The sequence below is a fragment of the Actinocorallia libanotica genome (assembly GCF_039525175.1).
Taxonomy (GTDB): domain Bacteria; phylum Actinomycetota; class Actinomycetes; order Streptosporangiales; family Streptosporangiaceae; genus Actinocorallia; species Actinocorallia libanotica.
On the sequence record NZ_BAAAHH010000019.1, the window covers coordinates 113,645 to 154,420 of the forward strand.

The window sequence follows — 40,776 nt, forward strand, 5'->3', positions numbered from 1 at the left end:
GAGGTGGCGGTCGAGGAGGTGCTGGAGTCCCCGGTCGTGGCCGACCCGCTGCGGCTGCTGGACATCTGCGCCACCAGCGACGGCGGCGCGGCGCTGGTGCTGACCTCCATGGAGTTCGCCCGCTCGCGCGGCCTGGACCCGGTGCGCATCTCCGGCCTGTCGACGGTCACCCCGACCTTCCCCAAGACGGTGCTGGACCTGCCGGACTTCGCCACGGACTCGGCGATGACCGTCCCGGTGCCCGAGCGCCCCTTCCGCGCCGCGCTGGCCCACAGCGCGTACGAGGAGGCCGGCGTCGGTCCCGAGGACGTCTCGGCGGCCGAGGTGTACGACCTGTCCACCGCGCTGGAGCTGGACTGGATGGAGGACCTCGGGCTGTGCGGCCCGGGCGAGGCCGAGGCCCTGCTGCGCGCGGGGGAGACCTCGATCGGCGGCCGGATCCCGGTCAACCCCTCCGGCGGTCTGGGCAGCTTCGGCGAGGCGATCCCCGCCCAGGCCATCGCCCAGCTGTGCGAGCTGACGTGGCAGCTGCGCGGGCAGGCCGAAGGCCGCCAGGTCGAGGGCGCCCGGGTCGGCATCGCGGTCAACCAGGGCCTGTTCGGGCACGGCAGCGCCACCGTCGTGACCCGCTGACCGGCTGACCGGCTTCTTCGAGGCCCCCGGTGCGCCGCACCGGGGGCCTCGCCGCGTCCGGGGGCGGTCAGCGCCGGAGGAAGTCGCGGGTGCGAAAGTCCAGGTCCAGCTCGGCGGCGTTGCGGTGGAGGGCCGTCAGGAGCAGGGAGTTCAGCTCCCGGTGGGCGGCCAGCCGGGTGACGTCGAGCTCCAGGTCGCGGCCCGCGCTGTCCTCCAGGAGCAGCACGGGGCGGGAGCCGGCGTGCAGCCGGACGTGCCTGAGCCTGCTGGTCTTCACCCAGGAGGAGCCCCAGCGGAACCAGTCGGCGCCCGCCGAGATGGACGGCGTCCGCGCCCACACGACCAGGGCGGCCAGCGCGGAGAGCCCGGCCGGGACGAGCCACAGCAGCGGCTGCGCGGCCCAGGAGAGCCCGCCGTCGGCCAGGCTGAACAGGGCGGCGGACAGCAGCACCAGGCCCAGGAAGACCGAGAGGAGGCGCCGCGGGTCGCGGCCCGTCCACGCCAGGGGCGTCGACTGGCCGGGCGGCGGCTGGGGCCTGCGTGCCATGGCGCACTCCGTTCCGACTGCTCGCGGCGCGCCGCCGCGGCCCGGCTATGCGCGCAGCGCCTGGACGGCGTAGCGCAGGCGCGCCTCCACGATGAGGTGCTCGTCCTCCGGGCAGGCCAGCACGTCCTTGGCGCGGGCGACGAGCTGCTCGTCGGTGAGCGTGGTGTCGGCGGCCAGCCTACGCACCAGCTCGACCAGCACGTCCCGCCGGTAGGCGACGATGGAGCGGCCGGGCACGAGTTCGAGCGGCTCCTCGCCGGAGCGGGGCACGGGGATCTCGGGACGCTCCGGAGGGGGAGGCGGCAGCCGGCGCGAGCCGTCCGCGCCCACCTCCAGCACCGGGAACCGGGCGGCCAGCGTGCCGAAGAACGTCGACTCGGCGGTGAGGGTGCGTTCGGCCGGGACGTGCCCGCCCGGACCCAGCACCATCACCCGCGGCGCGTGCCACAGCAGCAGGAGCCACTCCACGCCCTCGCCCGTCTGGTCGACCACCACGACGTCGAAGGAGCCGGGGTCGGCGGGCAGGACGGCGGCGGCCTCGGCGGGCGGCATGATCCACAGCGGCGGCTCGCCGCCCGGCCGGGACAGCGCCCAGCCCCACGCGTGGCGGTGGGCCAGGGCGTCGCCGGCCTCGCGGGCCCGTCCGCGCGCCTGCTCCAGCGCCTCGGCCAGCTCCAGGTCCTCGCGGGCGCGCGGGTGGGCCAGCAGCAGGGACGACAGGTGCGCCCAGCGCCACGCCTCCTCCCACTCCTCGGGCACCAGCGTCGGCCGCCGCGCCAGGTCGGGGTGGACCGCGCGCAGCCGCTCCAGCAGCTCGTCGCAGCGCAGCTGGGCCGCCTGCTCCCGGCGGGCGCGGGCCAGGTCCTTCAGGCTCTGCTCGTAGGCGGGCAGGTCGCGCGCCGTCAGGGCGGCGGCCGCGGCCTGCAGCTCCGGCGGCGCCTGCCCGGCGCCGATCTCCAGCTCGATGGTCTGGCGCAGGGACGCCAGCGCCGCCCAGGCCGTCGAGGCGCGCCGGCGCACCCGGACCAGCTCCAGCGCGCGCTGGTAGGCGCGCCACGCGGCGGGTGTCTGCAGCGGGATCAGCAGACCGGTGCGGCGCAGCAGCCGGTGGGTCTCGGTGACCGCCCGCAGCGCCGTCCTGACCTGGCCGAGCTTGGCGTACAGCACCGCCAGCTGGGCGACCAGCCCGTCGAGCGCCTGGCTGTCGGCGAGCTCCACCCCGACCGAGCGCCAGGCCTCGGCGAGCTCGCCCACCGCCTGCCTGCTCTCCAGCGCGGCGATGACCACGTCCAGCTTCTCCGGCGTGCGGGGCGGGCCGTCGTCCACGGTCGCCTCCTCCAGCAGCGGCTCGGCGCGCTTCTGCGGGGCGGGCCGCAGCGGGCCGCGTTTGAGCGCGCCGCCGGAGAGCAGGTACTGGCGCAGCTCCCGCGCCGCCTCGATGAGCTCGCCCTCGGGCCCGGGCGGCAGCACCACCCAGTGGCCGCCGACGGAGCGCAGCGCCCGGTCGGCGGTCGCGGCGCGCCCGGCCAGGTCGCTCAGGTACTCCCACAGCGGGGCGGGCCCGGCCAGGCCGTCGCGCAGGGCGCGGGCCGTCCAGTCGCCGCTGCCCCAGTCGACGCCCAGGGAGTCCATGACGCCCTGGACGGTGCCGGCGAACTCCTCCAGCCGGTCCAGCGTCTCGGGGCGGCTGTCGGCGAGCCGCTGGGCCAGGTCGTCCGGCTGCTCGGCGGCGGGCGCCTGCGCCATCGCCACCAGCAGCCGCACCCGGCCGGGCGCGGGCAGCACGGACGGGTCGGGCAGGCGCTGGCGGCTCCTGGCCTCGCGGGCGGGGGAGGAGGCCGCCAGCAGGTCGGTGAGCTCGGCCGCCTCCTCGGCGGTGAGCGGGGGTTCGGCGGGCAGCTCCGGCAGCACCGGCAGCCAGGGGAAGCCGGGGTTCAGCGCGGCCTCCAGCTCCTCGCGGGTGCCCGAGAGGCCGGGGGCGAGCTCCAGGCGCTCCTCCTGGCGGAAGGACGCCAGGCGGGCGCGGAGCGCGGCCGCCTCGCGTTCGAGCTCGGCGGCCTCGGCCCGGTGCTCGGCCAGCGCCCGCTCGTAGCGTTCGGGGTCGTGGGCGGCGAAGCGGGCGGCCAGCTCCCGCCGCCGCTCGGCCAGGTCGGATCCGGAGGCGGTGAACGTGGCGGCCAGCCCGGCGGTCTCGGCGGGCAGGGCGTCGCGGATCTCCTTCGGGCGCCCGGTGGTGACCAGGACGCGCCGGCCCCGGGAGAGCAGCGCGGACAGCAGCCCGGCCGCGGACGCGCGGTCGGGCAGGTGCGCCAGCCGGTCGTCCGGGCCCGGCTGGAGGAACCGGGCGATCCCCTCGGGCACCCGGCCCTGGCGCAGCCGGGCGAGCATGCCCTCCAGCGTCTCCACGAGGGCGGCGCCGGAGCGGGGGCGCAGGACCAGCGCGGGCGCGAGCCGGATCCGGTCGCCGGAGCCGCCCTCGTCCGACCAGTCCTCGCGGAAGGGCACGGGCTCGGCGAAGGCCGACGACCCCCACTTGCGCAGCACGTCGGAGACCGAGGCGTGCAGGGCCGCGCCCTGCCCGGCCCGGACCGCCTCGCGCAGCCAGTCCGTCCGGGCGGGCCGGAAGCCCGGCACCTCGCCCAGCACGTCGAGGTCCTGCAGGACGGCGGGGCCCGGGCCGACCAGCACGTCGACGCGTTCGGTGCGGGGGTCCAGGACGACCCGCAGCGGGGTGGCCAGGAGGTGGTTGCGCGCCTGGACCGGCGCGTCGCCGCCGCCGGACCAGGTGAGCAGGCCGGTGCCCAGGACGAGCTCGCGGCCGCCCGCGTCCTGCGGCGCCTCCAGCGCCTCGGCGAGCCCGCGCAGCGCCCGGTACCAGCGGCGCAGGGCGAGCCAGGCGGCGAAGCCCTCGGCGTCGGCGACCGAGTCGGGCGCCTCCAGCGGGATGGGGGGAAGGCCGAAGAGCACCTCGCCGTGGCCCGCGTCGGGGTGCAGCCGCACGTCGGCGGGGAGCTCGGCGAGCCAGTGCACCTGGTCGTAGGCGGCCAGGTCGGGCACCCGTGCCCGGCGGGACCGGGCGACGTCGCGCAGGAAGCGCAGCAGTTGCTCGGCCTCGGCCTCGATCTCGCCGCCCACCCGCGCCCCCTTCGGTGACCTCGGTGTCCTGGGTGACCCCCGATGCTTCCGGGCGGTCCTCACTGCGTCAAGCAGAGTAATGTCACCCGTCGCCGCGGTTCAGCGGGAAGCGTACGGTGACGCGGGGAATACCGTACGCAGTTTCCCGGCTTTCGGGGACCGGCCGTCAGATCCGGGCGCCCTGGTACTTCTCCTCGTTCGGCATCATCGCCCACAGGATGAGGTAGGCGATGAACTGGGGTCCCGGCAGCAGGCAGGACAGCACGGCCAGCACGCGGACGAGCCCCGCGCTCATGCCGAACCGCCTTCCCAGGCCGGCGCAGACCCCGGCGATCATCCTGCCCTGGCGGGGGCGGTAGAGGCTGCTCATGACGGCTCCTTCACTCGGTGGTGCGCTTCACTTTCCAAGCTACGGAGCCGCCGGGCTTGACAAATCGGTCTTACGTACTGTTCCGCCGTGCTACTTGCGGGGTAAGGGGCATCCCCTAGGGGGCGAGGAGCGGGGGGAGCTCGGCCAGGGAGTCCAGCCGGAAGCGGCAGCGGGCGAGCGCCTCGTCGTCCCGCTGGACGTTGCCCCAGGGGCCGCGCCGCAGGAAGGCCACCTGGACGCCCGCGGCGAGGCCGGGCCGGACGTCGTTGTCGATGCGGTCGCCCACGTAGAGGATGTTCCCCGGCGGCAGGCCCGCCTCGGCGCAGACCCGGGCGAAGAACTCCGGCGACGGCTTCTCCACGCCCCAGTCCTCGGACATGCCGACGATGTCGGCCTCCAGGCCGAGCGCGGCGAACTGGGCCGCGGCCTCCTTCGGCTGGTTGCCGGCCACGCCCACCAGCAGGCCCAGTGCCCGCAGGTCGGCCAGGCACGCCCGCGCGTCGGGGTAGAGGTCCGCCGGGCCGAAGCCGTTCGGCACCCCCGCGGCGCGCCGCGCCGCCTCCTCGGCGGCCAGGTCGAACCCCGGCCTGAAGTGCTCCAGCACCTCCAGGTGGTGGCCGCCCCGGGCGATCACCCCGCCCAGCACCGCGTTGAAGGTGTGCCGGGGCGCCCCCAGCCAGTCGGCCCACTCGCCGTAGATGCGCCCCTCGTTGATGAGGGTTTCGCCGACATCGAAGAACACCGCCTTGATCTCCACTTTTCCATCTTAGGGAGACCCTTTCCAAGGTCGGGCCGGGGGATTACGGTCGCAGGACCTACCTAGCGCTTGGTAAGAGAGGAGGCGGTGTTGCCGGTACCCGACCAGCGCGATCCCGCGCTCACCAGGGAGATTCTCGGCCGCTGGCTCGAAGGGCGGTCGCCGGGGGCCGTCGTGGAGCACCTGGAGACCCCGTCCGCCAGCGGTTTCTCCGCGGAGACCCTGATCTTCCGCGCGGGCGGCGCGGACTACGTCGCCAAGGTCGCGCCGACGGGCCACCAGATCTTCCCCGAACCGCGGTTCGAGGAGCAGTACCGCGTGCTGCGCGAGCTGCGCCGCCGCGGACTGCCCGTACCGGAGGTGTTCTGGTACGAGCCGGACCCCTCGCTGCTGGGGGCGCCGTTCTTCGTGATGGCCGCCTGCCCCGGGCGCGCCCCCTCCGACATGCCGACCTACCACCAGGAGGGCTGGGTCACCGAGGTCTCCCCGCGGGAGCGCGCCTCCCTGTGGGACAACGGGCTGCGCGCCATGGCCTCCGTCCACGCCCAGCCCGTCGCGGGCCTGGAGTACGTGGACCAGACCTCGTACGGGCCGACCGGCCTGGAGCAGCGGCTCAACTACTACGAGCACTACCTGCACTGGGCCTACGAGGGGAAGGTGCCGGTCGCCGAAGAGGCGCTGGCGTGGCTGCGCGCCAACCGCCCCGAGGAGAGCGGACCGCCGTCACTGCTGTGGGGGGACTCCCGCATCGGCAACCTCCTGTTCGTGGACGGCGAGGTCAGCGCGATCCTCGACTGGGAGATGGTCACCCTCGGGCAGCCCGAGGAGGACCTCGCCTGGTACCGCTACCTCGACCGCCACCACTACACGGCCGTCGGCCTCCCCCCGCTGGAGGGCTTCCCGGCCAGAGAGCAGACCATCGCCCGGTACGAGGAGCTCCTCGGCCGCCCCATGGAGAACCTGCGCTACTACGAGGTGCTCTCCGGCCTGAAGTTCGCCGTCGTGATGGCGCGGATCGGCCAGCTGTTCGTCGAGTACGAACTGGTGCCCCCGGACGACGCCTTCCCCCACACCAACACCGCCACCTCCCTGCTCGCCACCGTGCTGGAGGAGCTGTGAGCCTGTCCCCTCTGGACGACTACCCGATCCACCAGATCTCCGGCGTGATGCGCCACGTGGGGACCTCCGACCGCAACTTCTACGACCGCTACTACTTCAACTGCCACCCGTGCTCGGACGAGATGATGCTCATCATCGGCATGGGCCAGTACCCCAACCTCGGCGTCTGCGACGCCTTCGCGGTGCTGCGGCGCGGCACCGCCCACCACGTCGTCCGGGCGTCGCGGGAACTGGGCGAGGACCGGATGGACACCTCCGTCGGCCCGTTCCGCATCGAGGTCTTCGAAGGCCTGAAGCGGCTGCGCGTCGTCCTGGAGGACACCGGGGAGGGCCTGTCCTTCGACCTCCTGTGGGAGGGCGCGATCCCGGCGACCCTGGAGCCCCGCCACTACCTGCGCTGGCAGGAGCGCGTCATGTTCGACTCCACCCGCATGGCGCAGACGGGCCGCTGGAGCGGCACCATCACCCACGACGGAGAGACGATCGAGGTCGCCCCCGACCACTGGTGGGGCACCCGCGACCGCTCGTGGGGGATCCGCCCGGTGGGCGAGAGCGAACCCCCGGGCATCCACGTGAAGAACGCCGGGACGTTCTACTGGATGTACTGCCCCATGCAGTTCGAGGACCACGCCATCCTGGCGATCGTCCAGGAGGACGAGAAGGGCAGGCGGCTCCTGGAGGAGGGCATCCGGGTGTGGTCGGACCCGGAGCGCGAACAGGAGTACCTCGGCCGTCCCGAGTACAGGCCGGTGTACGCGCCGGGGACGCGGGACGCCGTCTCGGCGACCATCACGTTCTCACCGCCGGGCGGCGAGCCGTTCGACGTGAGCGTGACGCCGCTGCTGCCCGTCCACCTGATGGTCGGCACGGGCTACGGGCTGGAGCCGGAGTGGAAGCACGGCATGTACCAGGGCGAGGGGCCCGTCGTGCAGAGCACCGTCCACGACACGGAGAAGGAACCGGAACGCTTCTGGGGCCTCGTCGACGCGGTCGCGAAGTTCTCCTACTCCGGCGGTGAGGGCTACGGGCTGTACGAGTACTTCGCGCTGGGGCCGCACCCTTCGTTCGGGTGACGGCTCGTCCGACCGACGGCGAAGGCCGCCGCACCCGGACGGGTGCGGCGCCCTCCGGCGGACGGGTCAGGCGTTGGGCGCCAGCGCGCGCACCGCTTCGACGCCGTTGATCTGGCTGTTGGGGAGCAGCATCAGGATCGGGGTGGTGAGGCCGTTGGAGACGTACTCGCGGATGCGCTCGCGGCACTCGGCGGGGGAGCCGTGGACGATGAGGTCGTCGACGACCTCGTCGGGGATGGCCTTCAGCGCGCCCTGGCGGTCGCCGGACGCCCACGCCTCGTTCATCGGGCGCAGGGCCTCGCCGCGGCCCAGCCACTCGTGGAACTTCTGGTAGACGGGGACGTTCAGGTAGGACGTGATGAGCCAGCGGCCGAGCTTGCGCGCCTCGTCGGCGTCCTCGGTCGGGACGACGAAGAGCCGGGCGAGGAGCTCCTTGTCGGGGTGGAACGCGGCGCGGACCGTGCGGACGTCCTGCGGGGACAGCCAGTTGGTGATGGCGGCGTCGGCCTCGCGGGCGGCCAGCCGCAGCATGCCCGGGCGCAGTGCGGCCAGCGCGATCTGCGGCGGCACCTCCGGCGCGGCCTCCAGCCGGAAGCCCTTCACGCCCAGCGCCTCGTCGGTGACCTTCTCCCCGGCCAGCGCCCTGCGCAGGAAGCGCAGGGTGTCGCGGACCTTCGCGAAGGGCTCGGTGAACGGGATGCCGTTCCAGCGCTCCACGATGGTGTCGCTGGAGGTGCCGATGCCCAGCACGAACCTGCCGGGCGCCAGGTCGGCGAGGGTCGCGGCCTGCTGCGCCAGCAGCGCGGGACCGCGCGTGTAGACCGGCACGATCGCCGGGCCCAGCCGCAGCTCCGGCGCCCACTGCGAGGCGAGCGCCAGCGGCGTGAACCCGTCGTCGCCGTTGGTCTCGGCCGACCAGACGTCGGTGTATCCCAGGGCGGGCAGCTCCTGGACGAGTTCCTTGTGCGCGCCGAGCTTGACGCCGGGCAGCGGAACGGTCAGTCCCCAGTTCACGTGGTCTCCTCGATGCTCGTCGGTCGGTGTCAGGCGATGGACGGGCGGATGATGGAACCGCCGTCCACCACCATGGTCTGCCCGGTCATCCAGGAGGAGGCGTCGCCGGCGAGGAAGACCGCGGCGTTGGCGATGTCCTCGGGGACGCCGAGGCGGCCCAGCGGGAGCGCCTTGCTGATGGCCTCCTCGTTCTCCTCCCACAGCGCCCGCGCGAGGTGCGTCTTGACCAGGCCCGGCGCGATCGCGTTGACCCGCACCCCGGGCGACAGCTCCACCGCGAACTGCCGCGACAGGTGGATGACCGCGGCCTTGGTGGCGTTGTAGTACCCGATCCCGTGCTCGGTCACCAGGCCGCCGACGCTGGCGATGTTGATGACCGCCCCGCCGTTCTCGCGCATCGAGGCGTTCCAGGCCAGCCGAGTCCACAGCACGACCGCGAACTGGTTGACCTCGACGGTCTTGGCGGCCTGGGAGGCGCTGATGTCCACCATCGGCCCGTAGTGCGGGCTGGTGCCCGCGTTGTTGACGAGCACGTCGATCCGGCCGAACTCCGCGACCGCGGCCTCGACGCAGGCGCGCGCCTGGTCCTCGTCGCCGACGTGCGCGGCCTTGGCCAGCACGCCCACCCCGGGGTGCGCGGCGCGGACGCGCGCCGCCACCTCGTCCAGCGCCTCCTGCCTGCGCGAGGAGAGCACCACGTTGGCGCCCTCCGCCGCCAGCGCGAAGGCGATCGCCTCGCCGATCCCGCGCGACGCGCCCGTGATCAGCGCCGTCTTCCCTGCCAGCCCAGTCTGCATGTCAGCCTCCAGAACGTGGTTCGCCGCGCACTCTACCCACTAACTGACTCACGGGTTACTTCGGGCCGCGCCCAAGAACTCCGGGGGGCGACCCCCGAACCCCCGGTGCGAGCGGGCCGATCCTCGCTACGCTGCGGTCGTCCTGTCGGTTTCTGGGGGCGACCCCAGGCCCCGGTGCGAGCGGGCCGATCCTCGCTACGCTGCGGTCGTCCTGTCGGTTTCTGGGGGCGACCCCAGGCCCCGGTGCGAGCGGGCCGATCCTCGCTACGCTGCGGTCGTCCCGCTCGGGTGCGAGAGTTCACGTTCGGTCGCGAACTTCCTGGGTAGGCAAGACGTCCAAGGCTTCAAGCGGGGTTGCTGTCGCGGCTCTGACGTTATGCACCTTCGAACCTGGATATGGTCGCTTCTATGCCGAACGAGACCTCGAGTGACCGGTTGCTGGCGCGTCGATACCGGCTTCACACCCAGGTCGGCAGGGGCGGGATGGGCACGGTCTGGCGGGCCTTCGACGAGGTGCTGGGGCGGGACGTCGCCGTCAAGGAGGTGATCCTGCCCTACGGGCTCAGCGACGAGGAGCGCGACCTGCAGCACCGCAGGACGTTCCGCGAGGCGCGCACCGCCGCGCGGCTGGCGCACGCCGGCGTCGTCACCGTCTACGACGTCGTCGAAGAGGACGACCGGCCGTGGATCGTCATGGAGCTCATCAAGGCGCGGTCCCTCGACCAGGTCATCAAGAAGGACGGGCCGCTGCCCTTCCAGCGCGCCGCGGTCATCGGCGGCCAGATGCTCAGCGCGCTGCACGCCGCGCACGAGGCCGGCGTGCTGCACCGCGACGTCAAGCCCTCCAACGTGCTGCTCGCCCCCGGCGACCGCGCCGTCCTCACCGACTTCGGCATCGCCACCGCCACCGGCGACGCCACGCTGACCGCCACCGGCCTCGTCATGGGCTCGCCCGCCTACATCGCGCCCGAACGCGCGCGGGGGAAGGTCGCCGGGCCCGCCTCCGACCTGTGGTCGCTGGGCATCACCCTGTACGCGATGGTCGAGGGCCGCTCGCCCTACGACCGGCCCGAGCCGATGGCCTCGCTGATCGCCATCATCACCGACCAGGTGCCGCACTCGGAGAAGGCCGGGCCGCTGTGGCCGGTCATCCAGGGACTGCTCGACAAGAACCCCGAGACCCGGCTGACCGCCCTGGAGGCGGGCCGGATGCTGGACGAGATCGCGCAGAACGGCACCGTCACCCTGCCGGAGTCCAGCACCCGCACGATGCCCGAGCCGCGCGTCGAGGAGGCCGCCGCGCTGCCGCAGACCGGCCAGGTCGCGCGGCCGGAGGGCGAAGGCGGCGGGCTCGGCCTGTTCGACGCCGCGCCCACCCAGGCGGGGACGGGCGGCGGCGGTGGCAGGGGCGGGCGCGCCACCGCGATGGTCGTCGCCGCGATCACGCTGGTGACCGCTCTCGTCGTCGGAGGGCTGATCTGGTCGCAGAGCGACGACAGCGGCGCCGAGGAGACCAAGGACCCCGCTCCCGCCTCGACGAGCCAGGGGCCGTCTCAGAGCTCCTCAGCGCCCGCCCAGGCGCAGTCCCCGAGCCCGAGCGCCACGCCCTCCGGGCCGCCGGAGGGCTTCCGCGCGTTCACCGACCCCAGCGGCTACTCGCTGTGGATCCCGAACGACTTCGAGGGACCCGAGCGCAAGGACGCGGAGAACCACTTCTTCCGCGCGCCCAACGGCGTCACGTTGCAGGTCGGGCAGACCGACGACCCCGGTCCCAGCGCCCTGGCGGACTGGCAGCGCAGCTCCCAGTCGTCCGGCTTCAATAACTACCGGCAGCTCCGCGTCGAGAAGACGGGGAACCACCCCCCGGTGCCCGACGACGGGGACGGCTCGAAGTCCGCGGACTGGGAGTTCACCTTCACCGGCAACAGCGGCGGCACGATGCACGCGCTGAACCGCGGCTTCGTGATGGGGGGGAAGGGCTACGCGCTCTTCCTCATGGCGCCCGAGAGCGTGTGGACCGAGACCTGGACGCGGCTGCAGCCCACGTACCTCAGTTTCCGCGGCTGAAGCTGATCATCTTTATGGTTCCGTGAGGAACTCTCGATAGGGTCCGCCCCATGACACAGGGGGAGGAGCGGCTGCTGGGAGGCCGCTACCGGCTGGACAGGATGCTCGGGCGCGGCGGTATGGGGACCGTCTGGCACGCCGTCGACGAGGTCCTGAGCAGGTCAGTCGCGGTCAAGGAGGTCATCACCCCGCCGGGCCTGGACGACGAGGCCCGCGCGGTGATGCACGAGCGCATGCTGCGCGAGGCGCGCGCCGCGGCGCGGCTGAGCCACCCGGGCATCGTCACCGTCCACGACGTGGTGGAGGAGGACGGCGTCCCCTGGATCGTCATGGAGTTCGTGCAGGCGCGCACCCTCCAGGACGTCGTCGACGCCGAGGGGCCGCTGCCGGTCCCCCGGGTCGCGGAGATCGGACGGCAGCTGCTGGGGGCGCTGCGCGCCGCGCACACCGCCGGGATCCTGCACCGCGACGTCAAGCCGGCGAACGTCATGCTCAGCGACGACCGCGCCATCCTCACCGACTTCGGCATCGCCCAGATGGAGGGCGACGTCTCGCTCACCCAGACGGGCATCGTCATGGGCTCGCCCTCCTACCTGTCGCCCGAGCGGGCGCAGGGCCTCAAGCCCGGCACGCCCTCGGACCTGTGGGCGCTGGGCGCGACGCTGTTCACCGCGGTCGAGGGGTACGCGGCGTTCGAGCGGCCCGAGGTGCTCTCCACGCTGGCGGCGGTGATGATGGAGCCGGTGCCGCAGCTGCAGCGCGGCCTCCCGCTCGGCGCGGTGATCAGCGGTCTGCTGGAGAAGGACCCCGACACCCGGCTCAACGCGGCGGCCGCCGCCGAGCTCCTGCACCGGGTGGACACCGCGCCCCCGCCGCCCACCGCCACCGCGCCCGACCGCTCCCGCCACGAGTTCCAGCCGACGGCGGCGCTGCTGGAGGAGCGCCCCCCGGTGGGCGAGATGTTCGACTCCCTGTACCGCCCGGGGGCGGCGCCCGCCCGCTCGTCCTGGCAGGAGGAGCCGCCCCCGCCCACGTTCCACACCGCCTCCGCCCTCCCGCCCGTGCGCAACGCCCCGCCGCCCCGGCAGCCCGCCTACGACCCGCCGCCGGTGCAGCCGGTCTCCTACGAGCCCGCCCCGTCCCCGGTCTACGAGCAGCCGCAACGCGCCTACGAGTCCGCGCCGCCCCCGCCTCCGGCCTACGAACCCGCCCCCCAGCCGGTCTCCTACGCCTACGAGCAGGCCCCGCCGCCGGTCTACGAGCAGCCCCAGCCCGCGTACCACCGGCCCCCCACGCAGCCCGCGCGCCAGTCGTCGCACCGGCCCTCGCGCTCCTCCGACGAGCAGTGGATCCGGGACATCGACGAAGGCCGCCGCCCCTCCCCGCCCCGCGGCCGCGGCATGGGTTTCTCCGCGCTGGTCGGCTCACTGGTGGGCGTCCTGGCGATCGTCGCGCTGGTCTTCGTCCTGAAGCCCTCGATGCTCTTCGGCGACTTCAAGAGCGAGTCCGGGGAAGGCTTCAGCATCGAGGTGCCTAGGGAATGGGCCAAGCGGATCGAAGGGAAATCCACCCATTGGAACCACCCGGATTCCGGGGCCTATGTGCAGGTGGACAGCACGGACTGGACCCCTGACGGGGACGCCTACCGTTCGTTGAAGCTGCTGAAGCAGACGAAGGACTTCCAGCAGATCGACTGGAAGAAACTGGACCCGATCAACGGAAGTCCTGCGGCACAGATGGAGTACACGTTCACCAGCAAGGGCGGCGCGGCACGGCACGGCATCAACCGTCGGCTGAAAATGGACGGCCAGGCGTGGGCGGTGTTCGTGGTCTACCCCGAGGACGACTGGCCGGAGAACGAGGAAGCGGCCCACCGTATTCTGGATTCGTTCGGTCCGTGAGATGCTTTGAACCTGCGGGGAGGCTCACGCGTCCCAGGTAAGGCCAGCGTGGTGGCGGCAGGGGAGCCGCGGTCGCGAGGAGTTCTCCACAGTTCGGGGGAGAAACCAGCATCATGGGACAGGAGTCGAAGGGGCGTCTGCTCGGCGGCCGTTACCGGCTGAGCGCCGAGATCGGGCGGGGCGGGATGGGCGCGGTGTGGAGCGCCCACGACACGACGCTCGGCCGCGAGGTCGCGATCAAGGAAGTGACGTTCGGGCCCGGTCTGAGCGGCCGCGAGAAGGACGTCCTCAAGGAGCGCACGCTGCGCGAGGCGCGGGCCTCGGCCCGGCTCAACCACCCCAACGTGGTGACCGTCCACGACGTGGTGGAGGAGGACGGCCGGCCGTGGATCGTCATGGAGCTGGTCAAGGCCCGCTCCATGCAGCAGATCCTCGACGACGAGCGGACCATCCAGCCGTGGCGCGCCGCCGACATCGGGCGGCAGGTGCTGGACGCGCTGCGCGCCGCGCACTCCCGCGGCATCCTGCACCGCGACGTCAAGCCCAGCAACATCCTCATCACCGGCGACGAGCCGGCCCGGGTGGTGCTCACCGACTTCGGCATCGCCCGCATGGAGGGCGACGCCACCCTGACCCAGACCGGCCTGGTCATGGGCTCGCCCGCCTACATCCCGCCGGAGCGGGTGCAGGGCGAGAAGGCGACGGCGGCCTCCGACCTGTGGTCGCTGGGCGCGACGCTCTTCGCCGCGGTCGAGGGCTACGCCCCCTACGAGCGGCAGGACGCGATGGCCGCGCTGTCGGCGGCGCTGTCGGAGCCGGTGCCCCGGCCGCGCAACGCCGGGCAGCTCACCCGGGTGCTGGAGGGGCTGCTCTCGCGCGAGCCCGCCACCCGGATGACGGGCGAGCAGGCGATGCCGCTGCTGGCGGACGTGGCCTCCTCCCGGCCCAACCGGATCCCCGCCTCGGCCACCCAGTTCGACGACACGGTGCTGGACCGCCTGCGCGAGGACGTGGTGCGCGAGGACGCGCGCGCCGACCCCCTGGACACCGTGCTGGACCCAGGGCAGCTCGGCCGGATCTCCCGGCAGATCCGGCAGCAGCGCCCCGCCGTGCCGCAGCCGGCACCGCCGCCCGCGCCGCAGCCGTCCGTCCCGCCCGTGACCCCGCCGCCCATCCCGGCGGTGGACCCGGAGGCCAGGACGCTGCTGGAGCCCGGCGGCTGGCACGCCGCCGCCGACCTCCACCGGCCGCCGCACACTCCGCAGCCGCTGCCCTACCAGTACGACTACGGGCAGGCCCCCTCCTACCAGGGGCCGTCCGGCCAGGTCCAGGGCGGTGAGCGGGCCCGGGGCGGCCGCACGACGGCGATCACCGTGCTGTCGGTGGTGATCGCCCTGATCGCGCTGGTGCTGCTGGTGGTCCTGGTGCGCTGAGGGCGGCCGCGGTCCGGCGCGGGGAAACGGCCGATGGCGGCCATCCCCGTGCGGGGCGGAGCGTTCCGGGCACCCCTTCGGCCCTGTTCCCACCGCGCATGCGGGAGTATTGCGGGTGAGCACAGGAGGTGTCCCTTGGCCGGCGACGTACGGATCACCGTCACGCGCACTCTGAGCAAGGAGCAGCAGGCGCGGCGGGCACGGCTGGTCCACGCCGCGCGGGACCTCGCCGGCACGGGCGGCTACGCCGCGGTGACCATGCACGACGTGGCCGACCGGGCGGGCGTGGCGCGGGCGACGGTGTACCGCTACTTCTCGTCCAAGGACCATCTGCTCACCGAGGTCGCGGCCGACTGGGCGCAGCTGATCGCCGACGTGCCGGTGCCCGCCGCCGACCCGGAGGAACGGCTGAGCGTCCTGCTGGAGGCGCTGATCGACCTGGCCTCCGCCGACCTCCCGCTCACCTCGGCGATCGTCCAGGCGGTCACCTCCCAGGACGCGGGGGTGGAGGAGGCGCGCAACGAGCTGTTCGTCTACATCCGCGACCGGTTCAGGGCGGCCATCGACCCCGACGGGACGCTCGGCACGGTGGCGGGCGTCGACATGGCGGACGTCGAGGCGATCGTGGGTCAGCTGGTGCTGTCGGCGCTGATCACCCTGACCTCGCTGGCGCAGCCGAGGGACGAGGTCCGTTCCATGATGCGCACGGCGTCCCGCCTTCTGGTGGGTTCGCGGTAATTTATTATCACCTGCATCACAAACGGACCGGTGCTTTTGTCGGCGTACTAGCTGCATCTTGGTGAACGTGCGGGTAACTTGCGAGTCCACCGCACCGCCGAACCGGGGAGGCCACTGATGTCCACCGCGTTGGAGGGGTCCTCGGCTCGGGCCTTCCCCCAGCTCCCGGGCGAGTGGGCAGGCTTCTTCGAATCCTTCCTGACCAGCGTGGCCGGTGAGATGATCACCGAGATCAGGGAGAAGGTACCCGAGTACTCCCGGCTGGACCCCGCCTACAACGACAACCTGAACGCCGCGGTCGAAGGCGCGCTCCAGCACTTCGTCGAGCTGGTCGCCGACCCCGGCACGTCGCTGGAGAAGCTGACCGAGGTCTACCGGTTCATCGGCTGGGGCGAGGCGCGCGAGGGGCGCAGCCTGGACAACCTGCAGATCGCCATGCGGCTGGGGGCGCGGGTCGCGCTGCGCCGCATCACCGCCGAGTCCGAGCGCTACGACCTGCCGCGCTCGGCGCTGGGTGAGATGGCCGAGGCGATCCTGCTCTTCCTGGACGAGCTGGCCGCCGCCGCGGCGGCCGGGTACCACGCGGCCAGCGAGCAGGTCGCCGGCGAGCAGAGCAGGCGCCGCCGCCGGCTGCTGGACCTGCTGCTGGCCGAGCCGCCCGCGGCTCCCGCGGCGATCGCCGAGGCGGCGCGCAACGCCGAGTGGCGCGTCCCGCGCTCGGTGGCCGCCGTGGCGCTGCGCGAGCGGCAGGCCGAGGAGTTCCTGCAGCCCGCGCTGCCCCCGGACGTCCTGATGGACCTCAACCGCCACGAGCCCTGCCTGATCGTGCCCGACCCCGACGGGCCGGGCCGCAGGCAGATGCTGGAGAGCGCGCTGCAGGACTGGAACGCCGCGATCGGCCCGACGGTCGAGGCGGGCGAGCTGGGCCGGTCGCTGCGCTGGGCGCGGGAGGTGCTGGTGCTGGCCGAGCGCGGCGTGGTGCCCGACGACGGGCTGATCCGCTGCGTCGACCACATGCCGAGCCTGGTGGTCTTCCAGGACGAGGAACTGGTCTGGACGGTCGCCAAGACGCGGCTGGCGCCGCTGCTGGACATCCGCGCCCGGCACCGCGACCGGCTGGCGCGCACCCTGCTGGCCTGCCTCCAGAGCGGCTTCAACGCCACCGAGGTCGCCAACCGGCTGCACGTGCACCCGCAGACCGTCCGCTACCGGCTGCACCAGCTGGAGGAGCTGTTCGGCGAGCAGCTCTACGACCCCGAGGCGCGGATGGCGTTCGAGATGTCGCTGCGGGTGTGGCTGACGCTGGTCGCCGAGGGGCGCGAGGTCTGACGCGAGGCCGGCGCGGGGTCCGGTGCGGGACCTGACGCGGCGCGCGGAGTCCTGCGCGGCGCGCGGGATCCGGCGCGGGGTCCGGCGCGGCACGCGGGGCCGGCGCGGGGTCTGACGTGGCGCGCGGGTCCTGCGCGGGGTCCTGCGCGGGGTCCGGTGCGGCTGCGGGGTCCGGCGCGGGCCTGCGGGGTCCGCGCGGCCTCAGCCGGAGACGACGCGCAGCAGGTGGGCGACGGTGGCGGCCATGGCGTCGCGGGCCGGCGCCAGGTAGGCGCGCGGGTCGACCCGGGACGGCAGGTGCGCGGCGACCGCGCCGGTGAACGCCTTGTTCAGCGCGGTACCGATGTTGATCTTGACCATGCCGGCGGCCACCGCGCGGCGCAGCTCGTCGTCGGGGACCCCGGAGGAGCCGTGCAGGACGAGGGGGACGGGCAGCGCGTCGCGCAGCCGCCGGATGAGGCCGTGGTCGAGCCGGGCGGTGCGCTCGGTCATGGCGTGGGAGCTGCCCACGGCCACGGCCAGGGCGTCCACGGCGGTCTCGGCGGTGAAGCGGGCGGCCTCCTCGGGGTCGGTGCGCACACCCGGGGCGTGCGCGCCGTCCTTGCCGCCGATCTCGCCGAGCTCGGCCTCCAGCCACAATCCCCGGGCGTGCGCCCAGGCGGCGGCCTCGGCGGTGCGCGCGACGTTCTCGGCGTAGTCGTGCCGGGAGCCGTCGTACATGACCGAACCGAAGCCGTGGTCGGCCGCCTGGCGGAGCAGCGCCTCGTCCGTCACGTGGTCCAGGTGCAGGGCGACGCGGGCCGAAGAGGACTCCGCGAGGGCGCGGGTGGCCGCCGCGATGGGGGCCAGGCGTCCGTGGTGGAACCGGACGGCGTTCTCGCTGATCTGGCAGATGACGGGGTGGCCCGCCTCCTCCGCACCGGCGACGATCGCCTCGGCGTGCTCCAGCGTGATCACGTTGAACGCGGCGATCCCGGTGCCGGGGGAGACGAGCTCGGCGGTCTTCACCAGGGGCATGGCACTTCCTTCACGCTGACTTTCGACAGGAACCGGCGGTAGGCGGCGTGGTCGACGGCGCCCGCCACGGGGGTGAGGACGGCGGCCGCGGACAGGGCCACGGCGTCGCGCAGGGCTTCCTCCCACGGAGAGCCGTCCCGCAGCGCCACGGCCAGGGCGGCGGCCGCGGCGTCTCCGGCGCCCGTGGGATTGCCGGTAAGGACTTCCGGCGGGCGTGCCTCCCAGCATCTTCCGTCCGCCATGGCGCGCATTCCTTCCCCGCCTCGGGAGACGACGAGGGGCCCGGCAGGGGAGAGCCCGGTTTCGGCGAGCTCACGTGCGTTGGGCTTGAGGAGAGAAGGAGCGGCCGCCACGGCGGCACCCAGCGCCGGACCACTGGTGTCGACGATGGTCTTCGCCCCGCCCGCCAAACCGATGAGGGTCGCGTACGCGTCGTCGGGGAGGCCCGGTGGGAGGCTGCCGGAGAAGACGACGACGCTCGCCGACCGCGCGAGCCGCGTGAAGTGAGCCTGGAAGAGCGACCATTCGGCGGGGTGGACGAGCGGTCCCGGCTCGTTGAAGACGGTCGCGTCGTCGTCCACGACCGTCACGGCACGGCGAGTGTCACCGGAGATGGTGTGGAAGGCATGGGAGAGGCCCGCCTTGTGGAGGTCCTTGCGCACGAGATCGCCGGTGGGGCCCCCGCACAGTCCCGTGGCGAGCGTCTCCTGCCCCAGGGAGGCGAGCACGCGGGAGACGTTCACGCCCTTGCCTCCCGCGCGCTGACGCACCCTCTGGACCCGGTGGGTGGCATGCCGGGTGAGCGTTGCGACGTCGTAGGTGACGTCCAGCGCGAGGTTGAGGGTGACGGTGAGGATCACGGGACCTCGGTGACCCGCAGGTCTTCGTCGAGGAAGACGAGGTCGGCGCGTGCGCCCGGGGTGAGCGTGCCGCGGTCGGTGAGACCGAGTACCCGGGCGGGGACGGCGGAGGCGTAGCGGGAGGCCGTCTCGATGGGCAGGCCGACGTCCCTGACAGCGCGGCGTACGGCGTCGCCCATGGTCAGGGTGCTGCCCGCCAGGGCGCCGCTGTCGGCCAGGCGGGCCTGGCCGTCCGCCACGCGTACGCGCATCGCGCCCAGGAGGTATTCGCCATCGCCGATGCCGGTGGCGTCGATGGCGTCGGTGATGAAGGCGAGCCGTCCGGGAGCCAGCCGGTCGAGCATCCGCACGACCGGATCGTTCAGGTGCACGCCGTCGTTGATGGCCTCCAGGACGACGTCGGGATGCTCGGAGGCGGCGAGGAGCGGTCCGGGCTCGCGGTGGTGCAGGCCGCGCATGCCGTTGAAGACGTGCGTGACGAGCCGCGCGCCCGCCTCGATGCCCGCTTGCGCCTGTTCGTAGGTGGCGTCGGTGTGGCCGATGGCGGCGATGACGCCGTCGGCCACCAGGTCGCGGATGAGGTCGAGGCCGGTGTCGCCGTTGGTGTTGACCAGCTCGGGTGCGATGGTGGCCTGGCGGATCGTGCCGCGCCCGGCGTCGAGGAGCAGTCGCAGCTCCTTGCGGTCGGGGGCGCGGAGCGCGGCGGGGTTCTGCGCGCCGCAGCGGGAGTGCGCGAGGAACGGCCCCTCGAAGTGGCCGCCGAGGATCAGTCCCTCCTCGGCGAGGTCGGCGATCCAGCCCGCGGCCTCGGCCAGCCGCTCCAGCGGGGCCGTGACCAGGCTGACGAGCGTCGAGGTGGTGCCGTGCGCGCGGTGGAAGGCGACGGACTCGCGGATCGCCTCGCGCGAGGTCATGGCCGAGTGGCCGCCGCCTCCGTGGACGTGCAGGTCGATGAAGCCGGGCAGGATCCAGGCGCCGCCCAGGTCGCGGCCTTCGGCGGGGCCCTCGCCCAGCGCCTCGATGCGTCCGCCGGCGACGCGCAGCCAGCCGTTCTCGACGATCCCCGACGGGGTGACCAGACGGGCGTTGGTGTAGGTGGTGGAGGTCGCCATGGGTCAGGTGAGGATGATCGAACGGGTGAGGTTGCGGGGTTCGTCGGGGTCGAGGCCCTTGTGCTCGGCGACCGCGACGGCCAGGCGCTGCGCCCGGATGAGGTCGGCCGCGGGGTCCAGGCCGGAGGCCGAGACGACGGCTCCCGCCGCCCGCACCTCCTCTTCCAGTCCCTCCGGCGGGGCGCCGAAGAACCACGTGACGCTGTGCTCGTCCGTCACGCTGATGGGGCCGTGCCGGTATTCCATGGCCGGGTAGGACTCCGTCCAGGAGCCGGACGCCTCGCGGACCTTCAACGCCGCCTCGTGCGCGAGGCCGTTCGTCCATCCCGCGCCCAGGAAGGTGAACTGCGTGCGCTCGACCGCGCCTTCGGGAAGCGGCGCGTTCACCGCCTCCTCGGCCTGCGCCACGAGGTCCGCGGGCAGGAGGGACGGCTCGGAGAGCGCCAGGTGGGCGCGGAGCAGGGTGAAGGCGGTGGTGGCGAAGCGCGTCTGGACGACCGACTTCTCGTCCGCGAACTCCAGCGGGATGACGGCGTCGGCGATCTGCACGATCGGCGTGGTGGGGTCGCCGATGACCGCGACGTTGGGAGTGCCGGTGCGCCGCAGCAGCTCCAGCACCTCCGTCGTGGTGCCGGAGCGGCAGATCGACACCACGCGGTCGTAGGCGCGCGCGTAGGGGAACTCGGAGGCGGGGAAGGCGTCCGTCTCGCCGAGTCCCGCGGACTCCCGGAGCGCGGCGTAGGACTGCGCGATGAACAGGGAGGTGCCGCAGCCGACGACCGCGACCCGTTCGCCGGTGGCGGGCAGCCCCTCGGCCTCCGGGGCGAGGGCGATGGCCCGCTCCCAGCACCGCGGCTGCGCGGCGATCTCTTCGGCGGTGAACGACAAGGAAGCCCCCGTTTGCTCAATCATGCTCTAATTACCCGCTAAACGTACAAGAGTCATCAAGTCGCTGCAAGAATGAGCATCATGGCCTCCGCACACGACCGCCGCACCCGGCTGCTGGAACTCCTGGCCGACCGCGGCCGCCTCGACGTCGACGAGGCGGCGCACGCCCTGGACGTCTCGCCCGCGACCATCCGCCGCGACCTGGACGAGCTGGCCCGCCAGCAGCTCCTCCAGCGGACCCGGGGCGGCGCCGTCTCCGCCGAGGTCGCCTACGACCTCCCGCTGCGCTACAAGGCGGCGCGCGCCGCCGCGGAGAAGCAGCGCATCGCCGCCGCGGCCGCGGCGCTCGCCGAACCGGGCATGGCCGTCGGCCTGAACGGCGGCACCACCACCACGGAGGTGGCGCGGGAGCTGGCCGCGCGGCAGGGCCTGACCGTGGTGACGAACGCGGTGAACATCGCCGCCGAGCTCACCGTCCGCCCCACCATCAAGATCGTGATGACCGGCGGGGTGGCCCGCCCCAACTCCTACGAGCTGATCGGCCCGCTGGCCGCCGCCACCCTGGACGGCCTCTGGCTCGACCTGGCCATCCTCGGCGTGGACGCCCTCGACGCCTCCTTCGGCGCCGCCGCCGAGCACGAGGGCGAGGCGGCGGTCAACCGCCTGATGGCCGAGCGCTCCGCCCGCGTGGCCGTGGTCGCCGACGCCTCCAAACTCGGCACCCGCGCCTTCGCCCGCATCTGCCCCCTGGCGCGCATCACCACCCTGATCACCGACTCCACCGCCGACGAGGCCCGCCTCGCCCCCTTCCGCGAAGCGGGCCTGGAGATCATCCAGGCCTGACCGCCCCCGCCGCCCCGGCGCACCGCGGACGGGCGGGGAGGACGGCGGGCGACGGGGTCAGCGCAGGAGGACGGGCAGGTGCTCGTAGCCGCGGAGCATGGTGCCCGGTGAGCGGTAGACGGGCGGGGCGGCGGGACGCAGGGCGGGAAAGCGCCGGAGGAGGAGCGGGAAGAGGATCTCGGACTGGAGGCGGGCCAGCGGGGCGCCCAGGCAGTAGTGGGCGCCGGCGCCGAAGGAGAGCGCGGGGGCCGGGATCCGGGCGATGTCGAAGCGGTCGGGTTCGAAGACGGCGAGCGGGTCGCGGTTGCCGGAGGCCAGCAGGCCGAAGACGACGCCGTCGCGCGGGATGGGAACCCCGGCGAGGCGGGTGTCCCGGTGGGCGGTGCGGGTGACGAGGTGGACGGGGGAGTCGTAGCGCAGGATCTCCTCGGCGGCGCGGCGCCCCAGGGACGGGTCGGCGCGCAGCAGGGCCGCCTGCTCGGGATGCTCCATGAGCAGCCCCGCGCCCAGCCCCACCGCGCTGGCGGGCGAGTCGAAGCCCGCGCCGAACAGCATGACGGCCGTGCTGAGCGCCTCCCGCACCCCGTCCGCGTTCCGGTCGGTCGGCCCGTCCGCGTCCCGGTCGGCGGGGCGGGCGGTGGCGAGGCGGGTGAGGAGGTCGTCCTGCGGGGCGCGGCGGCGCTCGGCCAGGAGCGCGCCGAGGAGGTCGACGATGCCTTCGCCCGCCCGGTGCTGGGCGGCGCGCTGGGCGGCGGTGGCCATGGGCTCGAAGACGGTGCTCGCGACGCGGGACAGCCGGGAGAGCTCCAGGGCGGGGCCGTCCGGGACGCCCAGGGCGCGGCCGATGGTCAGCGCGGCGAACGGCAGCGCGAGGGAGTCCATCAGGTCGGTCTCGCGGCCGCCGCGGGCGAGGCCGTCCAGCAGCTCCTCGGCCAGCAGGGTGAGGCTCTCGCGGTGGCCGTCGGCGGTGCGGGCGGAGAAGTCGCCGGCGACCAGGCCCCGGTTGACCCGGTGGTCGAGGCCGCTGCGGAAGGCCATCGAACGGTAGATGCAGGAGGTGAGCGGCTGCCGCCGCCAGCCCGGCGACAGCAGGTCCAGCCGGGCGTGCGACAGCGGGCCGAAGTCGCGGTGGCGCAGCAGCAGCGCGACCTCGGCGTGGGCGGCCGCCACCCATGCCTCGCCCAGGCCGGGCAGCCGGATGGTGTGGACGGGCGCGAGCTCGCGCAGCCGCCGGTAGTCGGGGTACGGGTCGGCCTGCGGGCGGGGCCGGATCAGCCGCAGGAAGACGCGTTTGGCCGTGGCCCCGGCGGGGGCGGGCGCCATCACCGTCACCGGCAGACCTCCTGTGCGCTCTCCAGCAGGTTCAGCAGCGTCATGGCCGTGGCCTCGGGCCGCTCCATGACGGGACTGTGCGCGGCCCCCTGCAGCACGGCCTCGGCGGCGCCGAGCCGGACGGCCATCTCGTGGTAGATCTCGTGGCTCCACAACCTCCGGTCGCGGGAGCCGTACAGCACCAGCACCGGCACCCCGCTGGCGGCGAGCTCCCCGGTGAGGTCGGGGGCGGTCCGCATGGAGTCGGCGGTGCCCTGCACGTAGGCGTGGTTCATCGTCTCCAGCTTGCTGCGCCAGAATCCGGCGGCGAGCTCGTCGCCCTCGGGCAGCAGCCGCTGCACGACGGGCCACATGCCCATCAGGCCGCTGCCCGCCAGCATCTCGTCGAGGCCGACCCACATCGCCCGGTGCCGCAGCCCGTGCATGTGCGGGCCGCAGCTCACCAGGGCCAGGCTGCGGGCGAGCTCGGGCCGCTCCAGCACGGCGCGGCGCGCGACCAGCCCGCCCATGCAGTGCCCCAGGTAGTGCACCCGCCGCTCGCCGACGAGCTCGACGAGGTCGGCGGCGAGCAGGTCCAGGGTGTAGTCGTTGTAGGAGTCCAGCCCGGTCGCGCTGAACTGGTCGGTGTAGTCGTAGGCCCAGCAGTCGTACCCGACGGCGGACAGCAGCGGCATGACCAGCCGGAAGTCCTCCTTGGAGCCGAAGTGCCCGGGCACCATCACCACCGTCTCGCCGCGGTCGCGCCCGGCGGCGGCGGGGTGGCGGATCGCCTCGACGGTGCCGCGCCGCACGCGCAGCGGGTGTCTTTCGAAGCCCTCGGGGAGCGGCAGGATCACAACTTCACCATCGTTTCCGGTGATTCGGGGAATTCAGGAAGGTCGGCTGACCCGGCGGACATCCCGGGCAGGACGTCCCGCACGGGGCCGGTGGAGGCGCCGATCAGCCGCAGCGCCGCGCCGGTGCCGTCCTCGGCCCGCACCCGCCGCCCCAGCTCCTCGGCCCGGTAGGTCAGCTGCAGGTCGTTCAGCACCGCGTCGAAGGCGGGGACCAGGCCGCGCACCGAGAGCTCGCCCAGCTTCGGCGCGGCGGGCGCCACCCCCAGGCTCCGCATCCGGCGCGCCCAGAACGGCTGGTCGAGCCCGGCGGGGCAGATGACCTGCGGCACGCCCGCCGCGGCGGCCGCGCCCGTGGTGCCCGCGCCGCCGTGGTGGGCCACCGCGGCGCACCGGGGGAACAGCCACTCGTGCGGGACGTGCCGCACCAGGTGCACCCGGTCGGAGTTGACGACGCCGCGCAGCCCCCGGTAGCCGCCCGCCAGCAGCACCCGGGCGCCGGCCTCGGCGGCGGCCTCGGCGATGAGGCGGGCCAGCCGCTGCGGTTCGTGCAGCGGCATGCTGCCGAACCCCACGTACACCGGGGGCTCGCCCGCCTCCAGGAACTCCCGGAGCCGCCGCCCCGGGGTGAAGGGCGCCTCGGGCAGCCGCCAGTAGCCGGTCAGGTGCGCGGTACCGGGCCAGTCGGAGGGCCGGGGCAGCACCTGGGGGCTGATGGCGTGCAGCACCGTCGCGGGCTCGCCGTCCGGGCGCACCAGCGGGTCGCGCCAGCCGGACCGCCGGCGCAGGCCCAGCGTGTGGTGGCGCCAGTGGTCGAGCTCCCGCGACCAGGACCGCAGGAACACCCGCTGCGCGGCGGCGTAGGAGGCGCGGGGGAAGGGAAGGCGCACGCCCCACGCCGGAGAGCTGAAGGCGCGGGTGGGCTGGTAGGCGGGGAGGGGGGCGGCGAGCACCGACGGAACGCCCGCCCAGTCGGCGAGGTGGTGGCCCAGCGGGAACATCGGATGGTGGACGACGACGTCGAAGTCGCCCTCGGCGGCCCGCACCACGCTCTCCAGCGCCTCGGGCGCCACCGCGCCCAGCTCCCGCGCGAAACGCAGGAACTGCCGCACCCCGAACGCGCCTTCCAGCCCGTCGGCGACGCGCAGCATGTCCAGCTCCAGCGGGGCGAACGGGATGTGGTGCGCCTCGGCCGTCCTGTGGAACAGCCGGGGCGCGGCCAGCAGCGGCTGGTGCCCCTCCCGGCGCAGCCGCTCGGCCAGCGCGACGAACGGCAGCACGTCCCCCTGCGACCCGACGGTCAGCAAAAGCACTCTCATGTCACTCGATCCCCCCTGGAGTGTCACTGAAAGTAACCATAGGGGATCCGGCGGAAGAAGACGTGCCGTTGCGGCAACGCCTGCCGAACATTCGGCGCGCGACAGCGCGCGTTCGACCGCCGTGAGCACGCCGCCGGGCGTGCGTCTCTCGTGGTGGGAGAAGTGTCAGCCGCCGGTCCGGCGGCGCGGCGGCAGCGGGACGCGGTCGAGGTCGCGGGCGAGCACCGCGCCCGGGAAGTCCGCCTGCTCCAGGAAGAGCGGTTCGTCGGCCTCGGTGTAGCGCTCGGAGAAATGGGTCAGCACCAGCCGGCGCACCCCGCACTCGCGGGCGACCCGCCCGGCCTGGCGCGCGGTCAGGTGCCCGTGCTCGGCTGCCTGGCGCTCCTCGGAGTCGAGGAAGGTCGACTCGATGACCAGCAGGTCCACCCCTTCGGCGAGCGCGAAGACGTTGTCGCACAACCGCGTGTCCATGACGAACGCCATCTTCTGGCCCGGCCGCGGCACGCTGCACTCCTCCAGCAGCGGCCCGCTGAGCCGGCCGATCTGCGCACCCCGGACGCCGTGCTCGCGCAGCTTCTCCGGCAGCATCGTCCGCCCGTCCGGCTCGGCCAGCCGGTACCCGTACGCCTCGATCCCGTGGTCGAGCCGCAGCGCGGTGAGCGTGAAGTCCGCGCCCGCCAGCTCCGCGCCGCCGCCTTCGACGGGGTGCTCGGTGATGTCGGCGGTGTCGTGGAAGGACGCCGCGTGCCGGAGCCGCTCCCAGTACACCGCGCCGCTTGCCGGATAGACCGCGTGCACCGGTCGCGCGACGCCGTCCCGCGCGATCCGCTGCACGACACCCGGCACCCCCAGGCAGTGGTCGCCGTGGAAGTGCGTGACGCACACCCAGTGCAGGTCGTTCGCCGCCAGCCCGGCGCGCGACATCTGCCGCTGCGTCCCCTCGCCGGGGTCGAACAGCAGCCCCTGCCCGTCCCAGCGCAGGAAGTACCCGTTGTGGTTGCGGCGCCGCGTCGGCACCGCGCTGGCGGTGCCGAGCACGAACAGCTCCCGGTTGGACATGCCCTCATCCTGGCGTACGGGCCTGCGCCGCGGGAGCCCCGCCCGGTATCGTCGCCCCGTGCCCCCCGACAAGATCATCGTGGATCGCTACGAGCTGGTCGAACCGCTCGGCAGAGGAGGCATGGGCGCGGTCTGGCGCGCCCGCGACCGGCTCCTCGGCCGGGAGGTGGCGCTCAAGGAGGTCAGCCCGCCGCCCGGCGTCGACCCCGCCCCCCTGTACGCGCGGATCATCCGCGAGGCCAGGTCCGCGGCCCGCCTCGACCACCCCGGCATCGTGACCGTCCACGACGTCGTGGAGGAGGACGGGCGGCCGTGGATCGTGATGCGCTACGTGCGGGCGGACTCTTTGGACAGGGTGCTGGCCGGACGCGGCCCGCTGGCTCCGGCCGAGACGGCGGTGCTCGGCCTGCAGGTGCTGGAGGCGCTGCGCGTCGCGCACGCCGCGGGCGTGGTGCACCGCGACGTCAAGCCCGCCAACATCCTGATGGAGAGCGGGCGCGCGGTGCTCACCGACTTCGGGATCGCCAGCCTCGTCGGAGACCCCGAGCTCACCCGGACCGGCGCCCTCCTCGGCTCCCCGATGTACCTCTCTCCCGAGCAGGCCAGGCGGCGCCCCGCCACACCCGCGTCGGACCTGTGGTCGCTCGGCGCCACCCTCTACGCCGCGGTGGAGGGCCGTCCGCCGTTCCACGGCGACGACCTCGTCGGCGTCCTGTCCGCCCTGCTGACGGAGGAGCCGGACCCGCCGGGCCGCGCGGGCCCCCTCACCCCGGTGCTGGCGGGTCTGCTGCGCAAGGACCCCGCCGAACGCCTCCACCCGGACGAGGCCGCGCGACTCCTGGCGGCGGCCGCCGGACCCCACGGCCCCGTCCGGCTCGCGGGCACCGATCCGGGCGCGGCGTTTCCAGGTGCGGCATTCGATCCCGGCGCGCGTCTTCCAGCCGGCCCGCCACCGCCGAAAGAACGGCGCCCTCGTCATCTGCCGGCACTCGCCGCGGGCGCGGCGCTGCTCCTGGCCGCCGGAGCCGTCTTCGTCTCCCTCTCCCAGAAGGACGACGGCGGCGAGCCCCGGACGACGGGCACGCCTGTCGCCCAGTCCGCCTCGGCCTCCGCGCCCGTGCCGCGGGAAGGGGAGAAGGAACACCGGGGCACGGACTACACGGCGGTCGTCCCCGCGGCCTGGTCGAGCGAGGAAGCTGAGACGGTGCTCGCTCCGGCGAAGGACGGGAGCAGCCTCGGCATCGCCGTCAGCTCACCGCCCACGGCCTTCGGCCTGCTCCGGGAGCTGGAGGCCGCCGAGGCGCAGATGGACTATCCCGACTACCGGCGGGTGGGCGACATCAGGAGCGTCTCCCAGCAGGGGCTCCCGGCCTACGAGCTGGAGTTCACCTTCACCCGGGACGGACGGCCGGGGCACGCCAAGACGCGGATCTTCACGATCGCGGGACAGAACTTCCAGGTGGTGCTGGTGGCGAGTGAGGACCGCTGGCAGGAGGGGCTCGGAGTCTACGAGCGCTTCCTGGAGACGTTCCGCGCGGGCTGAGGGCCGCCGCCGGTTCAGTCGGCGGGCGCGAGGGCGAGGCGCGGGGCGGCGAGGGTGCCGTCGGTGAGGGGCACGACCCACTGGTCCCGGTAGAGGGTGAGCAGGGCCAGGCGGAGGTCGTCCAGGCCGGCGAAGGCGCAGACGTGGCTCTCGTGCACGAAGCTCGCCTCCCGGTCGGAGGTCTCCACGCCCTGGAAGTCCAGCGAGGCCGCCTCCAGCACGGCGAGGTCGGCGGGGATGAAGTCGCCGTACCGGGCGATGATCGACGCGCAGTACCGCTCGCCCTCCTCCCAGCCCGACATCCAGTCCGCCACCCAGGGCAGGGCGAGGAACTCCGCGCGCGCCCACACCAGGCCGGTGGCCGGCCGCCAGGCGGGCGAGCCGGAGGGGTCGACGAGCGCGGCGAGCTGGGCCAGGGTCAGCGGCGGATCGGCCGGCACCAGCCGGTAGCCGTCGGGATCGTAGGAGTCCTCCGGGGCAGCGGGGAAGGAGACGTTGGCGGTGCAACGCCAACGCACATGGCGGACCTGCCGCCCGGCCCGCGATCGTCCCATCGCGCAACCCTCCGTACTCCCACGAGCCGTTCAGGACGCTGCGATCCTAGACAGGACGAACCGATCACGCCCCCTCTGTCCAGCCGTTAAGTCGAATCGGCACCGTACCTTTACCGAATTCCCGGCCCTTCTGACCGGCCTGTCACGCCCGCACCGGTGACCGCCGCCTGAAGGATCCATTGCCCGAAGCGGGGTTTCGCCCGCGAACCGGAAGGCCACACTGGAGATCATGGTCGAAGCTGCGAGCAGACTGCTCAGAGACGTCGCGTGCTGGTACCTGGGCGAGGCGGGCCGGGAGCGGTTGAAGCCCTGCCCCGACCAGGTGAAGATCCAGGAGTGGGAGAGCCGCTGCGACTTCGTCCTGCTGGAGCGCGAACTGCTGGACGTGGCGCGGTACGACGAACTGGAGCGCATCATCGCGCACTACGGCGCGCTGCTGTCCCGGCTGATCGAGGACTACCGCGCCGACCGCCACTGAACGGCCGTCACGGCACCCACGGGAACGGCGCCCAGAGGGGGCAGCCGAGCAGCGGCAGCAGGAAGCCGCCGCACTGCGGGACGGGCTCGGGGTCGAAGGACGTCCGGCGCTCCGCCGGAGAGGGCGTCGCGGACCGCGGCTCTGCGGGGGCGGCGAACGGATCGGAACGCGCCGGAGAGGGCTCTTCGGCGCCCGGGGAGGGAACGGGGCCCGGCGAGGCCGAGGGGCGCGACATGGGGGACGTCGCGGTCGCGGCGCTCACCGCGAGCCGGGCGGCGTCGGCGGGCGGCGGCTGCGGGGTCCCGGCCGCCGTCGACGGGAGGGCGGCCCGGGGCCGCCGGGTCTTCGCCGGATCCGGCTCGGTGCCGGACGAGGAGGCCGCGGCCGGCGCGGACGCGGCCGGCCGGGGCGGGGTCGGCGGCACGGGGAAGGGCAGGGCCGGGGGCACGGGCCGCGAGGTGGCGGCCGGGGTCAGGCGGGGCGCGGCGGCGATGGCCCGGGAACGCCGCCCCGGCGTCCGCCCCCCGGCGGATGCCGGGGCCTCGGACGGGCGGAGCGCCGACTGGGCGATCTCCTCGGGCGGGCCGGAACGGCCGGGCCCCTCGATGTTCGTGACATGCCGGACGAGCGGCACCGGGCCGGTCGGCTGGTGCAGCAGCCCGGCGGCCATCCAGGTCAGGACGGCCAGCACGGGCAGGCCGAGGGCGGCGACCCTCCTGCCCCTGTACTCACTGCGAGCGGCATGCAACGCTGGGTATCTGCGCACGGGGGAACCGTCGCACACCGCGAGGGGAACCGGCCAGGGTTTATTCATCTTTCGTTATGGATCATTTGGTGATCGGCCGATCACCCTGCGTATTGATATCTGGTCGAACCGGAAAAAGACCAAGAAGCCCCGCCGCGGTGTCCGCGACGGGGCTTCGGTGCTGATCCGGGTCAGCCGATCTCGGCCAGCAGCTTGGCGCGCTGCTGCTCGCCGAGGCCGCCGACCCGGCGGTTCTCGTCGATGCCCAGCTTCTCGATGAGCGCGGCCACCTTGGCGGGGCCGTAACCCGGCAGGGCCTTGAGCACCTGGGTGACCTTGGTCTTCTTGGCCACGGCGTCCTCGCGTGCGAGCACGTCGCCCAGGCTGAGCGTCCCGGCCTTGAGGGCGGCCAGCAGCTCGCTACGCGCCTTGCGGGCCTCCTGGGCCTTGGCGAGAGCTTCGGCCCGCTGCTCGGGGGTCAGCGTCGGCAGAGCCATCGTTTCTCCTCATCGTCGTCGAACCGCCCATGCCATCGGGCCGGGCGTTACGACCCATCATGGCGAACGACATGGCTCAACGCCCACTTGAGCAGCGGATTAGTTCGATTCGACGTGGTCCGGTGACCGAACGTGATCACGTTCGGCCTGCTGTTCCAACAGCGCGGCCACCGCGAGGGCCCGGAGAGACCGGGATCGAAGGGGTGAATCGGTTGGTTCTTCGCGTCGCCGTCGGATGACGGTGTCCAAAACCTCCTCCTGACATGGCTTGTAGGGGGTAGTGATACACCGTGAACAACAATCCGGAACGGATGTTATTCCCGAGACGAGAAAAACCTTCAGTCCAGATCGAGCAGATGCCGCGCCTGCCTGTAGTCCTTCTCGCTCTCGGACCGGTACAACCAGGCCAGCGACAGGTCCTTGCGGGGATGCGCCAGCGACAGGTGGTAGCGGGCCCGGTCCAGGTCCCGCACGTGGTAGAAGGCTGCACCGAGGTACTGGTGCGCCTCCCGCGCCCTCAGATGGTCCTGCGGCGCCGCCAGGAATTTGGCGGACGCCGCCACCAGCCGTCCGTAGATGTCGGGGCGGGCCAGGTGCACCCGCGCCTCGTCGTCGGAGGACACGGCGGTCTCCAGGCAGACGGCCGCCACGACGGCGTTCAGCGGGTGGCCGGGCGGGGCGCGGTGGAGGGTCTCGTCGGCGAACTCCAGGCTCTCGGCGTCCGAGCCCTGCCATTTGCCCGCCAGGACCTGGGCGCGGCTGAGGTGCGCCGGGTACAGGTACGGGTCGCGCCGCACGATCTCGTCCCAGTAGCGGTCGAGCTCCGGCCGGGGGAGCTGCATGCCGAGCCCGTAGAACTGCAGGGTCTCCCACGGGACGGGGTCGTCGGGCAGCAGGTGCGCGGCGCGCAGCAGCGTCCCGCCCGCCTGGGAGAGCACCACCCAGAAGCGCGTGAACTGCTCCCGCCCCACGTACTGGGCCCGCGCGTCGCTGCGGATGCGCCACGCCTCCTGGATGCGCGTCGAACCGGCCCACAGCAGCAGGTCGGGGTCGTCGGGGCGGGCGGCGCGCAGCGGGTCGAGGGCGGAGAGCGGGCAGGCGTCCGAGAGGAAGGACAGGCGGCGGTCCCGCAGGTCGTGGTGCCCCCGGCTGGCCGCGAGCACCGCCAGGCCCGCCTCGGGCCGCCCGGCGCGCACCGCGGCGAGCGCCTCGGTGAGCAGGGGGTCGGGATCGTCCTGGCGTTTGCGCCGGAACAGGCTGCGGCGTTCCTGCTCCGGCGGAGGGGCGGACAGCGACAACGGCGGGCCGCCGTCTTCGGGCCGGGGAAGGTGGTCGCGCGGCAGCATCCGGACGAAGACGTCGGGCCGGACGGACCGGTCCACGGCGTGGACGAGCGGGGCGGCGTCCCGGAACAGCCCCGGCTCGACCCGGACGGTGATGCCGTCGGGTCCGAAGAGCTGCCTTGCGCCGTCCGGCCACGCCAGGACCGCGGTGCACTCGGCGTACTGGACGGTGGCCATGGCCGTTCCGGTCACCTTGGTCAGCCCCGTGGGCGCGGCGATCAGGTACTCCGCTCCGCTCCAGGGGTGCAGGACGTGCCCTTCCAGCGCGTAAGGGGAGTTGCCCGGCGCGGGCCGGTACCGCTTGTCCGCGGGCTCCACCCCGGGAGGGAGCGCGAGCAGCGCGGTGTCCCGCACCTGCACGCCGGCCCGCTGGACGTCCTGCGGCGTCACCTGCTGGATCCGGGCGAGCTGCTCGCGCGGCGTGCGGACGGCCGCGCCCATCAGGTCGTCCCAGGCGACGGACATGACCAGGGCGGTGGCGGCGTCCCGGTGTTCGAAGCCCTCCCGCGCGCTCTCCTTGGCCTCGGCCAGCTCCGCCTCGGCCACGGGACGGGAGGCCAGGTCGTCCACCACCTCCAGGAACGCCGCGGTGAGCTCGCCGGAGACCGACTGGAGGCCGTCGGCGAAGGCGACGAGCTCGGCGGTGTGCGCCTCGTCGGGCCGGTACTCGACCGAGGTGGTGTAGCTGAGCGCCCGTTGGCGGCGGAGCACGTCGTGCAGCCTGCGCCGGAGGACGTGCCGGTAGAGGGATGCGCCGGGACCGCGCTCGACCTCGGCGTGCAGCATGACGCCGTCCAGCGGCATCGGGAAGTGGGCGGGGAACCGGGGGAGCACCGGCGCGGACGGCGCGGTGGGGCGGCGCGGCCCGTCGGGGAGGTCGAGCACGAGGCCCTCGGGCGGCGGGCCTCCGGTGAAGGCGAGCACCGCGTTGCCCCGGGTGAACCAGTACCTCGTCCAGGACGTGATCAGTTCGGGGGAGATCTCGGGTAGTCCGAGCTCCTGGTAGCCCAGCAGGCCGCGGCCCCGGGAGCCGTACCGCCACAGCAGCAGGTCGCCGAGGGCGCGCCCGCCCTGGCCGGCCTCCTCGGTGCGCAGCACCTGCTTCTCGGCCTCCAGGCGCTCCATGGGAGGGCGGGCCAGCCCGGCGCAGACGCCCTTGAGGTAGCGGGCGGCCTCCTCGGGGGAGCCCTGCTTGACGAACGTGGTGGTGCGGGCGTCGACCATGCCGTTGAAGTGCCGTTCGACGCCGCCGAGCTCGTACAGGGCCAGGTGCTCGACGAGGTGGGTGATCCCGCTCCGGGCCAGCGTCTCGTCGGCCCGCCCCACGCGGAACAGCAGCGCCGCCTGGTACTCGGGCCCGTCCGTCCAGTAGGCGGGGACGCCGTCGACCTCGGTACGTGTGATCTCCACCGTTCCTCCCGGTTCGCGGAGTGGAGATCATCATGGTGCCTGGAGCCCGGTCCGGGGAACCGGCGGTTCCGCGGAACTAGAAGACGGAGGTCGGCGGGTGCACCGCCGAGACCTGGATCGGGCCGGGGCACGGGCTCCACGCCTTGGCCAGGCGCACCGGGGCGTTCCCGGCGTCCCCGGGCGCCTGGAGGGCCAGGCCCGCCGCCTCCGGGCAGCTCTTCCCCTCGGCGCTGTTGTCGTTGACGACGACGTAGACCACGGCCTTGCCGCCCTTCTCCAGGGTGACCTTCCCGGGCGACCCGCCGATGGCCCCGAAGTCGCCGGGGACGGAGGCGGTCTTGAACCCCTTCGCCCGGGCGCCCTTGGCGTCGTAGGGGTAGACCTCGGGCCTGCCTTCGAGCGTGCACAGCGCCCCGCTGTTGGTGATCTCCAGCCGCTGGATGTGGGTGCCCGCGCCGCCCTGCCCTCCGGCGGCGGCCAGGGAGAGCTGGGGGTTCTTGCAGGCGGGGGTCCCCGCCGGGGCGGGCGGCGCGGTGGAGGCGGCGGGCGTCGGGCGCGTCTCGATCTCCTGCGGCATGGGGACGGTGGGCTCGCCGGGCGCGGCCTGCTCGGAGCGCTCGGGGGAGCCCGGCGAGGCGGCCTTCTCCTCCCCGCCGCCGCTCCCGCAGGCGGACAGCGCCAGCCCGGCGAGCAGGGCGGCTGCGGTGAGGGTGAGGGGGGATCGTCCGTAACGCATGGGTCTCCTCGGGGCCGGGGACGGCGAACGCCTTGGAGTCTGCCCCACATGCCGCGATGAGTGCGCAAAGGCGGAGGAAGCATCAGAAGGGGGACACAACAGAAAGGCCCCACAGGTGATCACCTGCGGGGCCTTTCCTTCTGATGCGCTCCCGGCAGGATTCGAACCTGCGCTTTTGCCTCCGGAGGGCAACGCTCTATCCCCTGAGCTACGGGAGCCCGCAACGAGAAGAAGATTACCAGGGTTCCGGAGAAGACGCGCACCCGTTTCCCCGCCGCGGGGGCGGCCGGGGCCGGAACGCGGAAGGAGGCGTGCCGACGGCTCGGTTTGCGTGCGGCGAGGGGTGCGGCGGGCTAGCTTGGGCTGATGGCTGAGAGTCTCGGGCGGGTACTGGTCGTCGACGACGACGAGGTGATTCGGCAGCTGATCGCGGTCAACCTCCAACTGGAGGGGTTCGAGGTGCACACCGCGGTGGACGGGTGGGACTGCCTGGAGCGGGTGGGCGAGGTGGCGCCCGACGTGATCACGCTGGACGTGATGATGCCCCGGCTGGACGGGTGGGAGACCGCCGTGCGGCTGCGGGGCGATCCGCGGACCGCGCGGATCGGGGTGGTGATGATCACCGCGCGGGCGCAGGAGCGGGACGTCGACCGGGGCGTGGGCATCGGCGTCGACGCCTATGTGACCAAGCCCTTCGACCCGGCCGAGCTGATCCGGACGGTGCGGGCGCTGGCCCTGCGCGCGGCGGGCGCCGGAGGCGTGTGAAACCTGTCGTTTGTCCAGATGCTGGTCGGCTACCCTCGGTGCCGTGACTCCCGGAGAGGCGAACGAGGCGGTGCTGGCGGCGGTGGCCGCCGAGTACGGCGTGCGTCCGTCCAGTGCCTCAATCACCTGGGAGGACACCTACGTCTCGGCGGTCGCCCCGCGGCACCGGCTGGACGCGGCGCCGCTGGCCGGCCGGCTGGCGCGGCACCCGGACGTCTCACATGTCGAGACGCGCGGACCGGGCCTGCTGGCGCTGCACCTGGCCGTCCCGGGGCGGATCGCCGCGGCCATCGCCGGGGACGAGGGATACGGCCGGGGTGAGATGATCGAAGGGTCCTGGGACGACTTCCCCAGGACGTTCGACAACCCCGGATTCCGTGTGCGTTTCGCCTATGAGCGGGCCTGCGCGGTGCAGCGCCGGGCCCGTGATCTCCAGGTGCCGCCGGGCGACCCGGCGGCGTTGACCGCGCCCGGGGAGCTCAGGCTGCTCGGGCTGCTGGCGGGGTTCGACGGACACCGAAAACCGATGCTCCAGCTGGAACGGATCGCGGACGCCTACCACGACGTCCACGAGGGTTCCCGCGAGGAGCCCACCCCGCAGCACGGTGCCCGTGTGATCCTCGCCGGCGCCGTGCGCGTCACCTTGAGCAACGGGCTGCGCAGGCTCGGCGAGACGGCAAGAGAGAGATTGTGAGCAGAGTTCATCCCGCAGGCGACCGGCATGCCGACGTCCTGCCCGAAGACCACCCGATGCCGCCCCCGGCGGACCTGAACGACCTGGCCCCGGTGGTGTGGCCGCGCACCGCCCGCCGGGTGGAGGGCGCGCTGCAGGTCGGCGGCGTCGACGTCCGCGACCTGGCCCGCGAGTTCGGCACCCCGCTGTACGTCGTGGACGAGGAGGACGTGCGCCAGCGCGCCCGCGAGTACGCCGGCGCCTTCGCCGACGGCAGCGTGCACTACGCGGGCAAGGCGTTCCTGTGCGGCGCGCTCGTGCGCTGGCTGGCCGAGGAGGGCCTCGGCCTGGACGTGTGCTCCGGCGGCGAGCTGGCGCTGGCCCTGGCCGCGGACTTCCCCGCCGAGAAGATCACCCTGCACGGCAACAACAAGTCGGTCGACGAGCTGGTCATGGCCCTGGAGGCCGGGGTCGGGCACATCGTCGTCGACTCCTTCGAGGAGATCGCCCGCCTGGGCTACCACGCCGAGCGGCTCGGCGTGCGCCCCAAGGTCATGATCCGGGTGACCACCGGCGTCGAGGCGCACACCCACGAGTTCATCGCCACCGCCCACGACGACCAGAAGTTCGGCCTCTCCCGCAACTCCGGCGCGGCGCTGGAGGCGGCGCGGCGGGTGCTGGCGCTGCCCTCGCTGGAGCTGGTCGGCCTGCACTCCCACATCGGCTCGCAGATCTTCGAGACCGACGGCTTCGAGGTCGCCGCGCACCGCGTCGCCGAGCTGCTGGTGGCCATCCGCGACGAGCACGGCGTGGTGCTGCCCGAGCTCGACCTCGGCGGCGGCTTCGGCATCGCCTACCTGGCGGGCGACGACCCGATCGACGCCAAGCTGATCGCCGACAACATGCGCCGGATCGTGGCCAAGGAGTGCGGCTCCTACGGGCTGCCGGTGCCCAGGCTGACGGTCGAGCCGGGCCGGGCGATCATCGGCCCCGGCGGCGTCACGCTCTACGAGGTCGGCACGATCAAGGACGTCGAGGGCATCCGCACCTATGTGAGCGTCGACGGCGGGATGAGCGACAACCTCCGCACCGCCCTCTACGGCGCCGAGTACACCGCCGGACTCGTCAGCCGCGCGTCCGAGGCCGGCCCCATGCTCAGCAGACTTGTCGGAAAGCACTGCGAAAGCGGGGACATTGTGGTGCGTGACCTATGGTTGCCCGAAGATATTGCGCCGGGCGACCTGGTGGCGGTCGCCGCGACCGGTGCGTACTGTCGGTCGATGGCGAGCAACTACAACTATGTGACACGGCCGGCCGTGGTGGCGGTCCGGGACGGCGCGGCGCGCGTCATCGTCCGCAGGGAGACCGTGGACGACCTGTTGAGGCTTGATGCGGAGGTTGGAGAGTCGTGAAACCGGTGCGGGTGGCGTTGCTCGGGTGCGGTGTGGTCGGCACGGAGATCGTCCGGCTGCTGGCCGAGCAGTCCGACGACCTGGCGGCCCGGGTGGGCGCGCCGATCGAGCTGGCGGGCATCGCGGTCCGCCGGCCCGACCGGGTGCGCCACGGGGTGCCCCGTGAGCTGCTGACCACGGACGCCATGGGCCTGGCCACCCGCGAGGACGTCGACCTGGTGGTGGAGGTGATCGGCGGGATCGAGCCCGCCCGGTCGCTGATCCTGGGCGCCCTCAAGACCGGCAAGTCGGTGGTGTCGGCCAACAAGGCGCTGCTGGCCGAGGACGGCGAGACGCTCTTCGCCGCGGCCCGCGAGTTCGGCGCCGACCTGTACTACGAGGCCTCGGTGGCGGGCGCGATCCCGCTGCTGCGGCCGCTGCGCGAGTCTCTGGTCGGCGACCGCATCCACCGCGTGCTGGGCATCGTCAACGGCACCACCAACTACATCCTCGACCAGATGGACACCCACGGCGCCGGCTTCGCCGAGGCGCTGGAGGAGGCGCAGGGGCTCGGATACGCCGAGGCCGACCCGACCGCGGACGTGGAGGCCTTCGACGCCGCCGCCAAGGCCGCGATCCTGGCCAGGCTCGCCTTCCACACCCCCGTGACCGCCGCCGACGTGCACCGCGAGGGCATCACCGAGGTCACCGCGCAGGACGTGGCGGGCGCCAAGGCCGTGGACTGCGTGGTCAAGCTCCTGGCCATCTGCGAGCGCTTCGAGGACCGCGGGGTCTCGGTGCGCGTCTACCCGGCGATGATCCCGCGCTCGCACCCGCTGGGCTCGGTCCGCGGCGCCTTCAACGCGGTGTTCGTGGAGGCCGAGTCGGCCGGCAGCCTGATGTTCTACGGCGCGGGCGCGGGCGGCGCCCCGACCGCCTCGGCCGTGCTGGGCGACATCGTGGCGGTCTCGCGCAACCTGGTCAGCGGCGCCAGCGGCCCCGCCGAGACCAGCTACGCCGCCCTGCCCGTGCTGCCCATGGGCGAGACGATCACCCGCTACCACGTGCAGCTCGACGTCGCCGACCAGGCGGGCGTCCTGGCGCAGGTCGCCGAGGAGTTCGCCAGGAACGACGTCTCCATCCAGGCCGTCCGCCAGGAGGGCCACGGCGACGACGCCCAGCTCGTCATCGTCACCCACCGGGCCCCCGACCGGGCGCTGGCCGCCACGGTGGAGTCCCTGCGCTCCCACCCGTCGGTGCGGGAGGTGGCGTCGGTGATGCGCGTGGAGGGCGACCTGTAGGCCTCCGGCCGCCGCGGGGGCCGTCCACATCCTGAACGGCCCCTGGAGCCGACCCGCCCGTCAGCCAATAGACTCAAGCCGCCAGCCCGATCCGGCAAAGACCGAACCCCGCGCTGGTTTAAGGAACGCTCGCCGACCGCCGCGACGAGGTCGCGTCGACCAGAGGCAATCAGACTGGAGGGGCCGTGAGCGCTTGGCGCGGGCTGATAGAGGAATACCGTGACCGGCTTCCGGTCACCGAGAACACTCCCGTGGTCACGCTGCTCGAGGGCAACACGCCGCTCGTCCCGGCGCCCCGGGTCTCGGCGAAGACCGGGTGCGAGGTCTACCTGAAGGTGGAGGGCCTCAACCCGACCGGTTCGTTCAAGGACCGGGGCATGACGATGGCGATCTCCAAGGCGGCCGAGGAGGGCGCCAAGGCCGTGATCTGCGCCTCCACCGGCAACACCTCGGCCTCGGCCGCGGCGTACGCGGTGCGGGCGGGCATGACGTGCGCGGTGCTGGTGCCGCGCGGCAAGATCGCGATGGGCAAGCTGGCCCAGGCGCTGGTGCACGGCTCCAGGCTGCTGCAGGTGGACGGCAACTTCGACGACTGCCTGGAGCTGGCGCGCAAGCTGGCCGTGGACTACCCGGTGGCGCTGGTCAACTCGGTGAACCCCTTCCGCCTCCAGGGGCAGAAGACCGCGGCCTTCGAGATCGTCGACGCCCTGGGCGACGCCCCGGACGTGCACTGCCTGCCGGTCGGCAACGCCGGCAACATCTCGGCTTACTGGATGGGCTACAAGGAGTACGCCGCCGACGGGATCTCCACCAGGAGGCCGCGGATGATGGGCTTCCAGGCCAGCGGCGCCGCACCGTTCGTGGCGGGCGGCCCGGTCGCCAACCCGCAGACGATCGCGACGGCGATCCGGATCGGCAACCCCGCCTCGTGGGAGCTGGCGAGCAACGCCCGCGACGAGTCCGGCGGCGCGATCGGCGCGGTCACCGACCGGCAGATCCTGGCGGCCTACCGGCTGCTCGCCCGCGAGGAGGGCGTGTTCGTCGAGCCCGCCTCGGCCGCCTCGGTGGCGGGCCTGCTGCAGGCCCGCGAGCAGGGCCGGCTGGAGCCGGGCCTGAAGGTGGTCTGCACGGTCACCGGCAACGGCCTGAAGGACCCGGACTGGGCGATCTCCGGCGCGCCCGCGCCGACCACCGTGCAGGTGGACGCGCACGCGGCGGCCTCGGCGCTCGGGCTGGCATGACGGGTACGCACGCGGCGGCCGGGGCCGGGACGTCCCGGGTGACGGTCGAGGTGCCGGCCACCAGCGCCAACCTCGGCCCCGGCTTCGACGCGCTGGGCCTGGCCCTGTCGTACTACGACGAGGTGGGCGTGGAGCTCACCGGCGGCGGCCTGGAGATCGTGATCCGGGGCGAGGGCGAGGAGCTGGCCGGGCTCGGCGAGAAGCACCTGATCGTGGAGGTGCTCCGCCGGACGTGGGAGCGCATCGGCGGCGCCCCGCAGCCGGCGGGCCTGCGCCTGGAGTGCGTGAACCGCATCCCGCACAGCCGCGGCATGGGCTCCTCGTCGGCGGCGATCGTCGCGGGGATCACCGCGGCCCGCGCGCTGCACCCGGCGGGGGAGTCCTTCTCCGACGCCGACGCGCTGCGTCTGGCCACCGAGATCGAGGGCCATCCCGACAACGTGGCGCCCTGCCTGGCGGGCGGTCTGACGGTCGCCTGGAGCGGCCCGGACGGCCCGCGCCTGGTCCGGCTGGACCTCGACCGCGAGGTCACGGTCTTCGTGCCGGACCAGCGGCTGGCCACCGAACGCGCACGCGGCCTTCTACCGGAAACCGTGTCACATCACGACGCGGCGGCGAATTCTGGGCGTGCGGCCTTGCTCATCGCCGCGCTGACCAGCAAACTGGGCTACGACGTGCTGTTGGACGCGACCGAAGACCGGTTGCACCAGTCCTACCGGGCGCCCGCGATGCCGGGCTCGGCGGCGCTGGTGGAGCTGCTCCGGCGGGCGGGAGTTCCGGCGGTCATCTCCGGTGCCGGGCCGACCGTCCTGGCGTTCGGATGGCCGTCCTCCGGTTGGCCGGACGTCGATACGGGTAATGGCTGGCATATACACCAGCTGAACGTCAGCCCTTTCGGCGCTCGTGTTCAGCCGCGCGATACGCGGACACGCTGACCTCAAGGAATCCAAGTGCACCCTGGTGGTGTTAGGCTGGAAGCCGCACCAGATGCCCCGCTCGGGGCCATAGGCCCATCGGCAGTGCCGATGCGCCCGTGCACCAGACTCTGCACTTCTGATTCCCTCGGGGCAGGGGACGAGTACGCGATCATCTGGCTGTATTCAGAAATTCTCTCCGGCGGTCTGGAAAACGATCGCCGCATTCGGCGCCCCCGCCGAAGCGAACCATCGGGTAGATCGGCCTCATCCGGCCCACACCCGCTCCCTGGGAAGGACCCTTTGTGAGCGAATCCAGCGAACTGCTGAACGAAGCGACGGGCGAAAAGCCCGCGCCGAAGCGCGCCCGCCGGGGCACCGGACTGTCGGCCATGGTGCTCCCCGAGCTGAAGACCCTCGCCTCCCAGCTGGGCATCAGCGGCACCACGGGGATGCGCAAGAGCCAGCTCATCGCTGCCATTCAGGAGAAGCAGGGCGGTGCGGCCGCCGGCGCGCAGGGGGCCGCCGCCAAGCCCGAGACCGCGGCCAAGGCCGCGAGCACCACCCGTACCTCGACGCGGACCGCGGCCAAGGCCGAGGCCAAGCCCGAGGCCGCCAAGGCCGAGGCCCCTGTCACCGAGAAGAGCGACAAGGCCGAGGCCAGGCCCGCCGAGCAGGCGCCCGAGCAGCCGGCCCGGGCCGAGCGGGCCGAGAAGCCCGAGCGCACCCGGCGCGGCCGCGCCGCGCAGCGCGAGGAGTCCGCCGAGGAGCAGGCCGAGAGCCGGCCCGCGGCGGAGAAGCCCGCCGAGGAGCAGCAGCAGGGCGAGGGCGGCGGCCAGCAGCCCGAAGGCCGCCAGCGCAGCCGCAGCGGCCGCGAGCGCGGCGACCGCCAGCGTGACCGCGGGCACCGCGGCGACCGCGGTGGCCAGCACGGCCAGCGCGATCGTGGTGACCGGGGCGACCGCGGTGACCGCGGTGACCGCGGCCAGCAGGGTGATCGCGGTGACGT

The 40,776-nt window shown here is 73.5% G+C and carries 37 protein-coding genes and 1 tRNA gene (1 of these 38 running past the window's edge); 18 read left to right on the plus strand and 20 right to left on the minus strand.

Features of this window, described 5'->3' with window-relative positions:
• On the plus strand, positions 1-633 hold the 3' portion of the coding sequence (locus ABD140_RS22515) for a lipid-transfer protein (RefSeq protein WP_344242906.1). 558 nt of this gene lie to the left of the window's left edge; 633 of the gene's 1,191 nt are visible here — the last part of the coding sequence; its start codon lies beyond the left edge, outside the window; its stop codon occupies positions 631-633.
• A gap of 67 nt (positions 634-700) precedes the next feature.
• On the opposite strand, the gene ABD140_RS22520 is transcribed toward ABD140_RS22515, so the two are convergent.
• The 4 genes from ABD140_RS22520 to ABD140_RS22535 form a co-directional block, all read right to left on the minus strand.
• The gene (locus tag ABD140_RS22520; RefSeq protein WP_344242907.1) at positions 701-1,180 is read right to left on the minus strand and encodes a hypothetical protein; all 480 of its coding nucleotides are present in this window, start codon (positions 1,178-1,180) and stop codon (positions 701-703) included.
• A gap of 45 nt (positions 1,181-1,225) precedes the next feature.
• Positions 1,226-4,315: a hypothetical protein gene (locus tag ABD140_RS22525; RefSeq protein WP_344242909.1), complete on the minus strand. Its 3,090-nt coding sequence runs from the start codon at positions 4,313-4,315 to the stop codon at positions 1,226-1,228.
• Between the two features lie 166 nt (positions 4,316-4,481).
• The gene (locus ABD140_RS22530; protein WP_344242911.1) at positions 4,482-4,685 is read right to left on the minus strand and encodes a PspC domain-containing protein; all 204 of its coding nucleotides are present in this window, start codon (positions 4,683-4,685) and stop codon (positions 4,482-4,484) included.
• A 115-nt stretch (positions 4,686-4,800) separates the two neighbouring features.
• Positions 4,801-5,442 carry an HAD family hydrolase gene (locus ABD140_RS22535; RefSeq protein WP_344242912.1) on the minus strand — a complete coding sequence of 214 codons (642 nt, stop codon included), beginning with the start codon at positions 5,440-5,442 and terminating at the stop codon, positions 4,801-4,803.
• A gap of 90 nt (positions 5,443-5,532) precedes the next feature.
• Between ABD140_RS22535 and ABD140_RS22540 the strand changes: the two genes are divergently transcribed.
• Both ABD140_RS22540 and ABD140_RS22545 read left to right on the plus strand, forming a co-directional pair.
• Complete coding sequence (locus tag ABD140_RS22540) at positions 5,533-6,561, plus strand: phosphotransferase family protein (RefSeq protein WP_344242913.1); 1,029 nt, start codon at positions 5,533-5,535, stop codon at positions 6,559-6,561.
• Entirely contained in the window at positions 6,558-7,634 is a 1,077-nt protein-coding gene (locus tag ABD140_RS22545; protein ID WP_344242914.1) for an Rv3169 family protein, read from the plus strand. The genes ABD140_RS22540 and ABD140_RS22545 overlap by 4 nt, the downstream gene beginning before the upstream one ends.
• Positions 7,635-7,700: 66 nt before the next feature.
• On the opposite strand, the gene ABD140_RS22550 is transcribed toward ABD140_RS22545, so the two are convergent.
• Positions 7,701-8,648, minus strand: coding sequence for an LLM class F420-dependent oxidoreductase (locus ABD140_RS22550; protein WP_344242915.1), 948 nt, complete (start codon positions 8,646-8,648; stop codon positions 7,701-7,703).
• A gap of 29 nt (positions 8,649-8,677) precedes the next feature.
• On the minus strand, positions 8,678-9,445 hold the full coding sequence (locus ABD140_RS22555) for an SDR family oxidoreductase (RefSeq protein WP_344242916.1): 768 nt from the start codon (positions 9,443-9,445) through the stop codon (positions 8,678-8,680).
• A gap of 408 nt (positions 9,446-9,853) precedes the next feature.
• Here ABD140_RS22555 and ABD140_RS22560 point away from each other — a divergent pair, with 408 nt between their 5' ends.
• The 5 genes from ABD140_RS22560 to ABD140_RS22580 all read left to right on the plus strand — a co-directional run bounded on the left by ABD140_RS22560 (position 9,854) and on the right by ABD140_RS22580 (position 16,913).
• A complete protein-coding gene (locus ABD140_RS22560; RefSeq protein ID WP_344242917.1) occupies positions 9,854-11,512 on the plus strand; it encodes a serine/threonine-protein kinase in 1,659 nt (552 codons plus the stop codon).
• Positions 11,513-11,562: 50 nt separating this feature from the next.
• Positions 11,563-13,413, plus strand: a complete 1,851-nt coding sequence (locus tag ABD140_RS22565) for a serine/threonine-protein kinase (protein WP_344242918.1) — start codon at positions 11,563-11,565, stop codon at positions 13,411-13,413.
• 113 nt (positions 13,414-13,526) lie between these two features.
• Entirely contained in the window at positions 13,527-14,846 is a 1,320-nt protein-coding gene (locus ABD140_RS22570; protein ID WP_344242919.1) for a serine/threonine-protein kinase, read from the plus strand.
• A gap of 135 nt (positions 14,847-14,981) precedes the next feature.
• Positions 14,982-15,584, plus strand: coding sequence for a TetR/AcrR family transcriptional regulator (locus ABD140_RS22575; protein WP_344242920.1), 603 nt, complete (start codon positions 14,982-14,984; stop codon positions 15,582-15,584).
• A gap of 117 nt (positions 15,585-15,701) precedes the next feature.
• Complete coding sequence (locus tag ABD140_RS22580; protein WP_344242921.1) at positions 15,702-16,913, plus strand: PucR family transcriptional regulator; 1,212 nt, start codon at positions 15,702-15,704, stop codon at positions 16,911-16,913.
• A 201-nt stretch (positions 16,914-17,114) separates the two neighbouring features.
• On the opposite strand, the gene ABD140_RS22585 is transcribed toward ABD140_RS22580, so the two are convergent.
• The 4 genes from ABD140_RS22585 to ABD140_RS22600 are packed head-to-tail and all read right to left on the minus strand — an operon-like array spanning position 17,115 to position 20,814.
• Positions 17,115-17,930, minus strand: coding sequence for a class II fructose-bisphosphate aldolase (locus ABD140_RS22585; RefSeq protein WP_344242922.1), 816 nt, complete (start codon positions 17,928-17,930; stop codon positions 17,115-17,117).
• Positions 17,918-18,790, minus strand: a complete 873-nt coding sequence (locus ABD140_RS22590) for a 1-phosphofructokinase family hexose kinase (protein WP_344242923.1) — start codon at positions 18,788-18,790, stop codon at positions 17,918-17,920. The genes ABD140_RS22585 and ABD140_RS22590 overlap by 13 nt, the downstream gene beginning before the upstream one ends.
• Positions 18,787-19,902, minus strand: coding sequence for an N-acetylglucosamine-6-phosphate deacetylase (gene nagA, locus ABD140_RS22595; protein ID WP_344242924.1), 1,116 nt, complete (start codon positions 19,900-19,902; stop codon positions 18,787-18,789). The genes ABD140_RS22590 and nagA overlap by 4 nt, the downstream gene beginning before the upstream one ends.
• Positions 19,903-19,905: 3 nt before the next feature.
• Positions 19,906-20,814, minus strand: coding sequence for an SIS domain-containing protein (locus ABD140_RS22600; protein ID WP_344242925.1), 909 nt, complete (start codon positions 20,812-20,814; stop codon positions 19,906-19,908).
• Positions 20,815-20,871: 57 nt separating this feature from the next.
• Between ABD140_RS22600 and ABD140_RS22605 the strand changes: the two genes are divergently transcribed.
• On the plus strand, positions 20,872-21,633 hold the full coding sequence (locus ABD140_RS22605) for a DeoR/GlpR family DNA-binding transcription regulator (RefSeq protein WP_344242926.1): 762 nt from the start codon (positions 20,872-20,874) through the stop codon (positions 21,631-21,633).
• A gap of 57 nt (positions 21,634-21,690) precedes the next feature.
• On the opposite strand, the gene ABD140_RS22610 is transcribed toward ABD140_RS22605, so the two are convergent.
• The 4 genes from ABD140_RS22610 to ABD140_RS22625 all read right to left on the minus strand — a co-directional run bounded on the left by ABD140_RS22610 (position 21,691) and on the right by ABD140_RS22625 (position 26,176).
• Positions 21,691-22,956 carry a cytochrome P450 gene (locus ABD140_RS22610; protein ID WP_344242943.1) on the minus strand — a complete coding sequence of 422 codons (1,266 nt, stop codon included), beginning with the start codon at positions 22,954-22,956 and terminating at the stop codon, positions 21,691-21,693.
• Between the two features lie 5 nt (positions 22,957-22,961).
• Positions 22,962-23,801 (minus strand): alpha/beta fold hydrolase, encoded by an 840-nt coding sequence (locus tag ABD140_RS22615; RefSeq protein WP_344242927.1) that lies wholly within the window; start codon positions 23,799-23,801, stop codon positions 22,962-22,964.
• Positions 23,798-25,117, minus strand: a complete 1,320-nt coding sequence (locus ABD140_RS22620; protein WP_344242928.1) for a glycosyltransferase — start codon at positions 25,115-25,117, stop codon at positions 23,798-23,800. Before ABD140_RS22620 ends, ABD140_RS22615 begins: the two co-directional genes overlap by 4 nt.
• A 165-nt stretch (positions 25,118-25,282) precedes the next feature.
• The gene (locus ABD140_RS22625) at positions 25,283-26,176 is read right to left on the minus strand and encodes a ribonuclease Z (RefSeq protein WP_344242929.1); all 894 of its coding nucleotides are present in this window, start codon (positions 26,174-26,176) and stop codon (positions 25,283-25,285) included.
• 58 nt (positions 26,177-26,234) lie between these two features.
• On the opposite strand from ABD140_RS22625, the gene ABD140_RS22630 reads away from it, so the two are divergent.
• Positions 26,235-27,719 carry a serine/threonine-protein kinase gene (locus ABD140_RS22630; protein ID WP_344242930.1) on the plus strand — a complete coding sequence of 495 codons (1,485 nt, stop codon included), beginning with the start codon at positions 26,235-26,237 and terminating at the stop codon, positions 27,717-27,719.
• A gap of 14 nt (positions 27,720-27,733) precedes the next feature.
• On the opposite strand, the gene ABD140_RS22635 is transcribed toward ABD140_RS22630, so the two are convergent.
• Positions 27,734-28,273 (minus strand): hypothetical protein, encoded by a 540-nt coding sequence (locus tag ABD140_RS22635; protein WP_344242931.1) that lies wholly within the window; start codon positions 28,271-28,273, stop codon positions 27,734-27,736.
• A gap of 229 nt (positions 28,274-28,502) precedes the next feature.
• Here ABD140_RS22635 and ABD140_RS22640 point away from each other — a divergent pair, with 229 nt between their 5' ends.
• Positions 28,503-28,751, plus strand: a complete 249-nt coding sequence (locus tag ABD140_RS22640) for a hypothetical protein (protein ID WP_344242932.1) — start codon at positions 28,503-28,505, stop codon at positions 28,749-28,751.
• A 7-nt stretch (positions 28,752-28,758) separates the two neighbouring features.
• Here ABD140_RS22640 and ABD140_RS22645 read toward each other — a convergent pair whose 3' ends face one another.
• The 5 genes from ABD140_RS22645 to ABD140_RS22665 form a co-directional block, all read right to left on the minus strand.
• Positions 28,759-29,517, minus strand: a complete 759-nt coding sequence (locus tag ABD140_RS22645; protein WP_344242933.1) for a hypothetical protein — start codon at positions 29,515-29,517, stop codon at positions 28,759-28,761.
• A gap of 170 nt (positions 29,518-29,687) precedes the next feature.
• Positions 29,688-29,993, minus strand: coding sequence for an integration host factor, actinobacterial type (gene mihF, locus ABD140_RS22650; protein ID WP_106397706.1), 306 nt, complete (start codon positions 29,991-29,993; stop codon positions 29,688-29,690).
• A 338-nt stretch (positions 29,994-30,331) separates the two neighbouring features.
• Positions 30,332-32,746 (minus strand): hypothetical protein, encoded by a 2,415-nt coding sequence (locus ABD140_RS22655; protein ID WP_344242934.1) that lies wholly within the window; start codon positions 32,744-32,746, stop codon positions 30,332-30,334.
• A 76-nt stretch (positions 32,747-32,822) separates the two neighbouring features.
• Entirely contained in the window at positions 32,823-33,482 is a 660-nt protein-coding gene (locus ABD140_RS22660) for a DUF4232 domain-containing protein (protein WP_344242935.1), read from the minus strand.
• 146 nt (positions 33,483-33,628) lie between these two features.
• A tRNA-Arg gene (locus ABD140_RS22665) sits at positions 33,629-33,700 on the minus strand.
• Positions 33,701-33,848: 148 nt separating this feature from the next.
• Between ABD140_RS22665 and ABD140_RS22670 the strand changes: the two genes are divergently transcribed.
• From ABD140_RS22670 to ABD140_RS22700, 7 genes are all read left to right on the plus strand, one after another.
• A complete protein-coding gene (locus ABD140_RS22670; RefSeq protein ID WP_344242936.1) occupies positions 33,849-34,247 on the plus strand; it encodes a response regulator transcription factor in 399 nt (132 codons plus the stop codon).
• 43 nt (positions 34,248-34,290) lie between these two features.
• Entirely contained in the window at positions 34,291-34,941 is a 651-nt protein-coding gene (locus ABD140_RS22675) for an anticodon-binding protein (protein ID WP_344242937.1), read from the plus strand.
• 56 nt (positions 34,942-34,997) lie between these two features.
• Positions 34,998-36,332, plus strand: coding sequence for a diaminopimelate decarboxylase (gene lysA / locus ABD140_RS22680; protein WP_425544143.1), 1,335 nt, complete (start codon positions 34,998-35,000; stop codon positions 36,330-36,332).
• Positions 36,329-37,612 carry a homoserine dehydrogenase gene (locus ABD140_RS22685; protein WP_344242939.1) on the plus strand — a complete coding sequence of 428 codons (1,284 nt, stop codon included), beginning with the start codon at positions 36,329-36,331 and terminating at the stop codon, positions 37,610-37,612. Before lysA ends, ABD140_RS22685 begins: the two co-directional genes overlap by 4 nt.
• A gap of 185 nt (positions 37,613-37,797) precedes the next feature.
• Positions 37,798-38,853: a threonine synthase gene (gene thrC / locus ABD140_RS22690; protein ID WP_344242940.1), complete on the plus strand. Its 1,056-nt coding sequence runs from the start codon at positions 37,798-37,800 to the stop codon at positions 38,851-38,853.
• Complete coding sequence (gene thrB / locus ABD140_RS22695) at positions 38,850-39,788, plus strand: homoserine kinase (RefSeq protein ID WP_344242941.1); 939 nt, start codon at positions 38,850-38,852, stop codon at positions 39,786-39,788. Before thrC ends, thrB begins: the two co-directional genes overlap by 4 nt.
• 284 nt (positions 39,789-40,072) lie before the next feature.
• Positions 40,073-40,776: Rho termination factor N-terminal domain-containing protein (locus ABD140_RS22700; RefSeq protein WP_344242942.1), on the plus strand; the 704-nt coding region annotated here is incomplete at its 3' end.

What these genes read in the sequence shown, in the direction of transcription:
- lysA (WP_425544143.1), top strand. Translation starts at nt 34,998, where the DNA reads ATGCCGCCCCCGGCGGACCTGAACGACCTGGCCCCGGTGGTGTGGCCG.
- mihF (WP_106397706.1), bottom strand. Translation starts at nt 29,993, where the DNA reads ATGGCTCTGCCGACGCTGACCCCCGAGCAGCGGGCCGAAGCTCTCGCC.
- ABD140_RS22600 (WP_344242925.1), bottom strand. Translation starts at nt 20,814, where the DNA reads ATGATTGAGCAAACGGGGGCTTCCTTGTCGTTCACCGCCGAAGAGATC.
- ABD140_RS22610 (WP_344242943.1), bottom strand. Translation starts at nt 22,956, where the DNA reads ATGGCGCCCGCCCCCGCCGGGGCCACGGCCAAACGCGTCTTCCTGCGG.
- ABD140_RS22640 (WP_344242932.1), top strand. Translation starts at nt 28,503, where the DNA reads ATGGTCGAAGCTGCGAGCAGACTGCTCAGAGACGTCGCGTGCTGGTAC.
- ABD140_RS22530 (WP_344242911.1), bottom strand. Translation starts at nt 4,685, where the DNA reads ATGAGCAGCCTCTACCGCCCCCGCCAGGGCAGGATGATCGCCGGGGTC.
- ABD140_RS22585 (WP_344242922.1), bottom strand. Translation starts at nt 17,930, where the DNA reads ATGCCCCTGGTGAAGACCGCCGAGCTCGTCTCCCCCGGCACCGGGATC.
- ABD140_RS22625 (WP_344242929.1), bottom strand. Translation starts at nt 26,176, where the DNA reads ATGTCCAACCGGGAGCTGTTCGTGCTCGGCACCGCCAGCGCGGTGCCG.
- ABD140_RS22635 (WP_344242931.1), bottom strand. Translation starts at nt 28,273, where the DNA reads ATGGGACGATCGCGGGCCGGGCGGCAGGTCCGCCATGTGCGTTGGCGT.
- ABD140_RS22555 (WP_344242916.1), bottom strand. Translation starts at nt 9,445, where the DNA reads ATGCAGACTGGGCTGGCAGGGAAGACGGCGCTGATCACGGGCGCGTCG.
- ABD140_RS22670 (WP_344242936.1), top strand. Translation starts at nt 33,849, where the DNA reads ATGGCTGAGAGTCTCGGGCGGGTACTGGTCGTCGACGACGACGAGGTG.
- ABD140_RS22570 (WP_344242919.1), top strand. Translation starts at nt 13,527, where the DNA reads ATGGGACAGGAGTCGAAGGGGCGTCTGCTCGGCGGCCGTTACCGGCTG.
- ABD140_RS22620 (WP_344242928.1), bottom strand. Translation starts at nt 25,117, where the DNA reads ATGAGAGTGCTTTTGCTGACCGTCGGGTCGCAGGGGGACGTGCTGCCG.
- ABD140_RS22605 (WP_344242926.1), top strand. Translation starts at nt 20,872, where the DNA reads ATGGCCTCCGCACACGACCGCCGCACCCGGCTGCTGGAACTCCTGGCC.
- thrB (WP_344242941.1), top strand. Translation starts at nt 38,850, where the DNA reads ATGACGGGTACGCACGCGGCGGCCGGGGCCGGGACGTCCCGGGTGACG.
- nagA (WP_344242924.1), bottom strand. Translation starts at nt 19,902, where the DNA reads ATGGCGACCTCCACCACCTACACCAACGCCCGTCTGGTCACCCCGTCG.
- ABD140_RS22660 (WP_344242935.1), bottom strand. Translation starts at nt 33,482, where the DNA reads ATGCGTTACGGACGATCCCCCCTCACCCTCACCGCAGCCGCCCTGCTC.
- ABD140_RS22560 (WP_344242917.1), top strand. Translation starts at nt 9,854, where the DNA reads ATGCCGAACGAGACCTCGAGTGACCGGTTGCTGGCGCGTCGATACCGG.
- ABD140_RS22520 (WP_344242907.1), bottom strand. Translation starts at nt 1,180, where the DNA reads ATGGCACGCAGGCCCCAGCCGCCGCCCGGCCAGTCGACGCCCCTGGCG.
- ABD140_RS22580 (WP_344242921.1), top strand. Translation starts at nt 15,702, where the DNA reads ATGTCCACCGCGTTGGAGGGGTCCTCGGCTCGGGCCTTCCCCCAGCTC.
- ABD140_RS22565 (WP_344242918.1), top strand. Translation starts at nt 11,563, where the DNA reads ATGACACAGGGGGAGGAGCGGCTGCTGGGAGGCCGCTACCGGCTGGAC.